Below are 53,981 nucleotides of genomic sequence, written 5' to 3'. Positions count from 1 at the left end.
GCCGCGGCGAGCTGTTCCCGCACTCGGACGTGGACGTGCTCGTGCTGCTGCCCGACGGCGTGGAAGCCCACCAGCCCGGGCCGGCCAAGACCGCGATCGAGGCCTTCATCACCTCCTGCTGGGACGTGGGGCTGGAGATCGGCTCCTCGGTGCGCACGCTGGGCGAATGCCTGTCCGAGTCCGAGGGCGACGTCACCGTGCAGACGGCATTGCTGGAGGCCCGCGCCCTGGCTGGCGATGCCCGGCTGTTCAAGCGCATGGCCAAGCGCTTCATGCAGGCCATGGACCCGAAGGCCTTCTTCCGCGCCAAGACGCTGGAGAGCCTGCAGCGCCACACCAAGTTCGACGAGACGCCCTACGCGCTCGAGCCCAACTGCAAGGAAAGCCCCGGCGGCCTGCGCGACCTGCAGATGCTGATCTGGATCGCCCGGGCGGCTGGCTTCGGCAACACCTGGAAGGCGCTCAGCGCGCGCGGCTTGATCACCCCGTTCGAAAGCCGCCAACTGCAGCGCACCGAAGGCCAGCTGCGCCTCATCCGCGCCCGGCTGCACGCCGTGGCCGGCCGGCGCGAGGACCGCCTCGTCTTCGACCTGCAGAACGCCGTGGCGCTGAGCTTCGGTTTCCAGAACACCGCCTCGCAGCGCGCCTCCGAGGTGCTCATGCGGCGCTACTACTGGGCGGCCAAGGCCGTCACGCAGCTGCACCAGATCCTGCTGCTCAACCTCGAGGAGCAGCTCAACGGCTCCGAGCACAGCATGCTGCGGCCCATCGAGGGCCACCCCGACTACCGCGACCGGGGCCGCATGCTGGAGGTCGCCACCGACGACCTCTACCAGCGTGATCCGCACGCCATCCTGCGCACCTTCCTCGTCTACCAGCAAACGCCGGGGATCAAGGGCATGTCGGCCCGCACGCTGCGCGCGCTCTACAACGCGCGCGGCCTCATGGACGCCGCCTGGCGCCGCGACCCGGTCAACCGCGCCACCTTCATGGCCATGCTGCGCGAGCCGCTGGGGCAGACGCACGTCTTCCGGCTCATGAACCAGACCTCGGTGCTGGGCCGCTACCTGTGGGTGTTCCGCGCCATCGTCGGGCAGATGCAGCACGACCTGTTCCACGTCTACACCGTGGACCAGCACATCCTCATGGTGCTGCGCAATGTGCGCCGCTTCTTCGTGCCCGAGCATGCGCACGAATACCCGTTCTGCTCGCAGCTGGCCGCGCAGTTCGACGCCCCGGAGTTGCTCTACATCGCCGCCCTCTTCCACGACGTGGCCAAGGGCCGCGGTGGCGATCATTCCGAGCTCGGCGCCGTGGAAGTGCGCCGCTTCTGCCGCCAGCACGGCATGAGCGCCGACGACGCCGCGCTGTGCGTCTTCCTCGTCGAACATCACCTGACGATGTCGCGCGTGGCACAGAAGGAGGACCTCTCCGACCCCGAGGTCATCGCCGCGTTCGCAGCCAAGGTGGGCGACACGCGCCGCCTGGCCGCGCTCTATCTGCTGACCGTCGCCGACATCCGCGGCACCAGCCCCAAGGTCTGGAACGCGTGGAAAGGCAAGCTGCTGGAGGACCTGTACCGCATCACGCTGCGTGCGCTCGGCGGCGCGCGCATCAACGCCGATGCCGAGATCGAGGCCCGTAAGCAGGAGGCCCGGCAAGACCTGGCGCTGCACTCCCAGCTGCCTGGCACCGAGGAGCCGCTGTGGAACACGCTGGCCGTGAGCTACTTCGCCCGCCATGACGGCGCGGAGCTGGCCTGGCATGCCCGCTCGCTGTGGCGCCACGTCGACACGCAGACGCCCGTCGTCCGCGCCCGCCCGTCCCCGGTCGGCGAAGGGCTGCAGGTGCTGGTCTACGCGCCCGATCAGCCCGACCTGTTCGCCCGCATCTGCGGCTATTTCGACAGCGCCGGCTTCAGCATCCTCGACGCCAAGGTTCACACCACGCGCAAGGGCTATGCGCTCGACACCTTCCAGGCCATCCGCCCCGAGGCCGACGTGCACCACCGCGACCTCGTGCCCATGGTCGAGCAGAAACTCGCCGCCATGCTGCAGGCCGGCGGCCCGCTGCCCGAGCCGCGGCGCGGGCGGTTGTCACGGCGCGTCAAGAGCTTTCCCTACACGCCACGCATCTCGCTGCGCCCCGACGAACGCGCCACCGCGTGGCTGCTGACCATCTCCACCAGCGACCGCGCCGGGCTGCTCTACGCCATTGCGCGCGTCCTCGCTCGCCACGGCATCAACCTGCAACTGGCCAAGATCTCGACGCTCGGCGAGCGCGTGGAAGACACCTTCCTGCTCGACGGCCCGGCCCTGCAGCAGAACAAGGCCCAGCTGCAGATCGAGAGCGAGCTGTTGGACGCCGTCTCCCTGCCCGCCTGAGCGCCCACACGAGACCGCTGTACCAGCGCAGCCCCAGCAGCTGCCGCGCCAGTTGGTGTGCGCGCCCCTGCGGGTCGGCCAGGTTGTGCAGCACGGTGAAGCGATCGCAACCCGGCAAGGTTTCGCAAAACGGCGAGCCCACCGTTGCGAACGCTGCGCCCGGTGCAAACACATCCAGCGTCTGCCTCGGCCCCGCGCCATGCCGGACGTCTCGCGCGCCACGCACCTGCCCACGCACCCGCGCCGACGCCTCGGCCCAGCGCGCCAACACGGCCACACTGTCGGCAACGCAGGCGCTGCTGTCGTACTGCCCCGCCAACCCAGCGGGCGATTTGGCAAGCCTCATGACGCACGACCATAGCAGCCGCCAGGTCAGGCTATACTTTTTGCTTCGCGTGGGGGGGTAGCTCAGCTGGGAGAGCGCCGCGTTCGCAATGCGGAGGTCGGGAGTTCGATCCTCCTCCTCTCCACCATCCGATCATTTCAGGCGGCTCCAAACCGTCCCGAAAAGCCAAAAAGCCCTTGAGAATCAACGCTCTGGGGCTTTTTTCTTGCCCAAACAGTCCCACCCCGTCCCGGGGGATCCGAGATCACATTGCAGTAACTGGCGCAGTAACCGGAAAATTTCGGCACTTGCACCGCAAAGTTACTGCATGGCCCAGCACCTCATCCCCTCTGCCGCCACGATCAACGCCATCAGGCCGGGCGACAACCGGCAACGGCTGAGCGATGGCGCCGGCCTCTACCTCTTGCTGTTCGTCAAGGGCGGATCCCATGGCTGGCGGTTCGACTACAGCTTTGAGGGAAGGCGCAAGACGCTCAGCCTGGGCACCTTCCCGGCCACCGGGCTGGCATTGGCACGAAAGCAAGCGGCCGAAGCACGGAAGCTGGTACGCGAAGGCGTTGACCCAAGCGCAGCACGCCAGGAGAAGAAGGCCGAGATCACCAAGCAGCGGGCAATCGCTGAGATGCTCGAAGCAGGCGTCGCCCTGCCAGGAAGCTTTGAGGCCGTCGCGCGGGAATGGTTTGCCAAGAACGAAGCCACCTGGGCGGCGTCGCATTCGGACAAGATCATCAGGCGCCTGGAACGCGACGTGTTCCCCTGGATTGGCTCACGCCCGATCAGCAGCATCAAACCGACCGAACTGCTTGAGCTTCTGAAGCGTGTCGAAGAGCGCGGCGCGATCGAGACGACCCATCGCGTCCAGCAAAATTGCAGCCAGGTTTTTCGCTACGCTGTCGCCACAGGCCTTGCAGAGAGCGACCCAAGCCGGGACCTGCGGGGCGCGCTGCCCGCCTGGCGCCCTGAGCACTACCCGACGATCACGGATCCCCGTGAGGTTGGTCAGTTGCTGCGCGACATCGATAGTCACAAAGGCGGCCTCATCACCCGGTGCGCCATGAAGCTCACGCCCCTGTTGTTCGTCAGGCCAGGCGAGCTCAGGCAAGCGGAATGGGCCGAGGTGAACTTGGACGCCTCCGAATGGCGCATACCGGCCGCCAAGATGAAGGGGCGCACGATGCACATCGTGCCGCTGTCCAGGCAGGCGCTTGCTCTGTTCAAGGAGATCCATCCACTCACAGGGAATGGAAAGTGGGTGTTCCCTGGCAACCGAACGAACGGTGAGCCGATGAGCGAGAACACCGTAAACGCTGCCTTGCGGCGCCTCGGTTACGACCGCACGACTTTGACCGCACACGGGTTTCGAGGGATGGCCTCCACGATGCTCCACGAGCGGGGTTGGCCGTCTGACGTCATCGAGCGGCAGCTTTCGCATGCCGAACGCAATGCCGTGAAGGCCGCTTACAACCATGCGGAGCACCTGCCGAAGCGCCGCGAAATGATGCAAGCCTGGGCCGACTACCTGGATACACTTCGCGCCGCAGCAGCAGGCACCCAATGATTTCGATGGGGTGCAAGGGGTCGCGAGTTCGAATCCCGCCGTCCCGACCATTTTTATTGAAGTAGATCAAGGACTTAGAAGCGAAAGCCTCTAAGTCCTTTTTCCTTTCTCGGCCCGCCGAATGCTCAATGGGTAAACCAGTGGGTAAACCGGCGACTTGCTGGCACGTTTGGCGGCCCAAAGAAGCTCGCTGCTGCAGCCCTGCACGTTGACGCCACACAGCTGATCCGAACGCGATCCCTAGCCCAGCCAAGGCGACGCCGGATTCACCGCCAAATCCAGCACCCGCCCGCGCCCGGCGAGCACCTAAATTTCCTTGACCCGACCACCGGAGACAGGAAATGCAGCAGTCTGAATCCCGCGCAAGCACGTCGACGCCCGCAGACGCCCCGACCGTCATCCTGCGCATGGCCTCGGTACGGCGCATGACGACGCTGGGCAGATCCACCATATATCGGCTGATGTCGCTGAAGCTCTTCCCCAGCGCCATCAAGCTGGGCCCTCGCGCCGTCGGCTGGCGCCTCACCGACATCGACCAGTGGCTGGAAGAACGCCCGGACTCCAGCCACTGAGCCCAGGCCCTAAACGCCCATCGCCAGCTTCATCGCCATGCCGGCGACCCAGATGGCGAACACATAGCGCCCCCACTTCCAGGTCGTGAACCAGTAGCGATGGTTCTCCCAGAGCGCCCGGCGCAGCCGCGTCAGCGCCGAGAGCACACAGACCGAGATGAAGAAGGGGCCCATCACGCCGACGGGCACATCGACGGAGCGGATGACCACGATCCACGCGATCGGCCAGCCCACCGCGTCCACTGCGGCGAGGATCTCTCGCCCGGCCCAGTACCGCGCATCCGGCCGCGGTTGCCGCACATAGAACACCAGCATGCCAAGCTCCTTCATGAGCAGGCGGAAGGACCGATCCGCGCCGCATCTGCTGGGGTTCATTGAATCGCCAATACCCCTAACTTTGATACCGCACGGCAACACTTCGTAAGCAGAGTGTCCCAGCCAGTGCCGCTTCGCGTCGCAGCGTCGAACACGTCAAACGGGGGCGCCGCCCATGCTGCATTCCCCTTGCGTGCGTGCGAACAGGTGCAGATCTCAACTATGAAAAACCACCCGTCACGACCTGGCACGCCCCACGCAAACGGTCCTCACCATCGCCGCGTCGTGCACCAACCAGCGGGACGCCATGGGACGAAACTGCAATGCATTCGGTAGTAACTGGCGAAACCTTTCTGTTACCGCCATGACGTGGACACGGTGCCCCGCGTGCACTGGAATCGCCCTGCGGCTGTGATCGCCAGCCGCCCCAGAAGCCGTCCCAGAACGGCATTGCGGCCAGAGGGCCTTCTGGAGACGCCATGAGCACAGACCTCCAACACGGCGCCGCTCCGGTCGCGGCACCACACACGTTGAAGCAGATCGAGAAGCGTCGTAACAACGACGCCATCGACCAGCCCGCCCGGCCGCTGGGCGCGAAGCGACAGGCCCTGCAGGCCCGTCGCGCACAGACTGCTAAGCAGGCCGTCGGCCTGGTCGCCAACAGTTCCAGCGTCACCTTCGACCTGCACCACACCGCCACCGGGCTGCTTGTCGAACGCACCCAGTCTCGCGCGCTCGGCGCCTGCCTCGTGCAGACGCTGTTCTTCAAGGACCTCCGCGTGTTCGAGCGATGGTGCGACGCCGAGCCAACACGCTTTGATGACCCGATGCGCTTCGCGCTACTGCGCCGCGACGGCCATGAAGCCCTCTGCCGCCAATGGTGAACTCTTCAGTCTCGAAGCGCTCGCACGCGCTCCGGACTATGGAAGCCGCGTCCTCGAACTGCTGCCGGCCATCGGCGATGCCGCCTCGACGGACGGGGCGCTGGAGCTGTTCCAGCACGTCCTGGCCTTGCTCGGCGCCGATGCCGGCGTCTTCCTGAGCTTTGTGCGTGACGACGCCACGCGCGCCTCCTACCGCGCCCTGCACGCCTGCGATCCGCTGTGGGCCTGCGAGTACGCCGCGCGCGACTGGTATGACCGCGATCCATGGCTGCGCTACGCCACCTTGCAGTCGGAGCCGGTGCTGGGCAGCCAGCTCGACCTGCTGCCACATGAGCAGGAATTCGTGAAGGTCTCGGCCGGCTTGGGTTTCGCCTCCACCATCGTGGCCCCGGCGCCGACCAGCGCGGGCTCATCGCGCGTGGGTGTGCTCTGCCTTGGGTCGCACAACCTTGGCTTCTTCGAGTGTGACGCCTTCGACAAGGTCCGCATCCTCGCCCGTGCGCTCGCGATGGAACTGCACCGCTGGCTGCTGCAGACCATCAAGCAGGAGCTGATGGCACGCTCTCGCCTCACCCCGGCCGACCTCGAACTCTTGCGACACGAGGACGCGGGTCATTCCAGCAAGGTCATCGCCGCGACCATGAACCTCAAGCCGGAGACCGTGGACTGCCGATTCCAGCGCGTCAGCGCCAAGCTCAAGGCCGCAGACCGACGTTCGGCGACGCGGATTGCCAAGCTGTACGGGCTGATCTGAAGTCAGGCCTTGTTCAGCAATGACCAGAACGCCGTCTTGCGTGCATGCTTGCTGCGCAGCGCCGCCATGAAGTCTTCGTGCGACGACAGCGGCGCCAGGTCGGTGGCAGCCATCAGCGCCAGGTGCTCCACATAGCGTGCCGCGTGCCCATAGGCGCGCGCATTGGCACGCTCCAGGATGTTGAGCGTCAGCGCTCGGTAGATGGCGGACGCGCCCTTGCTGCGTCCACCCGCGGCCAGCGTCTTCGCCAGCGTTGGCAGCATGAAATAGTCGGCGCCGTCGATGGCTGCCGCCTTGTCGACCAAAACAGCCTCCGCATCAGCCTCCCGATGAAGTTCGATCAAGAGCTGCGCAGCCAACCCTGGATTCGGCAGCGCCAGTGCAACCTCACCTGCGTGCCCCATCGCGGCGACCTGCTGAGCGGGCGGCAACCCGTCGAGCCACAGATGCAAGGCATCGACCGATGGCGACTTCTCGAAGAGCGCCTGCCGCAGCGGATGGCTGAGCTCGCCGTTGCCCAGTTGGCTGTGGGCTTGCGCCAGAAGCCGCTGCCGGCGGTCGTCCAGGTGGCCCCAGTCGCCCTGCAGCCACTTCATCGCGTCCTCCGCGCGATTCGCAGTCAGGTAGCCCTGCGCGATCGCCTCCTTCTGCATCGCGTTGGGCTCCGGTCGGTAGCTCAGGATGGCACGGGCCTTCACGTCAGGGTCCTTGAGCGCATCGCCGATGAGAGACATTGAAGCGGACACGCTAATGACCTCGTAGGGCACTTGGCCAGCCCCTCGGTGCCTGGCGACCAGCACCGCCATCTTGGCTTCCAGCTGCGCCAAGATCTCGCGCATGGCCGGCTCGGACAGCAGCAGGTGTGCCTCACGGAACAGGCCTTCCCGTGCACCGTAGCCATCGGCGGTAGCCAGCTTGACCAGTCGACCACCCAGGGCAGACTCGGGCGCCTCGCACTGGGCAGATGTCTGCAGCCAATACCGGCAGGCCTTGCGGACAGCGTCGCCAACATCGCCGCCCGAGTCGTCGGCGTTCTCGAAGAAGGCGGCGTCCGTTTCGATGAACGCTTCGAACAGATCCAGGGCCAGGGCAGGATCCTTCGGCGCAAGTTCCCGGGCGACCTGATCCAGCCAGATTTCAAGCTTTGCAGCAAACTCGCGCACGGACTTGTAGTCGTGGTACTTCGTCGAGCGGCGCCAGCCGGCCAGCGTCCTTTTGAACATGGCCGCCAGCTTGTTGGGACTGTCGGAGAGCTGCAGCCGCTGCAGGCGCTTGTCCACCTCGGGGTGGTCGTTGGCAAACTCGACGAGGAGGTCCGCGAGAGCAGCTAGGGGCTGGCGGAGCAAGAAGGCGCGGAGATCTTCGGTGGGCATGCCGTCAGGCTACCGGAAGTCGCGGCAGCTCGGCGGGGGCGGACGACAGCTACAGGCTGTCAGCGGTCAGTCACGAATGACTGCTTCCTGGCTGTTTCTGTAGGCCTCCAGTGATACCCCCGCTGACCGAGCAGCCATGGTGTCCATGGGGCTGCGTACGGCCCCACCGCCCACCTTTAGCACATGCGTGTAGATCATGGTGGTGGACACGTCGGAGTGTCCTAAAAGATCTTGCACCGTACGGATGTCATAGCCATCCTGAAGCAGGTGTGTGGCGAACGAATGCCTCAGTGTGTGCGGCGTTGCGGGTTTGTGGATCCCGGCGCGTTGGACCGCTCGCTTGAATGCCCGCTGAAAGGTCTGGTCGTACAGGTGATGCCGACGCACGACGCCCGAGCGCGGATCTACTGAGTGATGGTCCTGCGGAAACACCCAGAACCATGCCCAAGATGCACCTGCTCTTGGGTACTTGCGCTCCAGCGCGTCGGGCATCTCGACGCCGCTCGTGCCTGCGGCTTGGTCGGACGACCAGAGAACATGTGAACATTGCAGCTGCACCTTGAGCTGGGCCTGCAGAGCCTCCGGCAGCATAAGCACTCGATCCTTGCCGCCTTTGCCTTGCCGGACGATGAGGGCTCGATGCGCGAAGTCCAGATCTTTGACTCTGAGCTGCAGCGCCTCGGTGATGCGAAGCCCCGTTCCATAAAGCAACTGGGCCAACAGCGCATGTTCGCCCTGCAGGAGCGCGAAAACGCGACCCAGCTCCTCTCGCGTGAGCACGACGGGAATTCGGCGCTGACTACGCGGCCGGCCGATTTCCTGCATCCACGGCAGGTTGACCCCCAGCACCTTGCCGTACAAGAACAGCAAGGCCGACAGCGCCTGGCGGTGGGTCGAAGAAGCCACCCGGCGCTCGTCCGCGAGCCAGCTCAAGAACGCCTCAACGGCATCTCCGCCCAGGTCCTTCGGATGCTGCAGCTTGTGGAAGCGGATGTACGCCCGGCACCAGTGCACGTACGCGTCTTCGGTACGGCGGCTGTAGTGCAGGAAGCGAATTCGCTCCCTCAGCTGATCCAGCAGCCGCTTGGACTGCAGTGGTGGCAAGGCAGCGACTGGCACCGGAGGTGCCACTCTATCGGGCGCTGTTGACGGACCCAGCATCCTTGCCTCCAATCCGCCCTGAAGGGCAGCAAGCCTGCGGATGGAGGCCTAGACAATGACCTCCGCGACGCAGCGGACCGCATGCCGGACTTGCTGGCAGCGTAGATGCTGTATAAATTAACAGTCAATCGGCTTGAAATCAAGCAATGACGCGGCCTGCGGGCCCGGGAGGTGTCCGATGTTATGCAGACAGGTGCCGGTGTTATGCAGCGAAACTGTCGCCCTACAACCTAGTTGAGCATCATGAAGCGACGATCTGCGCTTGCTGGGCTGCTCCTGTTCGCGAGTATTGCGATAGCGGAGCCCATCGACGTCTCATTGATCACGCTCATTGCCAAGCCAGCGGATTTCGACGGCAAGCAGGTGCGGGTCAAGGGGTTCGCACGGGTGGAGTTCGAGGGTAACGCGATCTATCTGCATCGCGACGACTACCTGTATGGCATCACGAAGAACGGTCTTTGGCTTGACCTCGAAATGGTTCCTAGCAAGGCGGCGGCTGGCGCCGACAAGCGCTATGTACTAATAGAGGGGGTGTTTTCGATGGAAGAACAAGGGCATTTCGGCCTGTGGTCCGGTTCTATAAAACAGATCACGCGAATCCAGCCGTGGCCGGCACGGCGATGATGCTCAACCTCACATTGCAGCGGACCTGCGCCAGCTCCGCTGGCTTGTCCGCTGACCTTGGACGTTGAGCAGCATGAAGGCGAGCCCACAATTCATCGTCTATCTGGTCGGGGTCGGATTGCTTGGCTTGCTCTACGAGCCTGTCAAATCAGCGCTTGGCGGCCAGTGGTTGTTTGTTGGCTGCGTTCTTGCATACCTCGTCGCACTTCGACTGCTCGGGACACTGATCGCCAAGCGCAAGGATGGACGACCGCATGATTGAAGCCGTCTTGCCATCGCTCATTCAGCGGTCGCTCCACCTTGGTGGGGAAGACAGCGCGATGCTGAATATTGGAACGATGCTCAACCATTTGCTCCAGCGGACGGCTTCGCCGGCCGCTGAGCGCAGACGTTATGGCGATTGAGACCAACCCATTCACTCCGCGTGTCGGTGTGAATCCGTTATCCGACGTCACGCACATCCGCTTTAATGGCGCTCAACTCGCCATACAAGTAGCGAACGAGCGTGCAGGCGAAGGACGTTTCCGCGGACTGGAAGTCACCTTCTCGGACACGCGTGCTTTCCGAGTGATAGACGAGCTAGATCTGTATCGCTACACGCAGTCCCCAGGATTCCACTTCGGGCATCACGTACTTCGCGTTGCTAGAGGTGGCTGGGGCAGTGAAGAGTCGGAGCTCCAGGGAATGAAAGGTAGATATGAGGGGAACGAATGGCTGATCGTCACTGGCAATCTTTGTGTCAGTGTTTTGTCGCAAGATGATCCGCTCGTCGTCGAAAGTGAATTCGATAATGATCCATAACCTGTCGCTGCAGCGGACGGCTTCGCCGCCCGCTGACCTCGCACGTTGAGCATCATGAAGCGACGATCTGCGCTTGCTGGGCTGCTCCTGTTCGCGAGTATTGCGATAGCGGAGCCCATCGACGTCTCATTGATCACGCTCATTGCCAAGCCAGCGGATTTCGACGGCAAGCAGGTGCGGGTCAAGGGGTTCGCACGGGTGGAGTTCGAGGGTAACGCGATCTATCTGCATCGCGACGACTACCTGTATGGCATCACGAAGAACGGTCTTTGGCTTGACCTCGAAATGGTTCCTAGCAAGGCGGCGGCTGGCGCCGACAAGCGCTATGTACTAATAGAGGGGGTGTTTTCGATGGAAGAACAAGGGCATTTCGGCCTGTGGTCCGGTTCTATAAAACAGATCACGCGAATCCAGCCGTGGCCGGCACGGCGATGATGCTCAACCTCACATTGCAGCGGACCTGCGCCAGCTCCGCTGGCTTGTCCGCTGACCTTGGACGTTGAGCAGCATGAAGGCGAGCCCACAATTCATCGTCTATCTGGTCGGGGTCGGATTGCTTGGCTTGCTCTACGAGCCTGTCAAATCAGCGCTTGGCGGCCAGTGGTTGTTTGTTGGCTGCGTTCTTGCATACCTCGTCGCACTTCGACTGCTCGGGACACTGATCGCCAAGCGCAAGGATGGACGACCGCATGATTGAAGCCGTCTTGCCATCGCTCATTCAGCGGTCGCTCCACCTTGGTGGGGAAGACAGCGCGATGCTGAATATTGGAACGATGCTCAACCATTTGCTCCAGCGGACGGCTTCGCCGGCCGCTGAGCGCAGACGTTAAGCGTCTAAGACGCATCCAGCAGCTGGAATCACGATGTGACCGCAACTCCAACGAACGCTCAAGTCAACGTCTACGCGGTTGACCCGGAAGGTCTTGCATCCTTCTATGCGGCCTTGGGCATGGTCGAAAGATTTCGCTTTCCGGCCACCGGCATGGCTGAGCATGTTGAGCTTTCGGTCGGCGCATTTACGCTCGGCCTCACAAGTCGAGAGGCCCTAGCAAGGCTAGCGGGCCTTCCTGTTGAGCAAGGCCCATCGCAATCTGAAGTAGTTCTGTGGTGCAACGACGTTTCGAGTCTGTTCGAGAAAGCCAAGCAGTGTGGTGCTACATCGCTTGCCGAGCCTAGAGTGTTTAATGGGCGCATTGAAGCTGCCTGGGTTCAAGATCCAGAGGGCAATCGTTTAAAGCTTGTGTCGTTGGTAGAGTCGAAGCATGTCGACGCCGACGCCTAACCCCTCCTATATGGACTCCCCCACAACGGCAAAGGCCTGATCGATAGGGGCTGGCTGGGAGAGGCACCTGCAGTCGTATATCCGGCATCTGAAGTGGGATCTTTGAAGTCCCGTGCCGACATGGAATCTGCGTCACCGCGGCGCCACACGCTGCAAGCGGCAGGCTGAGCTGCCGGAAGAGTTATCGGCGTCGCGCGGTGTGGGAGGGCTCCCGGCTGGCCATGATGGTCGATCAGACCCATCGCAAGTGGTGGAAGAAGCTGGGTTGTTGAGACGAACTGGTGCTCACGCTGGCATCGCGAAGCTCTGGCGCCGGGTTTTCCTTTCAAGAGCCGCCTTCTCGTCGAATGTTTCGTGGTCGCGCAGCGTGGCGTAGCAGATGCGCGCCAGCTTGTTGGCCAGCGCGCAGGTGGCCTTGTTGTGGTTGGAGCGCGCCTGCACGGCAAGCGCCCAATGCCGCACGCCGCTCAAGACCTTGCCCTTCTCGACAGCCACTGTCGCGGCACGGAGCACGCTGCGCGCCCCGTGCGTGAGCAGCATGCGCAGGTAGCGGTCGCCCTTCTTGGAGATTCGCCCGAGGTGGCGCGAGCCACCCGAGCTGAACTCGCGAGGCGTGAGGCCGAACCAGCTCGCAAAGTGCCGCGCGTCCTGGAAGTGCGTCACGTCGCCCGAGGTGGCGGCCACCATGGCGGTGGCGGTCAGCAGCCCGATGCCGGGCACGCTCAGCAGCAGCGTGCAAGCCGGGCTGTGCTTCGCAGCGTTGGCCAGTTCGCGCTCGACTTGAGCGATGCGCGCCTCCAGCAGCCGCACCTCTTCGAGCAGCAGCTTGGCGCTGTCGCGGATCAGACCGGGCACGCCCGTGTTCGGGTCAGCCAGCACGCGACCCAGCACCTCCAGCCCGGTGCGGGCGCCCTGCGGGATCGTCAGCCCGAACTCGCGGCAAAAGCCGCGCAGCGCGTTGATGCGCGAGGTGCGCGTACCCATCCACAGCGAACGGATGCGGTGCAAGCCCTGCAGCGCCTGCTGCTCCACCGACTTCACGCGCACCGGGCGCAGGTCGGAGGCGCGAACCGCCTCCAGCAGCGCGGCGGCATCGGTGGCGTCGGTCTTGTTGCGCCGCACGTAGGCGCGCACGTACTGGGCCGGCAGCAGGCGCACCTCGATGCCCAGCGAATTCAGCCAGCGGGCCCAGTGGTGAGCCGAGCCGCAGGCCTCCATGACGACCAGGCCGACCTCGCGGTTGAGGAACCAGCGCTCGAACTGCGAGCGCGTCAGGCGCTGCGTCTCGACGACGCGCCAGTGCTCATCGGCAACGGCGATCTGGAAAACACTCTTGGCCAGGTCCACGGCCACGGTCGTAGCATGCATGACGGACTCCTCGTGTTTGCAAACCTGATCCCCACGCCCATGGAAACCAGTGCCGCGATCTTGCGCGGCGAACAAACGGGGGAGTCCATCCCATCAGTCAACCGGACGCCCAACAAGCTGCGCTTGTTGGGTTCCCTCCGCTGGCGCTCCAGCGCCGGTTACCTCCAACGTTGAACGGCCGCTTCCGGGCATCGAGTTCGAAAAGTCGAATGACCGCACCCGCTGCAGAGCTGTCCGTCGAGCCACCGACTTGCCTGCAGGCCGACCTCCTCAAGGAGACACTTTTGATCCTTCGCCCGATCGAGCTACGCGTCATGAGCCCGCAGAGCGTCGATCACATCGGTCAATGTGTGTTCCGTCAGGCGATCAACTCGGATCAGCTTCGGCTCGCGAGACCAGACTTCACTCACGCATGAGGGTTCTGCGAAGTCGCTGATGATTTCGCCGAGCATGTCGAGCTCGCGGCCGGACTCAGCCAGCCGCTGCCATCGCAACAAGTCCTCCGCCTTTGGCAGCCGCGCAGATGCGCCGATGGTCCCCAGCAACTGGTCCAGGCCGACCCCCTTGGCCTGCAAGCATTCCTGCCAGGCCAATGCTCGGATCGACAGGGGCACCACAAGCCGCGCGCCCTGCGAGATCGCAAGCGCATCACGCAGTGCCGGCGGCAACTCCAGATGCCCCATCCCACACAGTCCGACGCGGACCCACACGGGTCGGCGCGGGTCCAACCTGCGCAGCTGATGGAGCAACTGCGTTTCAAACGCCTGCTGCGACGGCTCCAAATCGCCCGGCAGTGCTAGCCCGGGCACCAGCCGCTGCCCGGCCAGGGCGGTCAGGTCCAGGACTTGATCCCCTTGCCCCTCCAGAGCCCTGACGACGCGCGACAGCCCGCTGACGGGTGCCGCAAGCAGCAAGCGGAACGTGAACGCTCGTGGCAAGACCTCCAACCCGGCAGCGACCCACCGGCGATAGCAGGCCCAACCACCGGCCAGCACATCGACGACGAAACCAGCAGTGCGCAGCGGCGCGGCCCAGACCATGCTGTCCGAGCCCCCCCTGTCGCAGTAGATAAGCACCGCTGCGCCCGGGCGCAAGCGCCGGGCATGGTTGGCCAGGGTGTATGGCATGGCGGGCCCGACATCGCGGACAACACCGAGGTTTGATCCAGCAGCGACACCCCGGTCGGCCTCGGTCACCGGGATGTTGACCGCGCCAGGAATCCGGTCCTCCTGGTATGCCTCGGGACTTCGAGCGTCGATGACGAGGTCGTAGGAGCTGAATTCCTGGACTTCGATCTGGTGCGGGTGCACCAGCGCCTCGGTAGAGGCTATTGGCGTGGGCATCTCTTCACCTGCCACCAGCAGTGCTGGAAATCGGCCCAAATCCAGCATCGGACCGATGGGGTTTGACTTCTAGATTGATTGCATGGCTCCCAACGAGCCGCCGCGAGATTCCCGTCTTGCGGCATTCGATTCAGAGGTCTTGCGATGTATGCAATCCCAAATGTAGACGCGCCGCGGCACCGAGCCAAGCCAGGGTTTGAGGTCCGACATCAATTCGCGGCGAGCAAGCTCATCGGCATCGCCAGCGTGCTGATGTGCACGACCTTGGTGGCCCCGACAACGGCCCATGCCGCGGACGGCTGCATCGTGCTGCTGTGCCTGGCCGCACCGAGCTGGCGGGCGATTCCCGAGTGCGTAACGCCGATCCGGCACCTGTTTCGGGACCTGGCGCGCGGGCGGGGCTTTCCGACCTGCGCGATGTCCGGCGCCGGCAACTCCTCTTCCCATGCCTGGGCCAGTGCACCGGCCTTTTGCCCGCCGCAGTACACGCGGACCTGGGACGGCCCCAACGGCCCGGTCCACAGCTGCGACTACGCCGGCGCCATCGCCATCACCGTCAACGGCGCGCCGTTCTCGCAGACCTGGTGGTCGATGGCGGGTGACGCGGTGACGGAGTTCAGCTCGGCCGCGAAGGCTCAGCTCGGCAGCTGGGACACGCGCTTCGAAGACGACTTTGCCGCCTGGCTGTCCACCCGCCCGCCGGTCGATCCCAGCATCGCCACCCGATGAGCACGGCCATGGACACCTCCAGCTTCCTTGCCCTCGTGCTGGCCTGCGCGCCGCAGGTGCACACCGACACGGCGACCGCACTCGTCCGCGTCGAAAGCAGCTTCAACCCCTGGGCCATCGGCGTGGTGGGCGGCATGCTTGAACGGCAACCTCGCACCCGCAGCGAGGCACTCGCCACCGCCAAGGCATTGCAGGCCGGCCGCTGGAACTTCAGCGTCGGTCTCGGCCAGATCAACGTCGGCAACTTCGACCGCCTCGGCCTGACGCTGGAGTCGGCCTTCGATGCCTGCACCAACCTCGCCGCCATGCAAAGCGTGCTGGCCGAGTGCTTCGATCGCGCCGCAAAGCCCGCACAACCCTCGCCACCCATAGGCAGCCAGGGCGCATTGCGTCACGCCTTGTCCTGCTACTACAGCGGCAACTTCACGACTGGCTTTCAGCACGGCTATGTGCAGAAGGTCGTCGCCGTGGCCTCGGCCACTCATCGCCCCGTTCCCTTCACGTCACTCAAGGAGCAGAGATGAACCGCAACGCCCTCAAAACTACGGTCGCCCTGTGGGCCGCCGCCACCTTGAGCCTGGCCGCCTCGCCCGTGCTTGCCGCTGGCTTCGACAAGGTCAACGACACCGTCGTCAATGTCAACGCCATCCTGGTGACGATCTCAATCGCCGTCGTGACCATCGCCATCATCTGGGCCGGCTTCAAGATGATCTTTCAGGGCGCCCGGCTGGCCGATGTCGCCAACGTGTTGATCGGCGGCACGCTGATCGGCGGCGCCAGCGCCATGTCGGCCTACATCGTCAGCTGACGGCCGAGGCTGCCATGTCAGGTGAAGCCATCTACAAGGGCGCCACACGCCCGGCCATGAAGCTGGGTATTCCGCTGGTGCCGCTGGTCGTGCTGTTCGGCACGGCCATGCTGCTGATCATGTGGGGCGGCTCGCTCATCAGCTGGTGGCTCGCGCTGGCCGTGGTGGTTGCCATCGTGCCCGCGCTGTTGTGGATGCGCTTCGTGACCGCCAAGGACGATCAGCGTTTCCGCCAGATGTTCGTCGCCATGAAGCTGCGCCTGCACGACCGCAACGGCCGCTTCTGGCAGGCGCGCAGCTACGCGCCTACGCTGTACCGGGGAGGCCGCGATGCTTGGCATGCCTGACCGCGCCAGCCTCGCCGGGCTCTTCACGCGAAGCGGCCCGCGCCCCCGGCACTGGGTTCGCGCCCAGGCCGAGAATCCGCTGGCCCGCTTCATCCCGTTCTCGTCGCTCGTCAGCGAGCACGACGTCATCACCCGCGGCGGCGACTACTTCCGGGTCTGGCGGCTCGACGGCGTCGCCTTCGAGTGCGCTGACCCACACCAGATCGCCGAACGCCACGAGGCCTTGTGCAGCCTGCTGCGCAACCTGGCCGGCGGGCAATGGGCCATCTGGACCCATCGCATCCACCGCGTCGTGGCCGACAGCCTTCAGCACCCCGCTGAACCCGGCTTCGCCCGCGACCTGTCCCTGGCCTACCAGGCGAGGCTGGGTCAACAACGGCTAGTGAGCAATGAGCTGTACCTCACCCTGGTCTATCGGCCTTGCGAGTCGCGCGTCAGCCGCGCCGTGCAGTCCACGCATAAGACCCGCGCGACGATCGCGAGCGCCCAGGCGGAGGCACTGCGCACGATGGAAGAACGCTCGGCGCTCGTCGGCCGCGTGCTGCGGGGCTTTGGCCCCGAACTGCTCGGCGCCCGCCAGCAAGACGGCCGCAGCTACTCGGATGTCGCGGAGTTCCTGGGCTTCCTCGTCAACGGCTGCTGGCGCCCCGTGCCGCTGACAGCCGGCCCGCTGTACCGGACGTTGCCGACAGCCCGGCTGTCCTTCGGCGCCGACAAGCTGGAGATCCGGCAAGGCGCGCAGCGCCGCTATGCCGCGCTGGTGGACATCAAGGAGTACGCCGACGCCGTCGAGCCCGGCATCCTGAACGCGCTGCTCTACGAGGCCAGCGAGTTCATCGAGACGCAGAGCTTCTCCATCCTGCCGCGCCGCGAGGCCATGCGCGCGCTGGAACTGCAGCGCGACCAGCTCATCGCCAGCGACGACGTGGTCGCCAGCCAGGTGGCCGACATGGACGTCGCGCTGAACGAGCTCGGCGACGGCCAGTTCTGCATGGGCGAGTACCACTACTCCCTGGTCGTGCTCGGTGACGACGTGGGCGACGCGGGGCGGCGTGCCGCGCAAGCCATAGGCGCCGTCGGTGAATCGTCCAGCCTGCAGATGTCGCCCGTGGACCTGGTCGCCGATGCGGCCTGGTTTGCCCAGATGCCGGGCAACTGGCAATGGCGGCCACGCGAGGCCAAGCTGTCGTCGCGTGCGTTTGCGGCGCTGGCCAGCGCCCACAACTTCCCGCAGGGCAAGCGCAACGGCAACCCCTGGGGTGAGGCCCTGGCGCTGCTGCGCACTCCGTCGGGCCAGCCCTTCTATCTGAACCTGCACAGCAGCCCGGTCGACGAAGACTCCGAGGACAAGAAGCTGCCCGGCAACACGCTGATCATCGGCTCCACGGGCGTGGGCAAGACGACGCTGGAGATGTTCCTGCTGACGCTGACGCGCAAGTGGAACCCCGCGCCGCGACTGGTGTTGTTCGACCTCGACCGCGGCTGCGAGATTGCGATGCGAGCCCTGGGTGGCCGCTACTTCACGCTGGAGGCGGGCAAGCCCACGGGATGCAACCCGCTGCAACGTGAACCGACGCCGGCACGCATGCAGTTCTGGGAGCGGCTGATCCGCACCTGCATCGCCACACCCGCCCTGCCCTTGATGCCGGCGGACGAGCGTGCCATTGCCGACGCCGTGAGGACTGTCGCCATGATGCCGCGCCATCTGCGGCGCTTCTCCACGATCCGGCAGAACCTGCCCAAGGCGGGCGAGAACAGCCTCTATGAACGCCTGGGCCGCTGGTGCGACGGCGGCGCGCTGGGCTGGGTGTTCGACCAGGCGGATGACCGACTCCAGGACCTCGACTCGGCCACCGTCATCGGCTTTGACACGACCGAGTTCCTGGACCTGCCCGAGGTGCGCACACCGGTCATGCTCTATCTGCTGCAGGTCATGGAAGAGCTGGTGGACGGCCGCCGGCTCATCTACGTGATCTCGGAGTTCTGGAAGGCGCTGGACCACGAGATCTTCAGCGACTTCGCCAAGAAGAAGCAGAAGACCATCCGCAAGCAGAACGGCCTGGGCATCTTCGACACGCAAAGCCCGTCCGACGTGCTCCGCCACCCCATTGGCCGGACCATGATCGAGCAGAGCGTGACCAAGATCTTCCTGGCCAACCCCGAGGCCGTGCGCGAGGAGTACGTGGACGGCTTCGGGCTCAGCCAGGCCGAGTACGACATCGTGCGCAACCTCAGCGCGCACGGCGGCCGGCGCTTCCTCGTCAAGCAGCCCCAAGGCAGCGCCATCTGCGAGCTGGACCTGGCCGGCCTGGACGACTTCATCAGCGTGCTGTCCGCCACCACCGACAACGTCGCCCTGCTGGACGCCGTGCGCGAACGGCATGGCAACGATCCGTTTCAGTGGCTTCCCGAGTTCCTCAGCGAGGTTCACGATCGTGGCTCCCGCAACGCAAGGAGAGCCCGATGAAGACCGCAAGCTACCTTCTCAACTCACTGGCCGCGCTGGCCGTGGCGCTCGCCGCCGCGGGTGCGCAGGCGCAGTTCGTCAAGGGCAATGAGGCGGTGACGCTGTTGGCGGATGGGAGCAGGAAGGTCGAGACGCCGCCGCTGCCCTCTGCATCGCTTGCCGCACCGTGCCGAGCCGACAACCCCGCTTGCACGCCAAGCGGCTGGCGCATGGTGGAAACCAGCCAAGGCTTGAGCGAATGCACGGAAATCTACGCACGCGCGGGCACTTGCCGAGCTTCGACCTATGGCCAGGAGAAGCGGCCCAGAGTCTGGATCGTGAAGCTGCGCGGCGCCTGGATGCAGTGCCCGCTGCCTGAAGCCGGAGCCAAGTGCGTGGGTACCAAGGCGCTGCCCACCAGCGTCATTCAATAGATGGAGTCCAGCGATGTTCACCTGGGTCGGCAATCAGTTTGACGTCGTACTGACCAGCTACGTGCTGAACGTCGTCACCGCGCTCGCGACGGCCCTGCTGCCTGTTGCGCTGTCTGTGATGACACTTTGGATTGTTCTGTACGGCTGGGCGGTCACGCGCAACGAGGTTTCCGAAACGGTGCCCTCCTTCATGTGGAAGGTCTTCAAGATCAGCCTGGTCTTGGCGCTGTCGCTGCAGGGAGGCCTGTACATCTCGAACATCGCAGACACGGCGAACGCGCTGGCTACCGGCGTGGCAACCACCTTCCTGCCTGCATCGGCCTCACCCGCAGCCTTGAGCACCCCCTACGCGGTGCTCGACATGTTCAACGACAAGGCAAGCCAGCTTGTGGTCGACCTGATGAAGGACGCCAGCATCTGGCGGCTGGACCTCTTGTTCGCAACCATCGTCACTTCGTTCGGCAACGTCATCTTTCTGTGCGTTGCCCTCTTCGTCATCACCCTTGCCAAGGTCTTGATGACCTTCGTGATCGCGATCGGTCCGCTGTTCGTCCTTTCGCTGGCGTGGAAGCCCACCGCGCGGTTCTTCGACAGCTGGCTGTCAATGCTGCTGAACACGGTCGTCGTCACCTGGTTCGCCTTCTTTGCGCTGGGCCTCAGCGCCTACATGGGCGACACGCTTGTCCAGACCATTCAGGACCAAGGGGGACTTGCCGGCCCCGCGTTCAACGCCGTCGCCGAATCCATCAAGTACTGCATCGTCATGATCCTGATGGCCATCATCTGCTTCCAAGCCCCAAGCCTTGCCTCCGCCCTCACCGGTGGCGCGGCCATGCAGCAAGGCGTGCAGATGATCCAGAACGCCATGATGGTCGCCGGCCTGCGTTCTGGGCCACGCTCTGGCCGTGCTGGCGCCGCTGACGCTGCGGGCGGCACTGTCCGTGCAGGCGCCGGCATCCCCTACGCCGCCGGGCACGCCACCGGCGCCGCTGCCGCCGCCGTCGGGCGCATGGCCCGCCAAGGCATGGGTGCTGCCGCTCGCATCCCCGCCTACAAGCGCGCCGCGATGCGCAGCCGCGACTGATTCACCGCAGCCAAGGAGATCGTCATGCGTCAACGCCTCAGCATCCTTGCCGCCACCCTGCTGCTGGCCTGTGGCAGCCCTGCCCGTGCCAGCGGCATCCCGGTCATCGATGTCGCCAACCTGCTGCAGACCGTTCAGCAGGTCATGAACGACATCACCAAGATCCGGAACCAGGTCGACCAGATCACCAAGCTGCAAGACCAGCTGCGCAGCATCAACGGTGTGCGCAACCTGGGCGAGGTCTTCAACAACCCGGCCCTGGCCAACTATGTGCCGGCCAACGCCTACACCTTGCTGAACGACATCACGGCGTCGGGCTACGCCGGGCTCAGCACGACAGGCCGCACGCTGCGCGACGCGGCCATGGTCTACAACTGCGCCGATCGCACCGGGCCAGACCGCCTGAACTGCCAGGCAGCCCTGGCCCAGCCCTACCAACAAAAGGGCATGCTGCAAGACGCGATGCGGGCTGCCTCCGGGCGCCTCACCCAGATCCGTTCCTTGATGGGCCAGATCAACGCCACCAACGATCAGAAGTCCGTGCAGGAGATCCAAGCGCGCATCGGCGCCGAGAACGCCCTGCTCAGCCACGAACTCTCGCAAGTCCAAATGCTGCAAGGCATGGCCGACAGCGAGGAACGCATCGCCCGCTCCCGTGACCGCGAGTACCAGCAACAGATGCTGATCCGCACCGGCAAGGTGTCCGACTACCTGCCCTGATGCCCTGAGTTCCCTGGGCGGGACCGCCCGCCCCCCCAAACACACGAGGTCCACCATGAGTGCCGTCCTGACACCAGGAAGAGCTGCTGCATTGCCTGAAGCCTCCCGCACCGCAGCGCGCGCAGCCGCTGACGCTGCGGCGATCGAGGCCAACGTCAGCTGGGAAATCGACCACGCCCTGATGCTGGAGCGCTCGGAGCGCCGCGCCTGGTGCGTCGCCATCGGCGGCTTTGCGCTGGGCTTCATCGGCATCGCCGCCGTGTTCGCCCAGGGGCCGCTGCGGCGCGTGGTCGAGATCCCCATCGTCGTCGACCGGGTCACCGGCGAAGCCACCGTGCAGCAGCGCCTCGCCGTCGAAACCATCCCGCCGATGGAGGCGCTGGACAAGCACAACCTCGCCGCCTTCGTGCGGGCCCGCGAGGGCTACAACTGGATGTTTCTGCAGCGCGACTTCGACCAGGTCGCCCGCATGGCCGTGCCCACGGTCTTCGCCAGCTACAACCAGCAGTTCGAAGGCGAGACGGCCCTGCACAAGAAGCTGGCCGGCAGCCAGGACTGGCGCATCAACATCATCAGCGTGCGGCTCGCGGCGTCCGGCCGCGCGGGCAACCACGGGCAGGCCACCGTCACCTACGAAAAGGTCGTCCACATCGCCGAGCGGAGCCTGCCCGACGTCACCACCCGGCACGTCGCCAGCATCGAGTTCAAGTACCAGCCCCAGGTGCTGGCCAAGGAAAGCGACCGCATGGAGAACCCCTTCGGCTTTGTCGTCACCGCCTACCGCTCAGACCCCGAGATCAACACGGCCGCGCCGGGAGGCAAGTCATGAAGCTCGTGCTGTTCCTGGTCGGCATGTCGTCGCTGGCCGCGCACGCCGCACCGCCATCGCAGGACCCACGCCTGCGTGAGATCGCCTACGACGCACAAGCCGTCGTCACGGTCCCCGTCAAGCGAGGTGTCGTCACGCTGGTCACGCTGGCCCCGGACGAACGCATCACCGATGTCGCCGCCGGCCTGGGCGGCGACTGCAGCAAGCCCGAGGCCGCCTGGTGCATCGCGGCCCAGCCGGGCAGTCGCAACCTCTTCGTCAAGCCCAAGAGCACGGCCGGCGCCGCCAACAACCTGGCCGTCGTCACCGACCAGCGAACGCACACCTTCAAGTTCGTCGTGCTCGCCGACAACGACGCCCGACCGCCGGTGTTCCGGCTTAACGTGAAGGCGCCTGCAAGGCCGGCACCGTCGCCGTCCGGGCCGGAGCCACGCCACGCGCCTCTGTTGCCGCCCCTCGTCATCCCCGAGCCGCCCCACCCGCAAGCACTGGTGGCCGAGCGGCTGCAGGCCAAACCGCAGGTGATGAACACGCAGTACAGCCTGGCCGAGGGCCGGGACTCCGACGACATCGTCCCCACGCTGGTCTTCGATGACGGCCGCTTCACCTACCTGCGCTTCCCCGGCAACCGCGAGGTGCCGGCCGTCTTCCACGTGCGCGGCGACGGCAGCGAGACCCTGGTCAACGCCCGCATGGAAGACGACCTGCTGGTCGTCGACCGGGTCAGCCGGCGGCTGATGCTGCGCGCCGGCTCATCCGTGGTGGGCCTCTGGAACGAGGCCTTCGACCTGGAGGGCCAGCCACCCGGCGAGGGCACCACCGTGCCCGGCGTGCAGCGCGTTCTCAAGGAAGCCAGCGCACCGCAGGCCGCAAGCGCCAGAGGGGCCACGCCATGACCGCCCATCAGCCTCAGCCGCCCGATGACGCCCTCGCAGTCGGCCGCGAGCCGGGCGCCAACACCATGGCCGCGCTCGTCGGTGAGCCCGGCATTCCCAACGTGGCCGCACCTCGGCAGATTGCGATCTCGCGCAAGGGCCTGGCCGCCCTGCTGCTGCTGACCGGCTTGCTGATCGGCCTGCTGGCCTTCGGCATCCACCGTTTTGCGCTGAGCGGCAAGGAAGACCCGGCCGAGGCCCATGTGCGCATCGGTGACAAGCCAACAGCCGCCTCGGCCGAGCCCCGCAAGCTGGACATGGCTGCAGCCTCCGCGCCAACGGCCAACCCGGCGCCGCGCATCCCGGCATTGCTGCCCGACGCCAACGAAAGCGCTGAGCCGATCGGCGTGATCCGAACCGGCGAAGCCGGCCCGCACAGCAGCGGCACCAAGCGTGCGGCCCCCGAAGACGCGCCTACCCTGCTGGTCTCATCGCGCCCCAACAGTCATGCGACTGGCGCCGCCCCCTCGACCGCCCACCCGCAAGGCGCACCCGAGGCCAGCCAGGCTGCCACCCCCGATGACCCACTGGCCGCCACCACCCGCAACCTGGAGGGCTACCAGCGCCAGCTGCAGGGCTTGCTCGACAACCTCACCCGACCCACCAACGCCGCCGGCGCGGAGCCCGTGGCCATGTCCCCCGCCGCCGCCCTGCTCAATGCGCCGCCAGCCGCCGGCCCGATGGCACAACCGGGCGGTTCCACGGGCGGGCTCTTCAACGGCCAACTGCAGGGCTCCACCACCGCTCGCGTCGCAGCGGCCACGCTGGGCGACCGCAGCCTCACGCTGCCCAAGGGCACGGCTTTCACCTGCGCCCTGAAGACCCGGGTCATCAGCGCCGCGTCCGGCCTCGTGGGCTGCCAGGTGCAGCGGAATGTCTTCAGCGACGACGGCCGCGTCTTGCTGATCGAGCGCGGCTCCCACCTCGACGGCGAGTACCGCATCACGTCCGTCCGGCCCGGCATGGTCCGCATCCCGGTGCTGTGGACGCGCATCCGCACACCGCTGGGCGTCACCGTGGACATCGACTCCCCCGCCACCGGGCCGCTGGGCGAGGCCGGCATCGACGGCTACGTGGACAACCGCTGGCCCGAGCGCATTGGCGCCGCCATGCTGATGTCCCTCATCGACGACTCGGTGAAGCTGGTCATCCAGAACCAGGCGAACGAGCGGCAAGGCGACACCATCGTGCTGCCGTACACCACGGCCAACACCAGCAAGCTTGCAGAGAAGGTGCTGGACAGCACCATCAACATCCCACCGCTGGTCTATCAGAACCAAGGCGGCATCGTGGGCATCTACGTGGCGCGCGACGTGGACTTCTCGTCCGTCTACGAACTGCGCCCCTCCAAGCGGTGAGCGCGATGAACACCACCGCCTGCACCTGTGACGCCCCCAGCGACGGCTGGCATGGCGATGCCACCTCGGTGGTCGAGCTCCTGCGCCCGCTGCGTCGACACCTCGACTCGGCTGATGTGCTGGAGCTCTGCATCAACCGCCCCGGCGAGCTGCTGATCGAGACGACCGCCGGCTGGCAAACGGTGCCCGCCCCGGACATGACGCTGGAACGCTGCCTGTCACTCGCCACGGCTGTCGCCACCTACTGCGATCAGCAGATCAACCAGGAGCGCCCGCTGCTGTCGGCCACGCTGCCTAGCGGCGAGCGCGTGCAGTTCGTCATCCCGCCGGCCGTGCAGCGCGGCACCGTGTCCATCACCATCCGCAAGCCCGCCACCGTCATCAAGGGACTGGCCGACTTTGAGCGCGAAGGCCTGTTCGAGCGGGCCGCCAATGTCTCGCATGAGCAGACCGGCACCATGCGCTCGCACGAGGCCGAACTCCTCGCGTTGAAGAACGCCGGGCGCTACGCCGACTTCCTGCGCCTCGCCGTGCGCAGCTGCCAGACCATCGTCGTCAGCGGCAAGACCGGGTCGGGCAAGACGACCTTTATGAAGGGCCTGGTGGAAGAAGTGCCGCAGCGCGAGCGCCTGATCACCATCCAGGACACCGCCGAGCTGACGCTGCCCCACCACCCCAACGCCGTCCACCTGTTCTACAGCAAGGATGCCCAGGGCACGGCACGGGTCACCGCCAAGTCGCTGCTCGAAGCCTGCCTGCGCATGCGGCCGGACCGCATCTTCCTGGCCGAGGTGCGCGGCGACGAGTGCTTCCACTTCGTGCGTCTCGCGGCATCCGGCCATCCCGGCAGCATCACCAGCGTTCACGCCGGCAGCTGCGCGCTGGCCTTCGAGCAGATGGCGCTGATGATCCGCGAGACCGGCGCCGGGGCCGGCCTGCGGCTGGACGAGATCAAGCGCCTGCTGAGCCTCGTCGTGGACATCGTCGTGCAGTTTGACCGCGATGAACGCGGCCGCTTCATCTCCGAGATTCTCTACGAGCCACGCGGCCAGCGGCTGGCGCGGCATGGCTCGGGCGCCGAGGTGTCGGCATGAGCACCCCAGCCGCCCTGCCCTCGACACCCTGGTCCACGGGGCGCGTGGTCGCCGCCAGCGTCTTCGGCATCGCCGCCTACGCAGCCTTGGCCGTCGCTGCGGTCTACATGGCCGGCGTGCTCTTCCTGCTGCTGAACAAGGCCAACCCGGCCCAAGCCCAGCTCACCAGCATCGTTTGCTACTGGCAGCTCTACGCCGACGATGAACGCCTGCGCAAGCGGCTGCAGCTGGCCATCGCCGTGTCGGGCCTTGGCCTGCTCGTGATCTTGCCGGGGGCACTCGTCGTTGCCGCGCGGCCGCGCCGCTCGCTGCACGGTGACGCGCGCTTCGCCACTGCCGCGGAAGTGGCTGCCGCCGGCCTCACGCGTGCCGACGAGCGGCCCGCCATCCTGGTCGGCAAATACCGGGGGCAGTTCCTCGCCCTGCCCGGCCAGCTCTCGGTCATGCTGTCCGCGCCGACCCGCAGCGGCAAAGGTGTCGGCATCGTCGTCCCCAACCTGCTGAACTGGCCCGACTCGCTGGTCGCGCTGGACATCAAGGGCGAGAACTTTGACATCACGGCCGGCTATCGCGCAGCGCGCGGCCAGGCCGTCTACGCCTTCTCGCCCTTCGACGAGTTGGCCCGCAGCCACCGCTGGAACCCGCTGTCGTCAGTGCGCACCAGCGAACTGCACCGCGTGGGCGACCTGCTGACGATAGGCCAGGTCTTCTTCCCCAACGACACCGGCGGCACCTCGTCCGAAGCCTTCTTCAACGACCAGGCCCGCAACCTCTTTCTGGGCCTGGGCCTGTTGTTGCTGGAGTCCCCGGACCTGCCCCGCACCATCGGCGAGATGCTGCGGCAGTCCTCCGGCAAGGGCCAGCCGCTCAAAGACCACCTCCACGCTGTCATCGGCGGCCGCCGCGAGCAAGGCAAGCCGCTGTCGGACGAATGCGCGGACGCCCTGCAGCGCCTGCTGTCCAACTCCGACAACACGCTGTCCAGCGTCGTGGCCACCTTCAATGCGCCGCTGGTGGTGTTTGCCGATGCCATCGTCGATGCCGCCACCAGCGCCGACGACTTCAGGCTGGAGGACCTGCGCCGCCGCCGCATGTCGGTCTATGTGCGCATCCCGCCCAACCGCCTGGCCAGTGCCCGCCCGCTGCTGAACCTGTTCTTCTCGCAACTGGTCCACCTCAACACCCGGCACCTCCCCGAGCAGGACAAGACGCTCGCGCACCAATGCCTGCTGGTGAACGACGAGTTCACGGCCATGGGCCGGGTCGGCATCATCACGTCGGCCGCTGCCTTCCTCGCCGGCTACAACCTGCGGCTGCTGACCGTCGTGCAGGCCATGTCGCAGCTCGACGCCGTCTATGGCGACAAGGAGGCCCGCACCTTCGCCACCAACCACGGCCTGCAAATCCTCTACGCGCCGCGCGAGCAGCGCGATGCCGACGAATACAGCGCCATGCTGGGCCAGTTCACCGAGCGCGCCACCTCGCACGGGCGCAGCCGCTCCTTCAGCACGCACGGCAGCAGTTCCGTCAGCCGCAATGAGAGCGAGCAACGCCGCGCGCTGCTGCTGCCGCAGGAGTTCAAGGAGCTGGGCCGCGACCGACTGGTCCTGGTGCTGGAGAACTGCAAGCCCATCCTGGGCGACAAGATCCGCTACTTCCGCGACAAGGCCTTCAGCGCCCGGCTGATGCGCCCGCCCGTCGTGCCAGCCATGAACATGGCCCTGCACCTGGCAAAGGCCCAGCAGCGCTGGCGCTATGCCGACGACGAGCTCGCGCCCGGCGAGAGCATCGACGTGGCGGCGCTGGCCCATGACCTGAGCCAGCTGCCCGAGCAACTGATCGGCACGCCGAATCACCTGGCCGGAACGCTCGTCGACTTCTTCGCGCCGGACCACGCCGATGTCGGCGGCGAGATTGAACCCGTGGCCGATGACGACGGCGTGTTGATGGAGCCGCCCACCGAGCCTCTCACCGAGCCGTTAACGCCGGAACCCCTTCCTCACTGTAGCCCCACTGAAGGGAGCAGCGCCATGCGCACGACCATCCTTCTGACGCCATTCCTGCTGCCGCTCACCCTGCTGGCGTCCTGCAGCTCGCCACCCAAGCCGCCCTCGGTCGATGAATCCAGCAAGCGGCCCGTCAACTCGGCGACGGCCGTGGAGCTGCAGGTCTGCAAGCACGAGCTGCAGAACACCCGCCTGCTGGCCACCGAGGCCACACGCCTGGCGGACTCCACAGCCACCACGCTGGCCAGCCTCTCCGCCCGACAGCAGGCGCTGCTCAGCCTGCAAGCGGCTAACGGGACAGCACCCCAAGCCAAGCCCGTGCAAGGCAACGCCGTCTACACGGTGCGTTTCGCCTACGGCAGCTCGCGCGTCGACATCCCCACGGACGCCGCGCAGCAGCTGGTGGCCGAAGCCAAGTCGGCACCGCTGGTGATGCTGCGCGGCCGCACCGATGGGCAGACCGACACCCTCGCCGAAAGCCACATCGCCCGCGACCGCGCAAACGCCGTGCGCGACTACCTGGTCGCCGCCGGCGTCGACGCCGCGCGCATCCGCTCCACCCACCAGCCCACGGGCGACCCGGTGGCCGACAACGGCAGCAGCAGCGGCCAGGCGCTGAACCGCCGCGTCGAGATCGAGATCTACCGCGCCGCGCCCGTCGCGCTCGGCGCCAACCGTTGATCACCCCAGGAGATCGCCATGGATGCAGACACCCCCAACGGCGCGCAGCCTGCCGCCCAAGCTCCACGCACCGGCGGCACCGTCGAACCCGCCAACCGCGCGGCCGTGGCCAAGGAGAAGTTCCAGACACCGCTGGACTTCAGCGGCGAACGCTTCGAGCTGCGCGACCCCTTCGCCGAGGTGACCTACCGCGCCAAGACACTGGCCGAGATCACCACCAAGGCAGACCAGCTCGGCAGCCAGCGCGTCACCGCCATCGCCGAGGACGGCCAGCGCACGCCGGTGACCAAGGTCGGCACGCAATGGCAACGCGGCGAGCCCCTGCCGGCACAGCCCGAGCGCCCGCTGGACCCTGGCCCGGCCAAGGGCGACCGGGCCGACACGCAGCCCATGCCCAAGCCCCAAGCGCAACCCGAACAGGTCGACGCCAAGGCGCTCGCCAAGATCGAATCCGACGCCGAGCGATCGGCCCTCGTGTCCCGGCTGGAAGCAGCGCTGAAAGACCGCTACATCATCAAAAACGCCCCGGTCAGCATCGGCGCCGTGAAGATCGGTCACACCGAATACCGCTTCCGGGGCGACAGCTCCCGCGTGGCGTTCACAGAGTCCACCTTCAAGCTCGCGACGGACACCAACAGCCCCTCGGTAGCCCGATCCATGGTCGATGTCGCCCAAGCGCGCAACTGGAAGGGGCTGCGCGTGTCCGGCAGCGAAGACTTCCGGCGCCTGGTCTGGCTGGAAGCCTCCGTGCGCGGCGTGAAAGCCATCGGCTACGAGCCCAACCCAGCCGACCTCGACGTGCTGCGGCGCGAGCAGCAGGCGCGGCAGACCAACCGCATCGAGCCCACGCGCCAGGCAGAGAGCCAGCCCCCGGCATCCAGCGCCGACAAACCGTCGGCTCGCGGCAGCGGTGGCCGCAAGGCCGTCGTTGCGGCGATTGAGGCCATCCTCGTCGCCAAGGGCGTGCCGGAAGCCAAGCGCGCCGCCGTGCTGGAGGCGGCCAACGAGAAGCTGGCGCAACGGCTCCGCGCCGGCATCACGCCCAAGGTCAAGATCTACGACAAGGCCGCAGAGCCGCAACGCACGCCCACCATGCCGGTGCCAGAACAGGCCCGTGCGCGCGACCGTGCCGCCCCCAGCCACGCGCGCTAACGCACCATGCTCGCGGAGCTGGACGGCGCCGCACCCGCGGCCTACGACATCGACGGCCAGCGCCTTGATGTGCAAGCCCCGGGCTTCGCTCAGGCGATCGCCCGCGCCCATGCGATGCAGCTGCGTCCGCGCTGCATGTGCCAGCCCGCAGGCATCGAAACCTACGTCGCCAAGATCAACGGCGGCTACGTCGTCAAGCGCATGCCCGAGACCGGCAGTCGGCACGCCGCGTCCTGCCCTCACTTCGAACCGCCGACCGACGCCAACGGCTTCGGCACGTTGATCGGCACCGCCATCCGCGAGGACCCCGCCACCGGCCTGACGGCCTTGCGGGTGGATTTCTCGATGTCCAGACAGCCTCCCCGCCAAACCGCGAGCCCCAAGGCAACCCACACGCTGCCGACCGCCCGCAGCGGCGCCAAGCTCTCGCTGCATGAGCTGCTGCTCTACCTGTGGCACGAGGCTGGGCTGACACGCTGGCAGCCGGGCTTCGCCGGCAAGCGCAACTGGGCCACAGTGCGCTGGCGACTGCTGCAGGCCGCCAGCGACAAGCTCATCGGAGGCCGGCCGCTGCGGGACCGGCTCTACATCCCCGAAGCCTTCGCCGTCGAGCGCCGAGACGAGATCGCTCATCGGCGCGCTGCCGCCTGGTCCCTGGCCAAGTCCAGCGGCCCAGCGTCGGGCCAGTTCCTACTGCTGATCGGTGAGTTGAAGGAGATCGCGCCCGCGCGCTGCGAGTTCCGGGCGGTCGTCAAACACATGCCCGACCAGGCCTTTATGGTCGATGAACGTCTGCACCGCCAGATGACGCTCCGGCTTCAACCGGCGCTGGCGCTGTGGAACGCGGCGGACGATGTCCGCATGCTGGTCATCGGCACATTCGCGATCAACGCGGCTGGCGTGCCGGCGATGGCGGAACTGGCGCTGATGACGACGACGCGGGAATGGATCCCGGTCAGCGACATCGAGGAGCGCGAGAGTATTACCCGCTTGGTCCGCGAAGACCGCAGCTTCATCAAGCGCTTCAGTCGAGGTCTATTGATTCCAGAACAGCGCTCTCAGACTGACTCTTGAAACCGTGGTTGCGCAAGAGTTCAACTGGCATCGCCAACGTCTTGGACGCAAGGCAAAACGGCAACACCCAAAGCCGTAGACCCGCCGAATGAGGGAAATCGAACACCGGCAGCGGATGTTCAAAGGTCGCCGTCTTGGGGTAGATCAGCGCAACGTCTCCTTGGCCAGCGAGGTAGCTTTGGCCGTAGGCATGCAGCTGATAGAAGTCCCCCTGTGCGAGGCCGTACTTGTCGGTGCCGTTCGCCTTCAGGCTGTCCAGCAACTTCCACTTCGTATCCAGTACCAGCACGTCTCGATTGCCGTCCTTGATCAACAGGTCCGGCTTGAGCCGAAACCAGCTTTGATCTCGATGACGGACGAGGTGATGTGCCCGCGCCTGTGCCTTGAGCGAAAGCGGCAAGCGCACTTGCCTAGACAAGTGTTTCGCCACAAACGCCTCAAAAACCTGCTCCATAGGAAACAACAGCGAGGGCGCGCGGTGCCGGCCCTGACCAGTGACAGGCGACTCTTCGTCGAGGATCAGTCGCGCCCAGGCCAATGCGTCGGCGTAGCTGGCCATGTCTCTGCCCAGGCGGACGCGCTGGAAGTCGATGGCCGGCTGGGTCGACGCAGGCACCTCGGCAAAGACGAATTGCAGCTCTCGCGCCAGTTGCTGATTTCCTCGCGACGCTGAGATCGACGCCACCCGCTGCAGCGCAGCATGCAGTAGCCGATGCTCTGGGCGGTCAATCGAGAACTCATCATGCTCTGTAAAGAAGCGGTCCGCCCGATGCAGGTTCTGCTGCAGATGACGCGCCATCAACAGCTTGCCTCGCAAGGCAAACAAGTTCTCTTGCCGGACTGAATAGTCGCCGCGCAGCCCGCGCTTGACGATGAGCTCCACAGTGCGCAGGAACTCAGCGATGAAGACTTCGAGGAGCGGCATGCGCGCCGCGGCTATATGGGCGCTGCTCGTCTTGACGTGGCGAAAGCCGCGTAGGCAGCAGAGCATTTCGATCAGGAGTTGACGCGCCTGGTCGGCGCCGCCGCCGATCGCCCTGCCGACCTTGGGCAACACCTCGATCTGGAACCCTGACGGTGCGCGTATCACGCCGACAAAGCTGTTGACCTGAACTACCCGGCGGCCGCGGCGCTGCGTCATGCGCAGCCAGACAGGCCCCCCAGCGTCGGCGGCCTGAAGGCATTGCTCCTCCAGCCAGGAGTAGACCGGTTCCGGGATGCCGTGCAGACCATGAGCGTCGCTGGGGAGCGACGCAGCCGTTGTCAACGCGTCGAACTCGTAGATGGTGATGCCGTTCGCTCACCAAGTTGGACTACGCTGCCACCATGAACGCTGAACGCCTACCGTGGCACGAACGCCTCCACCATCGGGACGCCCTTCGGGCTGGCCGCTATGCCGCCCTCGCCGATGCGGAAGGTTTCGAGGCGATTTGTTTTGCGCTGGAGGCCTTGGGGCTTCGCCTTCTCGGCGAGAAGAAGAACCTGGGCAAATACGCCGAACCACTCGGCAACCTGGCCCGCAAGTCCGTGGTGTTGTCTGAGATGTCGCAGCGGTTCCCGGAGCGGTTCAGCGGATTTCAGGCTTTGATGGCTGTCGTCAAGGGCGCGAGGAATGACGCCATGCACACTGGCGTCTACGCAAGGCACGCCACGGCGGCCGCGATCGAGTTGTGCATTGGTTTGGAGGAAGCGCTGATGAACGAGCCTGAGGGCGCACGCAAGGCAGTCAAGGACTTCATGGTGAAGTCGCCGGTCGTCGTCGAGGCATGGCAACCGGTTGCTCATGCGCGGCAGCTGATGCTGACCCACTCGTTTTCGTTCTTGCCGGTCTACCTCGACGGCGCTTGGAGGCTGCTATCTGAGGGGGGCCTTGCACGCTACGTGCGAACGGGGAGGAGCCCATCCAAGGCCCTGGCAGTGACCATAGAGAATGCGGCGGCTTCGCTGCATCTCGTGGACGCGAAGGTCGTTGACCTGGATGCCGATGTGGATCTCCTCCTGACATCAAGTGAAGATGCCAGCATCCGCCTGTGGCTCGTTGCTGACGCCCACGGCCGGTTGTGCGGTGTGCTTTCGCCCTTTGAGTTGATGTGAACGTTCCGGGTTGCGCCCACCTAGCGATCGCGAGTGACCAGCGGAGCCATCGGCTCGGAGCGAGACATCTCCAATTCGCCTCTCAGAGCTGCTGGCATGCCCGCGAGCATTTCAGCGATTCCTTTGGCCAGGCCCATGTCCACGCCTTCTGACGAACCTTCAAGTGCCGTTCTGAGGTGGCCCCAAGCTTCTACGGCCGCAGCACGGCTGGCCGAGCTGCGCGGGCTCGACTTCGTGCGCGAGGAATCGCGCCGCAACCGTCCCACCTCGCGCGCCTTGGTTTGCCAGATGGCGTCGTAGTTGCGAACAGCCCCTCGCGTGGCCTGCCGGGTGGCCTCGGCATCAATGCCCAGCTCCCGCAGTTTCTCGGCGAAGGTTTCTCGCCATCGGTGCAAGTCCGCCTTCCTCGGGTTCAGCCGTCGCCCATCACGCCCCTCGGTCCGCACGCTGAGGTGGACATGCGGGTTGGCCTGGTGGTCGTGCAGCACCATCACGTACTTGTGGCCGGCTAGCTCCACCCGCGCGAACTCCCGTGCCGCGCGTTGCACCGCCAACGGGTCGGTCCCTCGTGGCATGGACAGCATGATGTTGTAGGCCTCGCGTCGCCCGCCCTGCGCTGCGCCCTCCGGGATCAAGCCGCCGCTGAACCGCCAGTCGTCGGCCAGGTCTCGCACCGCATGCGCGCCGCGGATGCGCTCGCCGCGGTCGTCCTCGATGTCCAGCCGCCCGTTCTTGCTGATGTAGCGGAAGTGCGCCGCGATGGCCTTCATGCCGCGCCCTCCCCCGGTCACCTTGACCATCACCTGCGGAGCCCGGCGCACCGTCGCCGCGATCCGACTGCGGATCAACGCGGCGCGCCGGCGTAGCGCATCGCCCGTGAGCTTGGGCGGCGGGTTGCCCTTAAGCATGCGGTTGCCGGGATAGAAGAGCCGGTCGCCCCAGGTGACCAGCACGCCGTCGATGTTCACGCCTCGTTCCATGGTCGTCTCCGTTTCGCTGGCGGCGACCCGCCGGGCGCTGATGTGGCCGGACGCGCGGGCCGCAGTTCCGTGAGCACCTGCGCGGCGACACGCAGGTGCGCCCGCACGTCGTCGGCCAGGTGGTCCAGCAGGTCGCGGTACAGCAGCGCCTGCGGCACGTTGCCGACCTGCAGCAGCGCCGTCAGCTGATGCACGTTGCGGCTGAGCGTGGACAGTTCTGCGCAGGACCGGGTCAGCGCGGAGACGAGCTCAGGGCGCGCGCCACCGGACGCGAGGACCGGGACGCCATTGACCAGGCCGGCCAGGTAGGCGCCACGAGACATGCCGGCTGCGCGGGCACTTGCGTCGAGATGCGATGCCTCGCACCGCCGCATCCGCAGCGACAGCTTGACCCAGGCATTACCTTCTGCGCGGCCATCTGGCTGACCCACAGGCCGGCACTCGGCATCGGCCCCGTGGCCGATTGCTAACTCGACGGCCTGGCGCACCAGCACCGACACGCTGACCCGCCGCTGCGCCGCGCAGGCCACCAACGCGGCCTTCAGGCCGCGCATGTCGACGGTGACGAAGTCATGCGATGAGGTGCCCATGATCCGACTGCAAGGAGGTGCGCGGAGCGCTTGTGAATTTGGCGGCAGGCCGCCTATCTCTGCACTTACCCATGAACCAAGTATTGGCTCTGAAGACGCCCTCAGAGCCGCTGGATTCGGCCCCGAATCCAGCATGAGGCCCTGGCGTTCAGCCGCCTAACTTCTGCTCAGTGACCAACAACCGTCCACCGAGTGACCAAGTAGCGGCCAAGTGCCGTCCAAGCAGCGACCAGGACTGGCCAGTGGCGTTCCAGAAAGCGTCCAAGAAGCGCTCAGCAACCGTCCAAATACCGACCAACAGGCGCCATGAAGCTGACCCCTTCCCGTCCACCCGGGCGCGCGAACCGCAAGGCAGGCGCGTTCGAGGTGGAGATTCGGAGACTGCGAGCCGATGGCTACACGTTCGAGGCCATCCGCGCAGCACTGGCCGACGCGGGAGTTCAGGTCAGCCTGAAGACGGTGCAGCGTGAGGCCGCGCGCATCGGCGCTGTGCCGGCCTCTGCCGCACGAGACCCGCCGGTGCCTGATCTTTCATCCCGCGCGATCACGCCACCGCCCAACGAAGCCCTTGCAGTCAACACCCCCAACCGAACCGGATCAACCGGCCGGGATGTCGCCGAGGACTTCTTCGAGCGGAACCAGTTCAACCAACTGTTCTCAGAGGACCGACCATGAAAGTCGCCGTCATCAACTTCTCCGGCAACGTGGGCAAGACCACCATCGCCCGCCACCTGCTGCTGCCCCGCATCCCGGGCGCCAAGCTGATCTCCGTCGAAAGCATCAACGCCGGAGAGGCAGGCACCAAGTCGCTGCGAGGCCGGCAGTTCGCCGTGCTGCAGGAGTACCTGCAGGCCGTCGAAAGCACCGTGGTGGACGTGGGCGCCAGCAACGTCGAAGAGCTGCTGGCGCTGATGAATCGCTACCGGGGGAGCCACGAGGACTTTGATCACTACATCGTCCCGGCCGTGGCCGCGATCAAGCAGCAGAAGGACACGATCGCCACGCTGGTGGAGCTTGCCCGCATGGGAGTGCCCGCGCAGAAGCTGAGGCTGGTCTTCAACATGATCGACGAAGCGACCAACGTGGCGGATGCCTTCCGCCCCTTGCTGGCCTTCCTGCAGGAACAGCCGCTCGCTTGCGCCGACACGGAATGCCGCCTGGGCGCCAACGAGATCTACGAGAGCCTCAAGATCTCAGGCCAGGGGGTGGACGAGGTGTTGAATGACGACACCGACTACAAGGCGGCCATCGCGAAGACGGGGGACGCCAACGAGAAACTCGCGCTTGCGCGCAGGCTGGCGGCGCGGCGCCTGGCCGTCGGCGTCGCACCTGAACTCGATGCGTGCTTCGGCGCGCTTCGACTGGGCACGGATGTCGCGCCGCTCGTGCGTGTCGCCTGACGAGGCCGGCCATGGCGAATGTGCGTGAGACGTTGATCGCCGAGGCGCTGGGCGACATCGCAGTGCTCCTGGAGCGGATCGAAGCCATTGCCCCGGCGCTGATGTCGACCTGCGAATCAGTGACGCGCGCGTCGGATTCATTGGTGACCAGGTCGGGTGATGCGGAGGCAAGGTTTACAGCGTTCACCCAGCATGCGGTGACACATCTGTCCAAGCACCTTGTGCAGCGCTCTGACGAACTGGTGCGCGCGGCGGTCGAGGTCCAGGCGCAGGCTCTGCAGGCCACCGGCAGGAAGATCCTTCAAGACGAGCTGGGCCCGCCGGTGCAGCGCTTAGCCCGCTCGCTGAACGACAGCGCCCACCGGCGGCTGCACTGGCCGTCTGTTGGGGTGGGCGCGGTGACAGCGATAGTGGCTTCGACAGCAGCCTGGGCGGTAGCCATCTATATCCCGCCTTACTGACCGTCCCACACGGTTTCGGTCTCACGAGCCAACCACGCTGAGTACCTGTGCCAGTCCACCGGATCGCTGACGCCCCAGTGGCGCCCAATGACCGGAGAAGGCTGATCTGAGTCATTTGCAGGCGATCGACCGAACGGCAGCTTTCGCCAACTCCGGCCATGGAATAGCTGGTGCCGCTCGTCTGGTTGGCTTCGCAGGCAACTCCTCCAGCCAGTCCTCGATCAACGGGACCTGGTGCCGGATGAGCCGTCTGGCGTGAAGTCCTTGTCGATAAGCCAGTCGGGCTGCGCCTGTGGTCGGATGCGTGACGCAAAAGTAATCTGGCCGTTGGGTTGGCGTCGTAGCGCGATTTCTAGAGTCTCTTCCAAGCCGTCGGACACCTCATGTCGAGAGTGTCCGGAACGGCGAACGAGGAGTTCCCCATGAAAGCCCATGTTGCCCACACCGCCCTGATCGCAGCCGTTCTGGCGCTTGGTTCGGCGAGCGCCATGGCTCACGACAACAAGCGTGAAGCTGCCAGCGCGGGTTGGCTCGGCAAGCCCATCGCCGAGGCAACGTCCGCGACCAAGGCGGTCGATGTCACGAAGATCAAGTCCCTCAATGTCGACTGCGGCGATGTGGTGACCTTCCGTAACGGCGCCAAGTCGTTCACCTGGAAGTTCGAGGTGCCCAACCACGGGCGCGTCGACCTGAAGGCGATCGCGCCCGCGGACTTCAACGCGCCGACCATGATCGTCTACGTCTCGCGCGCTGAGAGCGAGCGCAGCTGATCGCTCAGGCTTCGCGCAGCAGCAGGCCGACCCGGGTAGTGCCGCCGCTGGATTCGGCGGTAGCCCGGCCCCCGTGCATGCGCGCTATCGCCGCCACGATGGCCAAGCCCAAGCCATGGTTGCGATCAGCGTCCGCGCGGGCGGCATCGACTCGGTAGAAACGGTCGAAGAGGCGAGGCAGATGCTCCGGCGCGATTCCCGGACCATCGTTCTCGACCGCCACCGCAACACTGGATGCATCCACCCGGCTGATTCGCACGGTCACCGTTGTGCCCTTGCGGCCATAGCGTGTTGCATTGCCCAGCAAATTGGATATCGCCCGGCGTAGCAGCCGCGCGTCTACCTGAGCGGCCGTCTCGCCGACAACGGCTGCCTGCAGTTCGGCCTCATGCAGGGCGGCCTCGTGAAAGTCGATCACCTCGCTGGCCAGGTGCGCCAGGCTGTCGACGTGCTCTCGCCGCGCGTCGGAGCCGCTGTCCGCGTGCGACAGGAACAGCATGTCGCTGATGATCCCTGCCATACGGTGCAGCTCTTCCAGGTTGGAGCCCAGCACGTCGCGCATTTCCTCTGCGCTTCGCGAGCGTCGTAGAGCAAGTTCGCTGCTGCTGATCAGCGTGGCCAGTGGCGTGTTCAGCTCGTGCGCCACGTCGGCATTGAAAGCCTCCATCTGCCGGTAGGCTCCATCCAATCGTCCCAGCAACGCGTTGAACTGCTCGATCAGCGGCTGCAGCTCCATCGGCTGGCCGGAGCCGTCTAGTCGCCTATCCAGATCGTGGGCCGTCACCAGCCTCGTTTGGTCCACCAAACGGTGCAGCGGCACCAGCCCTCGGCGTACCAGCCAGTAGGCCCCCGCGGACACGGCCAGTGCGCCGCCGACGGCCGTACACGCCAAAGTCCATGCCAGACGCTGCAGCAGCGCATCGTCGCTTCGTTGGTCCAACGCCAACTGGACTTTAGTTGCCGGCCCCGACGCCGCAACCGGCACGCTGAAGCTTCGTTGCTTGGCTGGCCAAGTTGGCGAGGAGGCCTTATCGAAGATCACCTCGCCATTGGCTGCCGTCACTCGAAGCGACAGCTCGGCGTGACCGGCCAGCACATCACTGAGCAGATGCTGCAACTCGGCCACGCTATGCCCGGGTCCGCGCTCGCCCAAGAGCTGGGCAATGGCGGCCTGCTTCTGGTCCAGTGTCTCGTCCTGGCGCTGCAGCAACGTCAATGCGAGCACCGCATAGACAGCCGCGCTGACCAGCCCCAATCCGATGACGGTGAGCACCGCCAAGCTACGCGACAGTCCCGCGCCAAGGCCGGTAGCCGTGTGCGAAGGCGTCACGGCTCGCGCGCTTCCAGCACGTAGCCCATCCCTCGTACGGTGTGGAGCAATGGGCGATCGAACGGCTGGTCGAGCTTGGTCCGGAGGCGACGTACGGCCACTTCGACGACGTTGGTCTCGCTGTCGAAGTTCATGTCCCAGACCTGCTCGGCGAGCTCGGTGCGCGACAACACCTCGCCCGCGCGGCGCAACAACAGGCTCAACAGGTTGAACTCCTTGGCGGTCAGCTCCAGGCGCTTGCCCGCTCGCATGGCCTTGCGTCGGATCAGGTCGAGTTCGAGATCGCTGAGCTTGAGGATCGTCGCCTCCGTCGGTGTCTGAGAAGGACGCCCTCGGCGCAGCAAGGCCTGGATGCGCGCCAGCAGCTCGGAAAATGCGAAGGGCTTGACGAGATAGTCGTCGGCGCCGGCTTGCAGTCCTTTGACCCGATCCTCGACCTGGGACCGCGCCGTCAACATCAGAACCGGCGTTTGCTGGCTTTGGCGCAGCGCGGCCAGCACGGCCAGACCGTCGATGCCCGGCAGCATTCCGTCCAGCAGCACCAGGTCGTAGTCCCCTTCGGCGGCCAGGTGCAGGCCGTCCACGCCGTTGCGCGCCACGTCCACGACGAAGCCTTCCTCGGTCAGGCCCTTCTTGAGGTAGTCGGCCAGCTTCGCCTCATCTTCCACGACCAGCAGCTTCATGCGGGTCATTTTGGCCGGCGAGCGGGGCCTCGCCAGATTACGAAATTGTCATCTTGGCGTTGGAGCCCTGTCGTGGCCGGATTTCTAGAGTGCGGGGCAACGTGAGGTCATACGCGGCGTTTTCGCTGGAGAAACGGCGCCGATAGACCTTGGAATTCATCGACCTGTATGTCTCGTCCGCCTCGCCTGAACGCCCCCAACCACCCTGGCTTTCCCATCCGCAGCGCCTGTGCCCTGTTGGCTCTGGCGCTCGTGGGCATGCCCATGGCGCTCCAGGCGCAAGTCGGCGCCTCCCCCTCGGCGGCGGGTGTCGCCGGTCCTGTGACGCTGAGGCAGGCCTTCGAGCGAGCCTGGGCGCAACAACCCGAGGGTGCGGCAGCCACGGCCCGCCGTGACGCCGCTGCGGCGCGCAAAGCCGCTGCGCAACGCTGGACAGCCGATGCGCCGTCGCTGGAAGCCTCGGCCCGCACCGACCGGCTGACACGGAATGCGGGCTCTCGCGAGTACGAAGCCGGGGTGGCCCTGCCGCTATGGCTACCCGGCGAGCGCAGCCGCAGCCGAGCCGTAGCAGATGCAGAACTGGCAACGGTGGAGAGCCGGGTGGCAGCCGCGCAATGGCGCGTAGCCGGCCAGGTGCGGGAAGCCTGGTGGACGCTGCAGCTCGCTCGGCTCGATGCGAGTCTGGCTGAGGCGCGCCGCGCCAGCGCAGCGACGTTGGCCTCCGATGTGGGCCGCCGTGCTGCGGCGGGTGAGCTGTCACGGGCCGACCAGCACCAGGCAGAAGCCGCAGCGGCCTCTGCACAGGCCGAACTGTCGCTTGCACAAGCAGCCATCGCTCAAGCGCAAGCGGCGCTCCAAAGCTGGGGCGCCCTCCCGGCTGCAGGTGACATGGCGTCCAGCGAGCGCGCGCCCGACGTGCCGGCCAATGCGGAAGCGGCACTCACCCACCCGGCGCTCGCTGAGCTGTCGGACCGGGTGCGGCTTGCACAGCAGCAGCGCGGCCTGGCCGCCGTGCAGCGGCGCGCCAACCCCGAGTTGACCCTGCTGACCACCCGTGAGCGCGGTGGAGCCGGCGAGCGCTATGGCCAGACTGTCACGTTTGGCCTGCGGCTGCCGCTCGGCCAGAGCAGCGAGTCCGGCGTCCGTGCCGCCAACGCTCAGGCTGACCTGATCGAAGCCGAACAGTTGCTGGTCATCGAGCAGCAGCGGGTCGCCGCGGACATCGATGCCCAATCTGCTCGGCTGACTGCTGCCCGCGCTGCGCAGGAAGCCACCGCTCGCCGAGCCTCCCTGGCCCGAGACACCCGGGCCTTCTACGACAAGTCCTTCCGCCTTGGCGAGACGGATCTGCCGACACGGCTGCGCGTCGAGCTTGAAGCCTTCGAGGCCGAGCGTCAGGACGCGCGCGCCCGCATTGCCGTCGACCAGGCGATTTCCAGTTTGCGGCAGGCGCTGGGCCTGCTGCCCGAGTAACCCACCATGACCTCTCTACGGTTGAAATCCACCCCACTGCGACACATGGCGCTCGCCATGTCCCTGCCGCTGATCCTGTGTGCCGCTTGGCCGCGCCCAGCGCTGGCCGGCGACGGCCATGACCACGGTGACGAAGCCAAAGCAGCGCCGGCTGCCGCCGCCTTGCCGCGCTTCACGGCGACGTCCGAAGCGTTTGAGCTGGTCGGTGTCATCGACGGCAAGCAGGTGACCCTTTACCTCGACCACGCGCCGACGAACGCGCCGGTCAAGGGGGCTCAGCTGTCGCTGAGCATCGGTGGCGCCCAGCTGGCAGCCAAGGCCCAGGGGGATGGCGAGTTCACCGCCACGCTGGCGCAGGAGCCGAAGCCGGGCGTCACGCCCGTGACGGCAACGATCACTGGGGCGAGCGAATCCGACCTGCTGGCCGGCGAGATCGATATCCACGCCGACGAACACGCTGACAGCCATGTGGACCGCTCATGGAAGTTCTGGGCTGCCTGTGCCGGCGCCGCTGTTGTGGTGCTGGCCGGCCTCGCCGCTCTGCACAAACGCATGCGCCGAGGCAACCGTTTTGGAGAGACGGCATGAACCGCGCCGCCGCGATGTTCCCTGCCCGCATGGGCGTTCTGGCCTTGGCAGGCGCGTTGCTGCTCGCATCCGCCACCCCGGCGTTTGCTGGTGAAGGCCACGATCATGGGCCAGCGCCCACCGCCTCCGGCGGTCCGCAGCGCCTGCCCGACGGTACTGTGTTCCTGCCCAAGCCCGCACAGCGCCAGATCGGTGTTCGCACGGTCGAGGTGACTCAGCAGCAGCTGCCCCGCGCCGTCGAGCTCAATGGTCGCATCGTCATGGACCCCAACGCCGGTGGCCGTGTCCAGTCGATGGTGGCGGGGCGCCTGGAGGCCGGCCCCAAGGGCTTCCCGGCCCTGGGCCAGACCGTTCGCAAGGGCGAAGTGCTGGCCTATGTGGTGCCGGCTTCCGACACCTTGGAACGCGCCAACCAGGCAGCTCAGCTTGCCGAACTCCGCGCTTCCCGCGATCTGGCGCAGAAGCGCGTCGCGCGACTGCGCGAGCTGGCCGACACCGTCCCGCGCAAGGACATCGAGGCCGCGGAGAGCGAGGTTGCCAGCCTCGGCGCGCGTGCGGCTGCCATCGGTGCCGGTCTGAGCACACGGGAGGCTCTTGTGGCTCCCGCATCCGGCGTCATCGCGTCGTCCCAGGCCGTCGCTGGGCAGGTGGTTGATGCTCGCGAGCTGGTGTTCGATGTCGTCGATCCAACTCGCTTGCGCGTCGAGGCGGTGGCGTTTGACGCGGCTGTCGCGAACGACATCGCTGGCGGATTCATCGCCAGCGGCTCGGACAAGGTGCCGCTGAAGTTCATCGGCGCGGCGCGTGCGTTACGCGAGCAGGCACTGCCGATCGCCTTCACCGCCAGTGGTGGCTCGCTCGGCTCTTTCGCCGTCGGCCAGCCCGTCAAGGTGATCGCGCAGACACGCAGCCAGCTCGCCGGCGTGCCCGTGCCCGCGGCCGCGTTGATGAAGAACCCTGCCAACCAGACCATCGTCTGGGTCAAGGCGGCACCGGAACGCTTCTCGCCTCGGGTTGTGCAGACCGAGCCGCTGGACGGCGCGAACGTCATCGTCACGTCCGGCCTCAAGGCGGGCGAGCGCGTGGCGGTGCAAGGCGCCGGCCTGGTCAACCAGGTCCGCTGAGGGTTAGCGCATGTTCAAGTGGCTACTCGACAGCAGCCTGGCCAATCGACTGCTCGTCATCATCGCCAGCCTCGTGCTGGTCGGCTACGGCGTGTTCACGCTGTCGCGCATGCCGGTGGATGTCTTCCCCGACCTGAACAAGCCCACCGTCACGGTAATGACGGAGGCGGGTGGCATGGCATCCGAGGAGGTGGAGCAGCTCATCACCTTCCCGCTGGAAACGACCATGAACGGGCTGCCGGGCGTGGAGTCGGTGCGCTCGACGTCCAGCGCCGGCCTGTCCTTCGTCTACATCACCTTCGACTGGCGCACCGAAATCTTCCGCGCGCGGCAGATGGTGTCGGAGCGGCTGTCTTCGATGGAGGAAGGGCTGCCCGAAGGAGTCGTGCCGCGCATGGGCCCCATCAGCTCCATCATGGGCGAGATCATGCAGATCGCGATCCCGATCGACCCGGCCAAGATCTCGGCCATGTCGGTGCGGGAGTATGCGGACTGGGTGCTGCGCCCGCGGCTGATGGCCATCCCCGGCGTCGCGCAGGTGATTCCCATCGGCGGCGAAGTGCGCCAGTTTCAAGTGCAGCCGAACACGGCGCGCATGGCCGACCTCGGCATCACGCATGACCAGCTTGAAGCAGCTCTCAAGGGCTTCTCGTCCAACACCTCCGGCGGCTTCCTGGAGCTCAACGGCCGCGAGTACCTGATCCGCAATCTCGGCCGCACGTCCAAGCTCGACGACCTCGGCAACCTCGCCATCACGGCGCGCAACGGCCAGGCCGTGCTGCTCCGCCAGGTAGCGGAGGTGACCTTCGCGCCGGCGATCAAACGGGGTGATGCGGGCTTCGGCGGACAGCCGGCAGTCATCCTCGGCATCCAGAAGCAGCCCACGGCCGACACCATCGCGCTGACCGAGAGTATCGAGGCCGCGCTGGGCGACATGAAGCGCTCACTGCCCGCCGGCATGCAGACGCCCAAGGTGACCTTCCGCCAGGCCAGCTTCATCGAGGCGTCGATCACGACGCTGCAGGGCAAGCTGGTCGGCGCGTCGATCTTCGTCGCGGTGATCCTGCTGCTGTTCCTCGGCAACATCCGCACGACGGTCATCGCGCTGGTCGCGATTCCCGTGTCGATCCTCATCACGGCACTGGTGTTCCGCTACTTCGGGCTGTCGATCAACACCATGACGCTCGGTGGCCTTGCCATCGCGATCGGCGGATTGGTGGACGACGCCGTTGTCGGCATCGAGAACGTCATGCGCCGGCTGAAGGAAGACCGAACACTCGAGGCTGGCCAGCGTCGCAGCCCGCTGGAGGTCGTTGCGATGGCGACGATGGAAGTTCGCTCGGCCATCCTGTACGCCACCGTCATCATCGTGCTCGTGTTCGTGCCGCTGTTCGCGCTGCCGGGCATGGAAGGCCGCCTGTTCGTGCCGCTGGGCATCGCCTTTATCGTCTCGACGCTGGCGAGCCTGATCGTCTCAGTCACCGTGACGCCGGTGCTGAGCCTGTACCTGCTGCCGCGCATGAAGTCGCTCGACCATGGCGACACCAAGCTGCTGGCCTGGCTGAAGCGGCATTACAACTCCGGGCTGGCTTCGGTGCTGGCGCGGCCGCGCGCGGCGCTCGCGGCGGGGGGCGTGGCCGTCGTGCTGGCCGGCGCGGCCGTGCCGTTCTTCGCGACGACCTTCCTGCCGCCGTTCAACGAAGGCACGCTGCTGATCGGCTTGCGTCTGAACCCCGGCGTGACGCTGGCCGAAAGCTCCGCCCTTGCGCGCCAGGCCGAGGTGCTGGTGAAGCAGGTGCCCGAGGTCACGCACGTCGGCCGCCGCAGTGGCCGCGCCGAGCTGGACGAGCATGCCGAAGGGGTGCACGTCAGCGAACTCGACGTCGGCCTGAAGCCGCCGTCCGAGATCACGCGCAGCATGGACGAGATCAACGCGGACATCCGCAAGCGACTGGCCAACCTGCCTGCGGCTATTGGCATCGGCCAACCGATCTCCCACCGCATCGACCACATGCTGTCCGGCGTGCGCTCGCAGATCGCGATCAAGATCTTCGGCGAGGACCTCGACACGTTGCGCGGCCAGGCCGATGCGCTGCGTGCTCGCCTTGCGACCATCCCCGGCATCGCCGACCTGGAGATCGAGAAGCAGGTGCTGGCGCCGCAGATCAAGGTGCGCGTCGATTACGCCGCCGCGGCCCAGTACGGCGTGCCCGCGCCGCAGGTGCTGTCGCTGCTGCAGAGCTTGATCGAAGGCGAGAAGGTCACGCAGATCGTCGAGAACGGCCGGCGCTTCGCGCTGGTGATGCGCCTGCCCGAGTCGGCGCGGACGGTCGAAGGCCTGGGGCAGATCCTGGTGGAGACGCCGGGTGGCCGCATCCCGCTTTCGCGCATTGCCACCATCGAGGATGCCGACGGTCCGAACCAGATCAGCCGCGACGATGGCAAGCGCCGCATCGTGCTGTCCGCCAATGCGCAGGGTCGCGCGCTGTCGGACATCGTGGCCGACATCCGCGGTGTGGTCAGCACCACCAAGATGCCCGAGGGCTATTTCGTGACGCTGGGCGGCCAGTTCCAGGCGCAGGAAGAGGCCTCCCGTCTCGTGGGCCTGCTTTCCATCGTCTCGGCCGTGCTGATGTTCGTCGTGCTGTACACGCGCTACCAGAGCACGCGGCTGGCGCTGCTGATCATGGCCAACATCCCGCTGGCGCTTGTCGGTGCCGTCATCGGGCTGGCGCTTACCGGGCAGCCGCTGTCGGTGGCTGCGCTGGTGGGCTTCATCACGCTGGCGGGCATCTCGGTTCGCAACGGCATCCTCAAGGTCAGCCACTACATCAACCTGATGCGCTTCGAGGGCGAGCAGTTCGACCTGAAGATGATCGTGCGTGGCTCGCTGGAACGGCTGAGCCCGGTGCTGATGACGGCGCTGGTCACGGCCTTCGCGCTGGCGCCGCTGCTGTTCGAGGCCGAACGCCCCGGCACCGAGATCCTGCACCCCGTCGCCGTCGTCATCTTCTCGGGGCTGATCAGTTCAACGCTGCTCGACACCTTCTTGACGCCCGCCATGTTCTGGCTCTTCGGCCGCCGCGATGCCGAGCGCCTGGCCAGCGACCGTACGGCAGAAGCTCTCTAAACCCTGAGCCCCCATCTCAATCCAAGGAGTCCTCCATGAAACTCTTCGCCCCCCTTGCCGCAGCCCTGATCGTCCTCGGAGGCCCCGCCCACGCTGCCGACGAGCATGGCCACGATCACAAGCCCCTGCATGGCGGCGTCCTGGCCGAGTCGGGAGCAACCGAGTACGAGCTTGTCGCCAAGCCTGATGCCATCACGCTGCACGCCCGCGAGAAGGGCAAGCCGGTCAACGTGCAGGGCGCGCGTGCCAAGCTGACGATCCTCAGCGGCGGCGAACAGTCGGTCGTCGAATTGAAACCGGCCAATGACCGCCTGCAGGCAGCAGGCAGCTTCAAGGTGGCTGCGGGCTCGAAGATCGTCGCCACGGTCGAGTTGCAGGGGCGCAAGCCCGCGAACTTGCGGTTCGCGATCAAGTAATGCGGTCAGCGGCGCGCTGAGCAAGCATGCACGGTCGCGGTGAGCGGATGCTGGACTCTGTCGGCGCCGGCGTGGCCGTCTGGGCCATTGGTGCGAGCATCCTCGCGATCCTGCTGATCGGTTTCGCGATTCAAGGAACCCTGCACCACCGCAAGCGCAAACGCCTGCGTCGCGAAGAGCGTCGCCAGCAGCGTCGCGGGCAGCGCAGGGGTGGACGCCCGCAGCCGCACCCGTCGGCGTCCCGGAGTTCTCGATGAGCGGCAGCCACGAGGTCGGCGGCTCCGAGATGGACGCCAAACAGGCCGAGGATCGTCGCATCCTGTTGGCCGTCCTGCTGATCAACCTGAGCCAATGCGTGGGCGGCGTTGCAGTGGGTGTTTGGGCTTCCTCCACCGCCCTCATCGCCGCCGCCCTGGACAACCTCGCTGACGCATCGGTGTATGCGGTCAGCCTCTATGCCGTCGGCCGGTCGGCGGCCATCAAGGTGCGAGCGGCCCGACTCTCCGGGTGGCTGCTGATCGGCCTCGCGGTGGCATTGCTGGTGGAAGTGCTGCGCCGGTTCTTCGGCGGGGAGCCACCGCTCGGGCCGGCCATGATGGTCATGGCCGCCGTGAATGCCGGCTTGAATCTCATCTGCCTGAAGTTGCTCAAGCGCCACCAGGGCGAGGATGTGAACTTCAAAGCTTCGGCCATCTTCACCAGCAACGACTCCATCGTGAATCTTGCGATCGTGGTGTCCGGTGCCCTGGTGATGTGGTGGGAATCCAATTTGCCGGACCTGGTTCTCGGCTTCGTCGCTGTGGCAATCGCCGCCAATGGCGGTCGGGAAATCTTGGTTAAAGCCTCGGAAGCCGCCGGCAATGATGGCAGCGCCAAGAAGCGCGACTGACGCAGACAGCGCCCGAATCAAGAAACTGCTTGACTCTGAAGCTGCTACAGGGTTTTCAATAGAGCCATGAGCAACACCGACAACACCCAACCAGCCACATCTACCTGCTCGGCCGGCGCCTGCGGCAGCTGTTCGAGCACTTCCAAGACCGTCGATGCGCCCGCCATGCCCGGTGGACAGACCTATCGCATCCCGACGATGGACTGCTCTGCCGAAGAGGCCGAGATCCGCCGTGTTTTGGAACCCATTGCCGGTATCACCTCGCTCGGTTTCCAACTGGGTGCCCGCCGGTTGACCATCTCGGCGTCGGCAGAGGTGCTGCCCAAGGCGCTCGATGCGATCCGTCAGGCCGGCTTCAAGCCCGAGCCCGTGGATGCGGCCGCCACAGCGCCGGCAGAGACTCCCGGTGACGATCATGGGCACGGCATCGGGGCTGGCGCGGCACGGCTCGGCCTGGCCTTGCTGGTCGCCATTGCCGCCGAAGGTGTCGAGCTCGTGCTGCCGGACACTCGCGCCAATCAGGGGCTGGGCATGGTGTTGGCTGTCGTCGCCATCTGGCTCGCCGGCGTGGAGACCTACACCAAGGGCTTCGCGGCCCTGCGCCGCTTCAAGCTCAACATCAACGCACTGATGACGGTCGCCGTCACCGGCGCCTTCCTGATCGGCCAATGGCCGGAAGCAGCGATGGTGATGGCTCTCTATGCCATCGCCGAACTGATCGAAGCTCGCTCGGTCGATCGGGCACGCAATGCCATCAAGGGCTTGATGGAGCTGGCGCCCGAAGAGGCCGCCGTGCAGCAACCCGGCGGCGCCTGGGTCACCACGCCCGTCGCATCCGTGACCATCGACAGCATCGTGCGCATCCGGCCCGGCGAGCGGGTGCCGCTGGACGGCACCGTCACTAAGGGCAACAGCGCGATCAACCAGGCGCCGGTCACTGGCGAAAGCATCCCGGTCGAGAAGGCCGTCGGCGACCCGGTCTTCGCCGGCACCATCAACGAGACGGGCGAGCTGGAGTTCCGTGTGACGGCAGCCGCCTCCAACTCCACGCTGGCACGCATCATCCATGCGGTCGAGCAGGCGCAAGGCTCGCGCGCTCCGACCCAGCGCTTCGTCGACCGCTTCGCCGCCGTCTACACGCCAGCCGTCTTTGTCCTGGCGGTCGCCGTGGCAGTGCTGCTGCCGGTGCTGACCGACGCCACCTGGTTGCAGGGCATCTACAAGGCGCTTGTCCTGCTGGTGATCGCCTGCCCGTGCGCGCTGGTGATCTCCACCCCCGTGACGGTGGTCAGTGCGCTGGCAGCCGCTGCGCGTCGCGGCATCCTCATCAAGGGCGGCACCTATCTGGAAGACGCCCGCAATCTGAAGGCGGTGGCACTGGACAAGACCGGCACGATCACCGAAGGCAAGCCCAAGCTCGTCGACCAAAAGGCCATGCGTGGCGACGCTACAGCGGTGCGGCGACTGGCGGCCAGCCTGGCGGGCCGGTCGGACCATCCGGTGTCCAAGGCCATTGCCGAAGGCTTGAATCTCGAACACGACGCTGTAGACAAGTTCTCGGCGCTGGCCGGTCGCGGCGTGCAGGGCAGCATTGGCGGCAAGACCTATGTGCTCGGCAACCACCGCCTCATAGAGGAGCGGGGCCAATGCAGCGCCGAGCTGGAAGCCGAGCTGAAGCGCCACGAGGAGCAAGGTCGCACGGTCACGCTGATGGCGGACGACCAGGGCGTCATCGCGCTGTTTGCCGTGGCGGACACCATCAAGCCCTCGTCGAAGGCGGCCGTCGCCGATCTCGCCTCGCTCGGTGTCACGCCGGTCATGCTGACGGGTGACAACGAAGCCACGGCGCAGAGCATCGCCGGGCAGGCTGGCATCAAAGAGGCGCGCGGCAACCTATTGCCCGAGGAGAAGCTCAAGGCCGTCGAGGAACTGCAGAAGAGATTTGGCCTCACCGGCATGACCGGCGACGGCATCAACGACGCGCCGGCCCTGGCCAAGGCGGACATCGGCATCGCGATGGGTGCCGCGGGCACCGACACGGCGATGGAGGCCGCGGACGTGGTCATCATGAACGACGACCTGCAGCGCATCCCCACCGTCATCCGGCTGTCCCGCAAGACCCACGCCGTGCTGTGGCAAAACATCTCTTTCGCGCTGGGCGTGAAGGCGGTGTTCTTCGGGCTCGCCGTCTTTGGCGCAGCAACCATGTGGATGGCGGTCTTCGCCGACATGGGGGCGAGCCTGCTGGTGGTGGCCAATGGATTGCGCCTGTTGAAGGCGAACGTCGAACCGGCGCGCGCCGCCGCCTGAAAGGATCTGCTGTGACTCAGTTCTCTCAACGCATTGCGCCTCACGTCGACCGCGAGATCGCCGAAGCCCGACGGCTTGACGACTCTGGCGAGGCCGCCGCCAGCTTTGCCCACTTGGAGCGCGCCCATGTGCTTGGGCAGGCATCAACCTTCCATCACGTCCGGGTGCATGTGCAGATGCTCTTCTGGGCGATGAAGCATCGCGTGTGGAAGGAAGCGCGCGGGCAGGTGCTACGCATCGTTGGTGCGGCCACGAAGACGGTCTTCGGCTGGGTGCCGACCGGCAACACGGGCGGTGCCAATGTCAGCCCGTTCAAGCCGCTGCCGATCGCGCCGGATCTGGCCCGAACCATCGAGGTGTCCAAACGGCGACAAGGTGCTCAGAGGGCCCACCGACGCCAAGCGTAGACGCCGAGCGCCGTGGCGATGACAACGTCAACCAAGGCGGCTACTGCATTCGTACTCGTCGTGAAATGCATGCCGAGTGCGGTGAACTCAGTCCCCGTCGCCCAGAAACAGGCGTGCCATGCGCCATGGCAGGCCTCCCACCAGCAGTAGAACTTGGCAATCTCCTTCACATCGGTCTCTTTGCTCAGACCACGGCGAGCAATCGCCGTTCCTTCGCTACGACGCAGCATCACTACTGGACGAAAGCTCTGCCATGAAGATCGGCGAACTTGCCACGGCCACGGAAACAGCCATCGAGACGATCCGCTTCTATGAGCGGGAGGGGTTGCTGCCGGCGCCCGCACGCACGCAAGGCAACTTCCGGGTCTACGAGACACGGCACCTGGAGCGGCTTCAGTTCATCCGCTACTGCCGCGGTCTCGACATGTCGCTCGACGAGGTGCGTGTGCTGCTGCGCTTCAAGGACGAGCCAGAGGACGACTGTGGGGACGTCAACGCGCTGCTTGACGAACACATCGGCCATGTCTCTCGGCGCATCAAGGAGCTGAAGTCGCTGGAGCGCGAGCTCAAAGATTTGCGACAGCGCTGTGGTGTTGCCAGGTCGGCGGATCAGTGCGGCATCCTCTCTGGCTTGGCAGAAGCCGCGCAGGAACCCACGGCGGCACCCAAGGTGCGTGGGCACCTGAAGTCGATCCATGGCCACTGAGACGAAACTTCGGGCCGTAGGGTGCATTGCTCAGCCAGTGCGCGACTGGCCGCCAGTGAATATCATTGCCGAATGCGCAAGCTGCTTGCCGTTTTCGCCATACTGTTCGGCTGCCTGACCTTCGTCGGGCAGGCGGTCGCGAGCGCATCTGACGGCTATAGCGACTGCTGCCTTCAAGGCTGCAAGGGAATGGCGCATTGCGCCAGCGCGACTTGCCAGACCTGTGCGCCCCCCCCCCAACCGGCGCCAGTGCCGGAGCAAGCTGCGTCGCCCGTTGTCGAGGAGCCGCATTGGCAATCGATTCAAATCGAGTTCGATGCTGGTTCACGGCGCAAACCTTGGACGCCTCCCGATTAGGTTGATGCCTGCTTCAAGCATTCATCAACCATCGAAAGGACATCCATGAAATCCAATCTCATCAAGATCGGCGCGGCTGTCGCGCTGCTGGGCGGCTCTGCCGCTGCCTTCGCTGCTCAAGCGTGCTGCGGCGACATCGCCTGCTGCATCCAGCAGTTGCTGTGCTGCCTGTAAGGTTTCACTGAACTGAGACCAGGGCCGGCGCGATGCGCCGGCCTTTTGCATTCAGCCGTTTGCAAACTGGCGGCCCTCGTCATCGGAGAGTAGCCGCACTGTGCAATGCAGGGCCAGGTGAGTTCGTGCGCCGCCGGAGCTTGTGCGTGGGCACCCGCCTCGACTGCGTCCCAATGACCGCGATGAGGCCGCCACCGGACGCCCGTCGAACGGTGCCGGCCGGCTGCAAACGCTGCAGAACAGCCACTCATTCGAGGTCAGAACCAGCTACGCAGGCAGCCAGGCCGCCGGAGCTGCAACCGCCATCGCCCTCACCCGATGCAACAGCGCTATCAGTGGTAGTCGTCTTCAAGCTGATGTCGCACGGCCATCACGGTGACCGTCTCGCTGTCCTGCACCTCGAACAGCGCGACATAGCCGGACCGACTGAAGGGGATGACCAGTTCGCGCAGGAACGGGCTGCGGCCCGCCTTGCGGCAGGTGAAGGGTGATGTCTTCAGCGTCGCCATGCCGGCCCGGATCGCGTGGATGGCGTCTTGGGCCACCTCCAGGTCGCCGCCATCGCGGGTGAGTTCGCGCTCCAGCACGAAGTCGAACAGCCGCTCGACGTCGGGCGCGGCATCACGCGTCAGCCGGACGCGGTAGCTCACTTGCGCTTCTTCGCGACCTGGCTGCGCGCGGCGTCCAGCTTGCGCTGCAGGTTGGCCAGCACCACGTCGGCGTCCACATAGTCGCCCGTTTGTCGGGCTTGGTCGCGGGAACGCAGTCCACGCGCGATGAACTCCTCTTGGACCCGCCGGCGTTCGACCTTCTCGCGGATGGAGGTCTCGACGAACTCGGACAGGGTCTCGCCCTCGCCCAGCATGGACTCCACCTCTGCACGGAGTTCGGGCTCCACGCGCACGGACGGAATGCTTGCGGTCTTCATGACGCAGTTGTAGCGCATTTGCGATGCAACGGCTCATCGCGCCAGGCAGGGGCGCAGGCCGCGCCCCTTGGTTCTCAATCACGAACCGCACCGAGGCCCCACTGGCGAATCACGGCGCGCACGCGCTGTTCGCCATTGGGGACGAGGCGATACAGGTCCGACCGCCCCCAGCGCAAGGCGTCGAGACAGGTGAGCATTGCGTCGCTGATCTCGACATCGACGGCACGCAACTCGAAGAGGTCGAAGGGATGGACGCGGCCGTTGAAGGTCGCAGCCACGAACAGTGCAGCGCGGCGTTGCTGGCCGCTGTCACCACTCTCGGCATGCTTGAGCAGACGGGCGAAGGCTTGCCCGCCCGCGTGGGTGGCCTGCTGCGCACGCTCGGTGTAGCTGGCCAGGATTTCCAAGGTCGAAGCACCCATGGTGATCTCCTTCTGGGTTGGCGCGGGACGGGCCCGGCGTCTGGCGATGGTCAAGCCGGCAGCGCCCCGCGGTGACGCTGGATTCACGCTCGAATCCAGCGCATGAACGAGCTGCTCAAGCCTTCAGCTTGCGCATCTCCTCGGCCAGCATCCAAAGCGCGCGGTTCAGGCTGACACCACGGTCGATGCTCCCAACCGGACGGGTGTGCAGGCGCTTGCCCTGCGCGCTGCGACCTGGCTGACCGCCACGAATCACGTTCTCCTGAACGCGCTGGAACGTGGTCCACAGGCTGTGTCCGATGTCCTCGGGTCGGCGTGCCTGGATCAGCTGCTGGGCCGTGACCGGCGCCGGCCGGTGCCCGCCCGTCTCTTCGACGACCTGCTCGCCGAACCGCAATGCCAGTGCGGCCGTCGCGAAGGCGATCTCTTCGGGCTGCTCCAACTGCAGGCACTTCATCGCCTCGGCGTGCTGCTCGACGGCCTCGAACTCGTCGAGCACCCTGAAGGCGCCTTCGATGACCTCGCCCTGGATGTTGCCCTTGTGCGGGATGCGGATGTCATCCACCACGTTGCCCACGACCAGGCCGTTGCAGCAGACGAACCGGAACATGCCTGCCAGCATCTGGTACGAGCTGGCGCCATCGTGGCTGTTGATGAGGATGATCTCGTTCGCCTCGGGCTTGGTCTGCACCTGGCCCGCATGGCGCATGCGGATCATGTGCTTGGTGAACTCGGTCTTGCCCTCAATGCGGCTGGAGCCCTGGGCGACCATGAACGGCTCGAATCCTTCTTTGCGCAGGCCGCGCAGCACGTCGATGGTGGGGATGTAGGTGTAGCGGTCGGAACGGCTGGCGTGCTTGCCCTCCGCAAAGATGGACGGCGCTGCCGCGCGCATCTGGTCTTCGCTCAGCGGCGCATCGCTACGGATGACGTTGGTGGAACGGCCGCCGAAGCGAGTCGCGAGCGTGGGATGTGTCGAGTACATGATGGATTCCTTCGATCGTTGAGAGAGTTCGAAGGCGGGCGACGGCTACTGCCCTGCCCGCCCGAGGGGTCAGGCATCGGCATGCGCCGCTTGGCGTTCAGCGCCGGGACGGCCCAAGCCATCGGGGCCACTGCGACGCGCCTGGGCTTCGGCCCGGCTGTCCAGGTAGTCGATCTCCTCGACCGTGAAGTCCATGCCGTATACGGTCTCGCCGTCCTTCTCGAAGTTGTTGTTCTTCACGCGGCCGACGATGTTCACGTGCGAACCCCGACCCAGGTAGGCGGCAGCGTTCTCCGCCTGCGCACCCCACAGCGTCCACTGGATGGCAGTCGCCTGCTGCTCGCGGTTGTCGCCCGAACCGCGCACGGAATTGCTGATTGCCGTCAGCACGCCCTTCGCGATGCGGCCTTCGCGGCCCTCGACGAACTCGATGCGCACCGGCCCCGCCAGATGCGCGTTGCGCTGGATGACTTGAACGTTGGCCATGACCAATCTCCTTCACGAGACAGACCAGCCGGGCCCCGTTCTGAAAGCCCTGACAACTGATCCTCTCGCTTGGACTCCTCGCACCCGCCCACGGGCGGGCGGGGGGTGGGCATGGCCCCTTCCAGCGGGAAGGGGTTGGGGATGGATGTTGGAGTTCACGCAGCCGAAGCAGTGCGCCGGTTTCCCGGCCCACCGCTAGAAGATCCCCCCACAAGTCCCCCTCACCCAAGTGCGGGGGTTGTGGGGGGAGCGCGGTGGGACGACCAGCGCACAGGCTGCCCCACCGGGCGTCGCAGTGCCGCAGACGATGTGCCAGCTCGCCTGGCGCAGCGGGTGCAACGAAGACGCCCCGAGCCCCTGAGCAGCGGCGGCTCTGCGACTGGCGTGACACCAAGCGCAGCGACTGGCGCGACGGTCGAGCCGCTGTGATCACTTCAGCGCGGCCCGGCAACGGGTATGGCGGGTGCGAGGAGTGGCGATCTGGACGGACCCGCGCGAAGCGCAGCCGATCAGCACCGGCCAGTTCGCCAAGCGGGCCCGTTCACGCGCAGCGTGAAGGAAACAGGCCCGCGGTCTCCTCGCACGGGAGGGCCGCGCACTCCAACCCCGCGTGCGCAGCACGCCACACCTGTCGCGCAGCGACGCCCGAGGGCGTGTTGCCCCGGCGGCCCAGGGGGAACGCCTGGAAGTGACCTTGCCCCCGAAAACCGTCTCCCTTGCTGAGTGATTCAATGCAAGCAAGGAGAGTGGGAATGACGAAGCCGAAGGCGGCGCCGAGGGCGCGCTACACGATGGAGTTCAAGCAGGAGGCCGTGC

58 protein-coding genes and 1 tRNA gene (1 of these 59 running past the window's edge) are annotated in these 53,981 nt (G+C 66.1%); 43 read left to right on the top strand and 16 right to left on the bottom strand.

Annotated features, from left to right (window positions below):
• From ACG00X_RS17575 to ACG00X_RS17560, 4 genes are all read left to right on the top strand, one after another.
• A protein-coding gene (locus ACG00X_RS17575; protein WP_394489839.1) for a [protein-PII] uridylyltransferase crosses the window boundary here: on the top strand, positions 1-2,384 show its 3' portion. The gene continues 205 nt to the left of window position 1, outside the view; the window shows 2,384 of its 2,589 coding nt (coding positions 206-2,589); its start codon lies beyond the left edge, outside the window; its stop codon occupies positions 2,382-2,384.
• 397 nt (positions 2,385-2,781) lie between these two features.
• Positions 2,782-2,857, top strand: a tRNA-Ala gene (locus ACG00X_RS17570).
• A gap of 180 nt (positions 2,858-3,037) precedes the next feature.
• Complete coding sequence (locus ACG00X_RS17565; protein WP_394489837.1) at positions 3,038-4,288, top strand: tyrosine-type recombinase/integrase; 1,251 nt, start codon at positions 3,038-3,040, stop codon at positions 4,286-4,288.
• 341 nt (positions 4,289-4,629) lie between these two features.
• A complete protein-coding gene (locus ACG00X_RS17560) occupies positions 4,630-4,860 on the top strand; it encodes a helix-turn-helix transcriptional regulator (RefSeq protein ID WP_394489835.1) in 231 nt (76 codons plus the stop codon).
• A 9-nt stretch (positions 4,861-4,869) separates the two neighbouring features.
• On the opposite strand, the gene ACG00X_RS17555 is transcribed toward ACG00X_RS17560, so the two are convergent.
• The gene (locus ACG00X_RS17555) at positions 4,870-5,190 is read right to left on the bottom strand and encodes a hypothetical protein (RefSeq protein WP_394489833.1); all 321 of its coding nucleotides are present in this window, start codon (positions 5,188-5,190) and stop codon (positions 4,870-4,872) included.
• A gap of 515 nt (positions 5,191-5,705) precedes the next feature.
• Here ACG00X_RS17555 and ACG00X_RS17550 point away from each other — a divergent pair.
• Entirely contained in the window at positions 5,706-6,059 is a 354-nt protein-coding gene (locus ACG00X_RS17550; RefSeq protein WP_394489831.1) for a hypothetical protein, read from the top strand.
• Complete coding sequence (locus tag ACG00X_RS17545; RefSeq protein WP_394489829.1) at positions 6,034-6,813, top strand: helix-turn-helix transcriptional regulator; 780 nt, start codon at positions 6,034-6,036, stop codon at positions 6,811-6,813. Before ACG00X_RS17550 ends, ACG00X_RS17545 begins: the two co-directional genes overlap by 26 nt.
• Positions 6,814-6,815: 2 nt before the next feature.
• Here ACG00X_RS17545 and ACG00X_RS17540 read toward each other — a convergent pair whose 3' ends face one another.
• Positions 6,816-8,186, bottom strand: a complete 1,371-nt coding sequence (locus ACG00X_RS17540; protein WP_394489827.1) for a DUF6880 family protein — start codon at positions 8,184-8,186, stop codon at positions 6,816-6,818.
• A 66-nt stretch (positions 8,187-8,252) separates the two neighbouring features.
• On the bottom strand, positions 8,253-9,347 hold the full coding sequence (locus ACG00X_RS17535; RefSeq protein WP_394489825.1) for an integron integrase: 1,095 nt from the start codon (positions 9,345-9,347) through the stop codon (positions 8,253-8,255).
• A gap of 243 nt (positions 9,348-9,590) precedes the next feature.
• Between ACG00X_RS17535 and ACG00X_RS17530 the strand changes: the two genes are divergently transcribed.
• The 7 genes from ACG00X_RS17530 (at position 9,591) to ACG00X_RS17500 (ending at position 12,054) form a co-directional block, all read left to right on the top strand.
• Positions 9,591-9,971 (top strand): hypothetical protein, encoded by a 381-nt coding sequence (locus ACG00X_RS17530; RefSeq protein ID WP_394489823.1) that lies wholly within the window; start codon positions 9,591-9,593, stop codon positions 9,969-9,971.
• A gap of 73 nt (positions 9,972-10,044) precedes the next feature.
• Positions 10,045-10,233 carry a hypothetical protein gene (locus ACG00X_RS17525; protein ID WP_394489815.1) on the top strand — a complete coding sequence of 63 codons (189 nt, stop codon included), beginning with the start codon at positions 10,045-10,047 and terminating at the stop codon, positions 10,231-10,233.
• A complete protein-coding gene (locus ACG00X_RS17520; RefSeq protein ID WP_394489821.1) occupies positions 10,226-10,375 on the top strand; it encodes a hypothetical protein in 150 nt (49 codons plus the stop codon). The genes ACG00X_RS17525 and ACG00X_RS17520 overlap by 8 nt, the downstream gene beginning before the upstream one ends.
• On the top strand, positions 10,365-10,772 hold the full coding sequence (locus tag ACG00X_RS17515; RefSeq protein WP_394489819.1) for a hypothetical protein: 408 nt from the start codon (positions 10,365-10,367) through the stop codon (positions 10,770-10,772). The genes ACG00X_RS17520 and ACG00X_RS17515 overlap by 11 nt, the downstream gene beginning before the upstream one ends.
• 45 nt (positions 10,773-10,817) lie before the next feature.
• A complete protein-coding gene (locus ACG00X_RS17510) occupies positions 10,818-11,207 on the top strand; it encodes a hypothetical protein (RefSeq protein WP_394489817.1) in 390 nt (129 codons plus the stop codon).
• A gap of 73 nt (positions 11,208-11,280) precedes the next feature.
• Positions 11,281-11,469, top strand: a complete 189-nt coding sequence (locus ACG00X_RS17505) for a hypothetical protein (RefSeq protein ID WP_394489815.1) — start codon at positions 11,281-11,283, stop codon at positions 11,467-11,469.
• A gap of 168 nt (positions 11,470-11,637) precedes the next feature.
• Complete coding sequence (locus ACG00X_RS17500; protein ID WP_394489813.1) at positions 11,638-12,054, top strand: VOC family protein; 417 nt, start codon at positions 11,638-11,640, stop codon at positions 12,052-12,054.
• A gap of 285 nt (positions 12,055-12,339) precedes the next feature.
• Here the strand turns inward: ACG00X_RS17500 and ACG00X_RS17495 are convergent, their stop codons facing one another.
• Entirely contained in the window at positions 12,340-13,422 is a 1,083-nt protein-coding gene (locus ACG00X_RS17495; RefSeq protein ID WP_394489811.1) for an IS110 family RNA-guided transposase, read from the bottom strand.
• Between the two features lie 305 nt (positions 13,423-13,727).
• On the bottom strand, positions 13,728-14,813 hold the full coding sequence (locus ACG00X_RS17490; protein ID WP_394489809.1) for a rhodanese-like domain-containing protein: 1,086 nt from the start codon (positions 14,811-14,813) through the stop codon (positions 13,728-13,730).
• Between the two features lie 96 nt (positions 14,814-14,909).
• On the opposite strand from ACG00X_RS17490, the gene ACG00X_RS17485 reads away from it, so the two are divergent.
• The 15 genes from ACG00X_RS17485 to ACG00X_RS17415 are packed head-to-tail and all read left to right on the top strand — an operon-like array spanning position 14,910 to position 30,462.
• Entirely contained in the window at positions 14,910-15,494 is a 585-nt protein-coding gene (locus tag ACG00X_RS17485; protein WP_394489807.1) for a hypothetical protein, read from the top strand.
• Between the two features lie 8 nt (positions 15,495-15,502).
• Complete coding sequence (locus tag ACG00X_RS17480; protein WP_394489805.1) at positions 15,503-16,018, top strand: lytic transglycosylase domain-containing protein; 516 nt, start codon at positions 15,503-15,505, stop codon at positions 16,016-16,018.
• Positions 16,015-16,302, top strand: a complete 288-nt coding sequence (locus ACG00X_RS17475) for a TrbC/VirB2 family protein (protein WP_394489803.1) — start codon at positions 16,015-16,017, stop codon at positions 16,300-16,302. The genes ACG00X_RS17480 and ACG00X_RS17475 overlap by 4 nt, the downstream gene beginning before the upstream one ends.
• Before the next feature lie 14 nt (positions 16,303-16,316).
• Positions 16,317-16,649 (top strand): VirB3 family type IV secretion system protein, encoded by a 333-nt coding sequence (locus ACG00X_RS17470; protein WP_394489801.1) that lies wholly within the window; start codon positions 16,317-16,319, stop codon positions 16,647-16,649.
• Positions 16,633-19,116, top strand: a complete 2,484-nt coding sequence (locus ACG00X_RS17465; protein WP_394489799.1) for a VirB4 family type IV secretion/conjugal transfer ATPase — start codon at positions 16,633-16,635, stop codon at positions 19,114-19,116. The genes ACG00X_RS17470 and ACG00X_RS17465 overlap by 17 nt, the downstream gene beginning before the upstream one ends.
• Positions 19,113-19,529 (top strand): hypothetical protein, encoded by a 417-nt coding sequence (locus ACG00X_RS17460; RefSeq protein WP_394489797.1) that lies wholly within the window; start codon positions 19,113-19,115, stop codon positions 19,527-19,529. The genes ACG00X_RS17465 and ACG00X_RS17460 overlap by 4 nt, the downstream gene beginning before the upstream one ends.
• A gap of 13 nt (positions 19,530-19,542) precedes the next feature.
• Positions 19,543-20,613 (top strand): TrbL/VirB6 family protein, encoded by a 1,071-nt coding sequence (locus tag ACG00X_RS17455; RefSeq protein WP_394489795.1) that lies wholly within the window; start codon positions 19,543-19,545, stop codon positions 20,611-20,613.
• Positions 20,614-20,637: 24 nt separating this feature from the next.
• The gene (locus tag ACG00X_RS17450) at positions 20,638-21,333 is read left to right on the top strand and encodes a TrbJ/VirB5 family protein (protein WP_394489793.1); all 696 of its coding nucleotides are present in this window, start codon (positions 20,638-20,640) and stop codon (positions 21,331-21,333) included.
• A 55-nt stretch (positions 21,334-21,388) separates the two neighbouring features.
• Complete coding sequence (locus tag ACG00X_RS17445; RefSeq protein ID WP_394489791.1) at positions 21,389-22,162, top strand: VirB8 family type IV secretion system protein; 774 nt, start codon at positions 21,389-21,391, stop codon at positions 22,160-22,162.
• A complete protein-coding gene (locus tag ACG00X_RS17440) occupies positions 22,159-23,058 on the top strand; it encodes a TrbG/VirB9 family P-type conjugative transfer protein (RefSeq protein ID WP_394489789.1) in 900 nt (299 codons plus the stop codon). Before ACG00X_RS17445 ends, ACG00X_RS17440 begins: the two co-directional genes overlap by 4 nt.
• Complete coding sequence (gene virB10 / locus ACG00X_RS17435; RefSeq protein WP_394489787.1) at positions 23,055-24,455, top strand: type IV secretion system protein VirB10; 1,401 nt, start codon at positions 23,055-23,057, stop codon at positions 24,453-24,455. The genes ACG00X_RS17440 and virB10 overlap by 4 nt, the downstream gene beginning before the upstream one ends.
• A gap of 5 nt (positions 24,456-24,460) precedes the next feature.
• Complete coding sequence (gene virB11 / locus ACG00X_RS17430) at positions 24,461-25,549, top strand: P-type DNA transfer ATPase VirB11 (RefSeq protein ID WP_394489785.1); 1,089 nt, start codon at positions 24,461-24,463, stop codon at positions 25,547-25,549.
• Positions 25,546-28,236 carry a type IV secretory system conjugative DNA transfer family protein gene (locus tag ACG00X_RS17425; RefSeq protein WP_394489782.1) on the top strand — a complete coding sequence of 897 codons (2,691 nt, stop codon included), beginning with the start codon at positions 25,546-25,548 and terminating at the stop codon, positions 28,234-28,236. The genes virB11 and ACG00X_RS17425 overlap by 4 nt, the downstream gene beginning before the upstream one ends.
• An 18-nt stretch (positions 28,237-28,254) precedes the next feature.
• Complete coding sequence (locus ACG00X_RS17420) at positions 28,255-29,388, top strand: LPD7 domain-containing protein (protein WP_394489780.1); 1,134 nt, start codon at positions 28,255-28,257, stop codon at positions 29,386-29,388.
• A 6-nt stretch (positions 29,389-29,394) separates the two neighbouring features.
• Positions 29,395-30,462 (top strand): DUF1173 family protein, encoded by a 1,068-nt coding sequence (locus ACG00X_RS17415; RefSeq protein ID WP_394489778.1) that lies wholly within the window; start codon positions 29,395-29,397, stop codon positions 30,460-30,462.
• Here ACG00X_RS17415 and ACG00X_RS17410 read toward each other — a convergent pair.
• Complete coding sequence (locus tag ACG00X_RS17410; RefSeq protein ID WP_394489776.1) at positions 30,413-31,729, bottom strand: McrC family protein; 1,317 nt, start codon at positions 31,727-31,729, stop codon at positions 30,413-30,415. The two genes, ACG00X_RS17415 and ACG00X_RS17410, sit on opposite strands and share 50 nt — an antisense overlap.
• A 59-nt stretch (positions 31,730-31,788) precedes the next feature.
• On the opposite strand from ACG00X_RS17410, the gene ACG00X_RS17405 reads away from it, so the two are divergent.
• A complete protein-coding gene (locus tag ACG00X_RS17405; RefSeq protein WP_394489774.1) occupies positions 31,789-32,556 on the top strand; it encodes a CBS domain-containing protein in 768 nt (255 codons plus the stop codon).
• Positions 32,557-32,576: 20 nt separating this feature from the next.
• Here the strand turns inward: ACG00X_RS17405 and ACG00X_RS17400 are convergent, their stop codons facing one another.
• On the bottom strand, positions 32,577-33,536 hold the full coding sequence (locus ACG00X_RS17400; RefSeq protein ID WP_394489772.1) for a relaxase/mobilization nuclease domain-containing protein: 960 nt from the start codon (positions 33,534-33,536) through the stop codon (positions 32,577-32,579).
• Positions 33,521-34,126 carry a hypothetical protein gene (locus ACG00X_RS17395; protein WP_394489770.1) on the bottom strand — a complete coding sequence of 202 codons (606 nt, stop codon included), beginning with the start codon at positions 34,124-34,126 and terminating at the stop codon, positions 33,521-33,523. The genes ACG00X_RS17400 and ACG00X_RS17395 overlap by 16 nt, the downstream gene beginning before the upstream one ends.
• Positions 34,127-34,432: 306 nt before the next feature.
• Here ACG00X_RS17395 and ACG00X_RS17390 point away from each other — a divergent pair, with 306 nt between their 5' ends.
• The 4 genes from ACG00X_RS17390 (at position 34,433) to ACG00X_RS17375 (ending at position 36,757) form a co-directional block, all read left to right on the top strand.
• Positions 34,433-34,801, top strand: a complete 369-nt coding sequence (locus tag ACG00X_RS17390) for a hypothetical protein (RefSeq protein ID WP_394489768.1) — start codon at positions 34,433-34,435, stop codon at positions 34,799-34,801.
• Positions 34,798-35,526, top strand: coding sequence for a StbB family protein (gene stbB / locus ACG00X_RS17385; protein WP_394489766.1), 729 nt, complete (start codon positions 34,798-34,800; stop codon positions 35,524-35,526). Before ACG00X_RS17390 ends, stbB begins: the two co-directional genes overlap by 4 nt.
• Positions 35,527-35,537: 11 nt before the next feature.
• Positions 35,538-35,987 (top strand): hypothetical protein, encoded by a 450-nt coding sequence (locus ACG00X_RS17380; RefSeq protein WP_394489764.1) that lies wholly within the window; start codon positions 35,538-35,540, stop codon positions 35,985-35,987.
• Between the two features lie 422 nt (positions 35,988-36,409).
• Positions 36,410-36,757: a CzcE family metal-binding protein gene (locus tag ACG00X_RS17375; protein WP_394489762.1), complete on the top strand. Its 348-nt coding sequence runs from the start codon at positions 36,410-36,412 to the stop codon at positions 36,755-36,757.
• Between the two features lie 4 nt (positions 36,758-36,761).
• On the opposite strand, the gene ACG00X_RS17370 is transcribed toward ACG00X_RS17375, so the two are convergent.
• Both ACG00X_RS17370 and ACG00X_RS17365 read right to left on the bottom strand, forming a co-directional pair.
• On the bottom strand, positions 36,762-38,036 hold the full coding sequence (locus ACG00X_RS17370) for a heavy metal sensor histidine kinase (RefSeq protein ID WP_394489760.1): 1,275 nt from the start codon (positions 38,034-38,036) through the stop codon (positions 36,762-36,764).
• Between the two features lie 47 nt (positions 38,037-38,083).
• The gene (locus ACG00X_RS17365; protein WP_394489758.1) at positions 38,084-38,770 is read right to left on the bottom strand and encodes a heavy metal response regulator transcription factor; all 687 of its coding nucleotides are present in this window, start codon (positions 38,768-38,770) and stop codon (positions 38,084-38,086) included.
• A 258-nt stretch (positions 38,771-39,028) separates the two neighbouring features.
• Here ACG00X_RS17365 and ACG00X_RS17360 point away from each other — a divergent pair, with 258 nt between their 5' ends.
• The 8 genes from ACG00X_RS17360 to ACG00X_RS17325 all read left to right on the top strand — a co-directional run bounded on the left by ACG00X_RS17360 (position 39,029) and on the right by ACG00X_RS17325 (position 49,107).
• Positions 39,029-40,243: a TolC family protein gene (locus tag ACG00X_RS17360; RefSeq protein WP_394489756.1), complete on the top strand. Its 1,215-nt coding sequence runs from the start codon at positions 39,029-39,031 to the stop codon at positions 40,241-40,243.
• 57 nt (positions 40,244-40,300) lie between these two features.
• Positions 40,301-40,831, top strand: a complete 531-nt coding sequence (locus tag ACG00X_RS17355; RefSeq protein ID WP_394489754.1) for a hypothetical protein — start codon at positions 40,301-40,303, stop codon at positions 40,829-40,831.
• Positions 40,828-41,955, top strand: coding sequence for an efflux RND transporter periplasmic adaptor subunit (locus ACG00X_RS17350; RefSeq protein WP_394489752.1), 1,128 nt, complete (start codon positions 40,828-40,830; stop codon positions 41,953-41,955). Before ACG00X_RS17355 ends, ACG00X_RS17350 begins: the two co-directional genes overlap by 4 nt.
• Before the next feature lie 10 nt (positions 41,956-41,965).
• Complete coding sequence (locus ACG00X_RS17345) at positions 41,966-45,085, top strand: efflux RND transporter permease subunit (protein ID WP_394489750.1); 3,120 nt, start codon at positions 41,966-41,968, stop codon at positions 45,083-45,085.
• Between the two features lie 35 nt (positions 45,086-45,120).
• Positions 45,121-45,501, top strand: a complete 381-nt coding sequence (locus tag ACG00X_RS17340) for a hypothetical protein (protein WP_394489748.1) — start codon at positions 45,121-45,123, stop codon at positions 45,499-45,501.
• A gap of 253 nt (positions 45,502-45,754) precedes the next feature.
• Complete coding sequence (locus ACG00X_RS17335; RefSeq protein ID WP_394489746.1) at positions 45,755-46,390, top strand: cation efflux transmembrane domain-containing protein; 636 nt, start codon at positions 45,755-45,757, stop codon at positions 46,388-46,390.
• A gap of 66 nt (positions 46,391-46,456) precedes the next feature.
• A complete protein-coding gene (locus tag ACG00X_RS17330; RefSeq protein ID WP_394489744.1) occupies positions 46,457-48,700 on the top strand; it encodes a heavy metal translocating P-type ATPase in 2,244 nt (747 codons plus the stop codon).
• 11 nt (positions 48,701-48,711) lie between these two features.
• On the top strand, positions 48,712-49,107 hold the full coding sequence (locus ACG00X_RS17325) for a DUF3703 domain-containing protein (RefSeq protein WP_394489742.1): 396 nt from the start codon (positions 48,712-48,714) through the stop codon (positions 49,105-49,107).
• Here ACG00X_RS17325 and ACG00X_RS17320 read toward each other — a convergent pair.
• Positions 49,080-49,337 (bottom strand): hypothetical protein, encoded by a 258-nt coding sequence (locus ACG00X_RS17320; protein WP_394489740.1) that lies wholly within the window; start codon positions 49,335-49,337, stop codon positions 49,080-49,082. The genes ACG00X_RS17325 and ACG00X_RS17320 overlap by 28 nt on opposite strands.
• Positions 49,338-49,360: 23 nt before the next feature.
• Here ACG00X_RS17320 and cadR point away from each other — a divergent pair, with 23 nt between their 5' ends.
• Complete coding sequence (gene cadR / locus ACG00X_RS17315) at positions 49,361-49,813, top strand: Cd(II)/Pb(II)-responsive transcriptional regulator (protein ID WP_394489738.1); 453 nt, start codon at positions 49,361-49,363, stop codon at positions 49,811-49,813.
• A gap of 402 nt (positions 49,814-50,215) precedes the next feature.
• Positions 50,216-50,344, top strand: a complete 129-nt coding sequence (locus ACG00X_RS17310) for a hypothetical protein (protein ID WP_394489736.1) — start codon at positions 50,216-50,218, stop codon at positions 50,342-50,344.
• 332 nt (positions 50,345-50,676) lie between these two features.
• Here ACG00X_RS17310 and ACG00X_RS17305 read toward each other — a convergent pair whose 3' ends face one another.
• The 5 genes from ACG00X_RS17305 to ACG00X_RS17285 form a co-directional block, all read right to left on the bottom strand.
• Positions 50,677-50,994, bottom strand: coding sequence for a type II toxin-antitoxin system RelE/ParE family toxin (locus tag ACG00X_RS17305; protein ID WP_394489734.1), 318 nt, complete (start codon positions 50,992-50,994; stop codon positions 50,677-50,679).
• Positions 50,991-51,272, bottom strand: a complete 282-nt coding sequence (locus tag ACG00X_RS17300) for a YlcI/YnfO family protein (protein ID WP_394489732.1) — start codon at positions 51,270-51,272, stop codon at positions 50,991-50,993. The genes ACG00X_RS17305 and ACG00X_RS17300 overlap by 4 nt, the downstream gene beginning before the upstream one ends.
• 74 nt (positions 51,273-51,346) lie before the next feature.
• Positions 51,347-51,694, bottom strand: coding sequence for a DUF7673 family protein (locus ACG00X_RS17295; RefSeq protein WP_394489730.1), 348 nt, complete (start codon positions 51,692-51,694; stop codon positions 51,347-51,349).
• Between the two features lie 115 nt (positions 51,695-51,809).
• On the bottom strand, positions 51,810-52,679 hold the full coding sequence (locus ACG00X_RS17290) for a DUF932 domain-containing protein (RefSeq protein ID WP_394489728.1): 870 nt from the start codon (positions 52,677-52,679) through the stop codon (positions 51,810-51,812).
• 69 nt (positions 52,680-52,748) lie between these two features.
• Positions 52,749-53,165, bottom strand: a complete 417-nt coding sequence (locus tag ACG00X_RS17285; protein ID WP_394489726.1) for a single-stranded DNA-binding protein — start codon at positions 53,163-53,165, stop codon at positions 52,749-52,751.
• Positions 53,166-53,981: the final 816 nt, after the last annotated feature.

The organism is Pelomonas nitida, from assembly GCF_043555975.1.
Classification (GTDB): domain Bacteria; phylum Pseudomonadota; class Gammaproteobacteria; order Burkholderiales; family Burkholderiaceae_C; genus Pelomonas; species Pelomonas nitida.
The sequence above is the reverse complement of the archived record's forward strand: the minus strand, read 5'-3'. Positions and strand labels throughout refer to the sequence as shown.

What these genes read in the sequence shown, in the direction of transcription:
- ACG00X_RS17565 (WP_394489837.1), top strand. Translation starts at nt 3,038, where the DNA reads ATGGCCCAGCACCTCATCCCCTCTGCCGCCACGATCAACGCCATCAGG.
- ACG00X_RS17560 (WP_394489835.1), top strand. Translation starts at nt 4,630, where the DNA reads ATGCAGCAGTCTGAATCCCGCGCAAGCACGTCGACGCCCGCAGACGCC.
- ACG00X_RS17555 (WP_394489833.1), bottom strand. Translation starts at nt 5,190, where the DNA reads ATGAAGGAGCTTGGCATGCTGGTGTTCTATGTGCGGCAACCGCGGCCG.
- ACG00X_RS17545 (WP_394489829.1), top strand. Translation starts at nt 6,034, where the DNA reads ATGAAGCCCTCTGCCGCCAATGGTGAACTCTTCAGTCTCGAAGCGCTC.
- ACG00X_RS17540 (WP_394489827.1), bottom strand. Translation starts at nt 8,186, where the DNA reads ATGCCCACCGAAGATCTCCGCGCCTTCTTGCTCCGCCAGCCCCTAGCT.
- ACG00X_RS17535 (WP_394489825.1), bottom strand. Translation starts at nt 9,347, where the DNA reads ATGCTGGGTCCGTCAACAGCGCCCGATAGAGTGGCACCTCCGGTGCCA.
- ACG00X_RS17530 (WP_394489823.1), top strand. Translation starts at nt 9,591, where the DNA reads ATGAAGCGACGATCTGCGCTTGCTGGGCTGCTCCTGTTCGCGAGTATT.
- ACG00X_RS17525 (WP_394489815.1), top strand. Translation starts at nt 10,045, where the DNA reads ATGAAGGCGAGCCCACAATTCATCGTCTATCTGGTCGGGGTCGGATTG.
- ACG00X_RS17520 (WP_394489821.1), top strand. Translation starts at nt 10,226, where the DNA reads ATGATTGAAGCCGTCTTGCCATCGCTCATTCAGCGGTCGCTCCACCTT.
- ACG00X_RS17515 (WP_394489819.1), top strand. Translation starts at nt 10,365, where the DNA reads ATGGCGATTGAGACCAACCCATTCACTCCGCGTGTCGGTGTGAATCCG.
- ACG00X_RS17505 (WP_394489815.1), top strand. Translation starts at nt 11,281, where the DNA reads ATGAAGGCGAGCCCACAATTCATCGTCTATCTGGTCGGGGTCGGATTG.
- ACG00X_RS17495 (WP_394489811.1), bottom strand. Translation starts at nt 13,422, where the DNA reads ATGCATGCTACGACCGTGGCCGTGGACCTGGCCAAGAGTGTTTTCCAG.
- ACG00X_RS17490 (WP_394489809.1), bottom strand. Translation starts at nt 14,813, where the DNA reads ATGCTGGATTTGGGCCGATTTCCAGCACTGCTGGTGGCAGGTGAAGAG.
- ACG00X_RS17485 (WP_394489807.1), top strand. Translation starts at nt 14,910, where the DNA reads ATGTATGCAATCCCAAATGTAGACGCGCCGCGGCACCGAGCCAAGCCA.
- ACG00X_RS17480 (WP_394489805.1), top strand. Translation starts at nt 15,503, where the DNA reads ATGGACACCTCCAGCTTCCTTGCCCTCGTGCTGGCCTGCGCGCCGCAG.
- ACG00X_RS17475 (WP_394489803.1), top strand. Translation starts at nt 16,015, where the DNA reads ATGAACCGCAACGCCCTCAAAACTACGGTCGCCCTGTGGGCCGCCGCC.
- ACG00X_RS17470 (WP_394489801.1), top strand. Translation starts at nt 16,317, where the DNA reads ATGTCAGGTGAAGCCATCTACAAGGGCGCCACACGCCCGGCCATGAAG.
- ACG00X_RS17465 (WP_394489799.1), top strand. Translation starts at nt 16,633, where the DNA reads ATGCTTGGCATGCCTGACCGCGCCAGCCTCGCCGGGCTCTTCACGCGA.
- ACG00X_RS17460 (WP_394489797.1), top strand. Translation starts at nt 19,113, where the DNA reads ATGAAGACCGCAAGCTACCTTCTCAACTCACTGGCCGCGCTGGCCGTG.
- ACG00X_RS17455 (WP_394489795.1), top strand. Translation starts at nt 19,543, where the DNA reads ATGTTCACCTGGGTCGGCAATCAGTTTGACGTCGTACTGACCAGCTAC.
- ACG00X_RS17450 (WP_394489793.1), top strand. Translation starts at nt 20,638, where the DNA reads ATGCGTCAACGCCTCAGCATCCTTGCCGCCACCCTGCTGCTGGCCTGT.
- ACG00X_RS17445 (WP_394489791.1), top strand. Translation starts at nt 21,389, where the DNA reads ATGAGTGCCGTCCTGACACCAGGAAGAGCTGCTGCATTGCCTGAAGCC.
- ACG00X_RS17440 (WP_394489789.1), top strand. Translation starts at nt 22,159, where the DNA reads ATGAAGCTCGTGCTGTTCCTGGTCGGCATGTCGTCGCTGGCCGCGCAC.
- virB10 (WP_394489787.1), top strand. Translation starts at nt 23,055, where the DNA reads ATGACCGCCCATCAGCCTCAGCCGCCCGATGACGCCCTCGCAGTCGGC.
- virB11 (WP_394489785.1), top strand. Translation starts at nt 24,461, where the DNA reads ATGAACACCACCGCCTGCACCTGTGACGCCCCCAGCGACGGCTGGCAT.
- ACG00X_RS17425 (WP_394489782.1), top strand. Translation starts at nt 25,546, where the DNA reads ATGAGCACCCCAGCCGCCCTGCCCTCGACACCCTGGTCCACGGGGCGC.
- ACG00X_RS17420 (WP_394489780.1), top strand. Translation starts at nt 28,255, where the DNA reads ATGGATGCAGACACCCCCAACGGCGCGCAGCCTGCCGCCCAAGCTCCA.
- ACG00X_RS17415 (WP_394489778.1), top strand. Translation starts at nt 29,395, where the DNA reads ATGCTCGCGGAGCTGGACGGCGCCGCACCCGCGGCCTACGACATCGAC.
- ACG00X_RS17405 (WP_394489774.1), top strand. Translation starts at nt 31,789, where the DNA reads ATGAACGCTGAACGCCTACCGTGGCACGAACGCCTCCACCATCGGGAC.
- ACG00X_RS17400 (WP_394489772.1), bottom strand. Translation starts at nt 33,536, where the DNA reads ATGGAACGAGGCGTGAACATCGACGGCGTGCTGGTCACCTGGGGCGAC.
- ACG00X_RS17395 (WP_394489770.1), bottom strand. Translation starts at nt 34,126, where the DNA reads ATGGGCACCTCATCGCATGACTTCGTCACCGTCGACATGCGCGGCCTG.
- ACG00X_RS17390 (WP_394489768.1), top strand. Translation starts at nt 34,433, where the DNA reads ATGAAGCTGACCCCTTCCCGTCCACCCGGGCGCGCGAACCGCAAGGCA.
- stbB (WP_394489766.1), top strand. Translation starts at nt 34,798, where the DNA reads ATGAAAGTCGCCGTCATCAACTTCTCCGGCAACGTGGGCAAGACCACC.
- ACG00X_RS17380 (WP_394489764.1), top strand. Translation starts at nt 35,538, where the DNA reads ATGGCGAATGTGCGTGAGACGTTGATCGCCGAGGCGCTGGGCGACATC.
- ACG00X_RS17375 (WP_394489762.1), top strand. Translation starts at nt 36,410, where the DNA reads ATGAAAGCCCATGTTGCCCACACCGCCCTGATCGCAGCCGTTCTGGCG.
- ACG00X_RS17365 (WP_394489758.1), bottom strand. Translation starts at nt 38,770, where the DNA reads ATGAAGCTGCTGGTCGTGGAAGATGAGGCGAAGCTGGCCGACTACCTC.
- ACG00X_RS17360 (WP_394489756.1), top strand. Translation starts at nt 39,029, where the DNA reads ATGCCCATGGCGCTCCAGGCGCAAGTCGGCGCCTCCCCCTCGGCGGCG.
- ACG00X_RS17355 (WP_394489754.1), top strand. Translation starts at nt 40,301, where the DNA reads ATGTCCCTGCCGCTGATCCTGTGTGCCGCTTGGCCGCGCCCAGCGCTG.
- ACG00X_RS17350 (WP_394489752.1), top strand. Translation starts at nt 40,828, where the DNA reads ATGAACCGCGCCGCCGCGATGTTCCCTGCCCGCATGGGCGTTCTGGCC.
- ACG00X_RS17345 (WP_394489750.1), top strand. Translation starts at nt 41,966, where the DNA reads ATGTTCAAGTGGCTACTCGACAGCAGCCTGGCCAATCGACTGCTCGTC.
- ACG00X_RS17340 (WP_394489748.1), top strand. Translation starts at nt 45,121, where the DNA reads ATGAAACTCTTCGCCCCCCTTGCCGCAGCCCTGATCGTCCTCGGAGGC.
- ACG00X_RS17335 (WP_394489746.1), top strand. Translation starts at nt 45,755, where the DNA reads ATGAGCGGCAGCCACGAGGTCGGCGGCTCCGAGATGGACGCCAAACAG.
- ACG00X_RS17330 (WP_394489744.1), top strand. Translation starts at nt 46,457, where the DNA reads ATGAGCAACACCGACAACACCCAACCAGCCACATCTACCTGCTCGGCC.
- ACG00X_RS17320 (WP_394489740.1), bottom strand. Translation starts at nt 49,337, where the DNA reads ATGCTGCGTCGTAGCGAAGGAACGGCGATTGCTCGCCGTGGTCTGAGC.
- cadR (WP_394489738.1), top strand. Translation starts at nt 49,361, where the DNA reads ATGAAGATCGGCGAACTTGCCACGGCCACGGAAACAGCCATCGAGACG.
- ACG00X_RS17310 (WP_394489736.1), top strand. Translation starts at nt 50,216, where the DNA reads ATGAAATCCAATCTCATCAAGATCGGCGCGGCTGTCGCGCTGCTGGGC.
- ACG00X_RS17300 (WP_394489732.1), bottom strand. Translation starts at nt 51,272, where the DNA reads ATGAAGACCGCAAGCATTCCGTCCGTGCGCGTGGAGCCCGAACTCCGT.
- ACG00X_RS17295 (WP_394489730.1), bottom strand. Translation starts at nt 51,694, where the DNA reads ATGGGTGCTTCGACCTTGGAAATCCTGGCCAGCTACACCGAGCGTGCG.
- ACG00X_RS17290 (WP_394489728.1), bottom strand. Translation starts at nt 52,679, where the DNA reads ATGTACTCGACACATCCCACGCTCGCGACTCGCTTCGGCGGCCGTTCC.
- ACG00X_RS17285 (WP_394489726.1), bottom strand. Translation starts at nt 53,165, where the DNA reads ATGGCCAACGTTCAAGTCATCCAGCGCAACGCGCATCTGGCGGGGCCG.